General features: G+C 58.6%; 50 protein-coding genes and 1 pseudogene (1 of these 51 running past the window's edge). 30 read left to right on the top strand and 21 right to left on the bottom strand.

Features of this window, described 5'->3' with window-relative positions; genetic code table 11:
* Window positions 1-90: 90 nt before the first annotated feature.
* From ACA064_RS21200 to ACA064_RS21185, 4 genes are all read left to right on the top strand, one after another.
* Window positions 91-327, top strand: coding sequence for a DUF1653 domain-containing protein (locus tag ACA064_RS21200; protein WP_150804767.1), 237 nt, complete (start codon window positions 91-93; stop codon window positions 325-327).
* 114 nt (window positions 328-441) lie between these two features.
* Complete coding sequence (gene topA / locus ACA064_RS21195; protein WP_497669872.1) at window positions 442-3,054, top strand: type I DNA topoisomerase; 2,613 nt, start codon at window positions 442-444, stop codon at window positions 3,052-3,054.
* A gap of 319 nt (window positions 3,055-3,373) precedes the next feature.
* The gene (locus tag ACA064_RS21190) at window positions 3,374-3,895 is read left to right on the top strand and encodes a DUF6586 family protein (RefSeq protein ID WP_497669871.1); all 522 of its coding nucleotides are present in this window, start codon (window positions 3,374-3,376) and stop codon (window positions 3,893-3,895) included.
* Window positions 3,896-4,094: 199 nt separating this feature from the next.
* On the top strand, window positions 4,095-4,328 hold the full coding sequence (locus tag ACA064_RS21185) for a hypothetical protein (protein ID WP_497674300.1): 234 nt from the start codon (window positions 4,095-4,097) through the stop codon (window positions 4,326-4,328).
* Between the two features lie 86 nt (window positions 4,329-4,414).
* On the opposite strand, the gene sulA is transcribed toward ACA064_RS21185, so the two are convergent.
* Window positions 4,415-4,888 carry an SOS-induced cell division inhibitor SulA gene (sulA, locus tag ACA064_RS21180; RefSeq protein ID WP_497669870.1) on the bottom strand — a complete coding sequence of 158 codons (474 nt, stop codon included), beginning with the start codon at window positions 4,886-4,888 and terminating at the stop codon, window positions 4,415-4,417.
* Window positions 4,889-4,898: 10 nt separating this feature from the next.
* Entirely contained in the window at window positions 4,899-5,507 is a 609-nt protein-coding gene (gene lexA / locus ACA064_RS21175; RefSeq protein WP_150804762.1) for a transcriptional repressor LexA, read from the bottom strand.
* 251 nt (window positions 5,508-5,758) lie between these two features.
* On the opposite strand from lexA, the gene ACA064_RS21170 reads away from it, so the two are divergent.
* The 4 genes from ACA064_RS21170 (at window position 5,759) to ACA064_RS21155 (ending at window position 11,807) form a co-directional block, all read left to right on the top strand.
* Window positions 5,759-6,466, top strand: a complete 708-nt coding sequence (locus ACA064_RS21170) for a TetR/AcrR family transcriptional regulator (protein ID WP_497669869.1) — start codon at window positions 5,759-5,761, stop codon at window positions 6,464-6,466.
* 202 nt (window positions 6,467-6,668) lie between these two features.
* Complete coding sequence (gene nagZ / locus ACA064_RS21165; RefSeq protein ID WP_497674299.1) at window positions 6,669-7,667, top strand: beta-N-acetylhexosaminidase; 999 nt, start codon at window positions 6,669-6,671, stop codon at window positions 7,665-7,667.
* A gap of 12 nt (window positions 7,668-7,679) precedes the next feature.
* Window positions 7,680-8,423 (top strand): S-methyl-5'-thioinosine phosphorylase, encoded by a 744-nt coding sequence (locus ACA064_RS21160; protein ID WP_497669868.1) that lies wholly within the window; start codon window positions 7,680-7,682, stop codon window positions 8,421-8,423.
* 78 nt (window positions 8,424-8,501) lie between these two features.
* Window positions 8,502-11,807, top strand: coding sequence for a DEAD/DEAH box helicase (locus ACA064_RS21155; RefSeq protein WP_497669867.1), 3,306 nt, complete (start codon window positions 8,502-8,504; stop codon window positions 11,805-11,807).
* A 147-nt stretch (window positions 11,808-11,954) separates the two neighbouring features.
* Here the strand turns inward: ACA064_RS21155 and ACA064_RS21150 are convergent, their stop codons facing one another.
* The 3 genes from ACA064_RS21150 to mfd are packed head-to-tail and all read right to left on the bottom strand — an operon-like array spanning window position 11,955 to window position 18,689.
* Window positions 11,955-14,645 (bottom strand): SNF2-related protein, encoded by a 2,691-nt coding sequence (locus ACA064_RS21150; RefSeq protein WP_497669866.1) that lies wholly within the window; start codon window positions 14,643-14,645, stop codon window positions 11,955-11,957.
* 11 nt (window positions 14,646-14,656) lie between these two features.
* A complete protein-coding gene (locus ACA064_RS21145; RefSeq protein WP_497669865.1) occupies window positions 14,657-15,229 on the bottom strand; it encodes a CsiV family protein in 573 nt (190 codons plus the stop codon).
* 10 nt (window positions 15,230-15,239) lie between these two features.
* On the bottom strand, window positions 15,240-18,689 hold the full coding sequence (gene mfd / locus ACA064_RS21140; RefSeq protein ID WP_497669864.1) for a transcription-repair coupling factor: 3,450 nt from the start codon (window positions 18,687-18,689) through the stop codon (window positions 15,240-15,242).
* Between the two features lie 171 nt (window positions 18,690-18,860).
* On the opposite strand from mfd, the gene ACA064_RS21135 reads away from it, so the two are divergent.
* The 3 genes from ACA064_RS21135 to sthA all read left to right on the top strand — a co-directional run bounded on the left by ACA064_RS21135 (window position 18,861) and on the right by sthA (window position 23,210).
* Complete coding sequence (locus ACA064_RS21135; protein ID WP_497669863.1) at window positions 18,861-20,324, top strand: glyceraldehyde-3-phosphate dehydrogenase; 1,464 nt, start codon at window positions 18,861-18,863, stop codon at window positions 20,322-20,324.
* Window positions 20,325-20,596: 272 nt separating this feature from the next.
* On the top strand, window positions 20,597-21,604 hold the full coding sequence (locus ACA064_RS21130) for an FAD:protein FMN transferase (protein ID WP_497674298.1): 1,008 nt from the start codon (window positions 20,597-20,599) through the stop codon (window positions 21,602-21,604).
* Window positions 21,605-21,815: 211 nt separating this feature from the next.
* Window positions 21,816-23,210 (top strand): Si-specific NAD(P)(+) transhydrogenase, encoded by a 1,395-nt coding sequence (sthA, locus tag ACA064_RS21125; protein ID WP_497669862.1) that lies wholly within the window; start codon window positions 21,816-21,818, stop codon window positions 23,208-23,210.
* A 42-nt stretch (window positions 23,211-23,252) separates the two neighbouring features.
* Here sthA and ACA064_RS21120 read toward each other — a convergent pair whose 3' ends face one another.
* Together ACA064_RS21120 and ACA064_RS21115 are read right to left on the bottom strand one after the other, a co-directional pair.
* Window positions 23,253-23,975, bottom strand: coding sequence for a glycerophosphodiester phosphodiesterase (locus ACA064_RS21120; RefSeq protein ID WP_497669861.1), 723 nt, complete (start codon window positions 23,973-23,975; stop codon window positions 23,253-23,255).
* 18 nt (window positions 23,976-23,993) lie between these two features.
* Window positions 23,994-24,581, bottom strand: a complete 588-nt coding sequence (locus ACA064_RS21115; RefSeq protein WP_497669860.1) for a PilZ domain-containing protein — start codon at window positions 24,579-24,581, stop codon at window positions 23,994-23,996.
* A gap of 94 nt (window positions 24,582-24,675) precedes the next feature.
* On the opposite strand from ACA064_RS21115, the gene ACA064_RS21110 reads away from it, so the two are divergent.
* From ACA064_RS21110 to ACA064_RS21100, 3 genes are all read left to right on the top strand, one after another.
* On the top strand, window positions 24,676-25,926 hold the full coding sequence (locus ACA064_RS21110) for a lipoprotein-releasing ABC transporter permease subunit (protein WP_497669859.1): 1,251 nt from the start codon (window positions 24,676-24,678) through the stop codon (window positions 25,924-25,926).
* A gap of 7 nt (window positions 25,927-25,933) precedes the next feature.
* Window positions 25,934-26,617 (top strand): lipoprotein-releasing ABC transporter ATP-binding protein LolD, encoded by a 684-nt coding sequence (lolD, locus tag ACA064_RS21105; protein ID WP_497669858.1) that lies wholly within the window; start codon window positions 25,934-25,936, stop codon window positions 26,615-26,617.
* A 64-nt stretch (window positions 26,618-26,681) separates the two neighbouring features.
* Entirely contained in the window at window positions 26,682-27,926 is a 1,245-nt protein-coding gene (locus ACA064_RS21100; protein ID WP_497669857.1) for a lipoprotein-releasing ABC transporter permease subunit, read from the top strand.
* A 126-nt stretch (window positions 27,927-28,052) separates the two neighbouring features.
* Here the strand turns inward: ACA064_RS21100 and ACA064_RS21095 are convergent, their stop codons facing one another.
* Together ACA064_RS21095 and ACA064_RS21090 are read right to left on the bottom strand one after the other, a co-directional pair.
* Window positions 28,053-29,414 (bottom strand): heavy metal sensor histidine kinase, encoded by a 1,362-nt coding sequence (locus tag ACA064_RS21095; RefSeq protein WP_497669856.1) that lies wholly within the window; start codon window positions 29,412-29,414, stop codon window positions 28,053-28,055.
* Entirely contained in the window at window positions 29,414-30,094 is a 681-nt protein-coding gene (locus ACA064_RS21090) for a heavy metal response regulator transcription factor (RefSeq protein ID WP_497669855.1), read from the bottom strand. The genes ACA064_RS21095 and ACA064_RS21090 overlap by 1 nt, the downstream gene beginning before the upstream one ends.
* A 154-nt stretch (window positions 30,095-30,248) precedes the next feature.
* On the opposite strand from ACA064_RS21090, the gene copI reads away from it, so the two are divergent.
* On the top strand, window positions 30,249-30,812 hold the full coding sequence (copI, locus tag ACA064_RS21085) for a copper-resistant cuproprotein CopI (RefSeq protein WP_497669854.1): 564 nt from the start codon (window positions 30,249-30,251) through the stop codon (window positions 30,810-30,812).
* Between the two features lie 69 nt (window positions 30,813-30,881).
* Window positions 30,882-31,712: an NADPH-dependent 7-cyano-7-deazaguanine reductase QueF gene (queF, locus tag ACA064_RS21080; protein ID WP_497669853.1), complete on the top strand. Its 831-nt coding sequence runs from the start codon at window positions 30,882-30,884 to the stop codon at window positions 31,710-31,712.
* Between the two features lie 189 nt (window positions 31,713-31,901).
* Here queF and ACA064_RS21075 read toward each other — a convergent pair whose 3' ends face one another.
* Window positions 31,902-32,165 (bottom strand): DUF4404 family protein, encoded by a 264-nt coding sequence (locus tag ACA064_RS21075; RefSeq protein WP_497669852.1) that lies wholly within the window; start codon window positions 32,163-32,165, stop codon window positions 31,902-31,904.
* Between the two features lie 113 nt (window positions 32,166-32,278).
* Window positions 32,279-32,905, bottom strand: a complete 627-nt coding sequence (pcrP, locus tag ACA064_RS21070; protein WP_497669851.1) for an HAD superfamily inactivated hydrolase PcrP — start codon at window positions 32,903-32,905, stop codon at window positions 32,279-32,281.
* A gap of 200 nt (window positions 32,906-33,105) precedes the next feature.
* Here pcrP and ACA064_RS21065 point away from each other — a divergent pair, with 200 nt between their 5' ends.
* Complete coding sequence (locus ACA064_RS21065; RefSeq protein ID WP_497669850.1) at window positions 33,106-33,795, top strand: MlaA family lipoprotein; 690 nt, start codon at window positions 33,106-33,108, stop codon at window positions 33,793-33,795.
* 61 nt (window positions 33,796-33,856) lie between these two features.
* Here the strand turns inward: ACA064_RS21065 and ACA064_RS21060 are convergent, their stop codons facing one another.
* A complete protein-coding gene (locus ACA064_RS21060) occupies window positions 33,857-34,144 on the bottom strand; it encodes a PilZ domain-containing protein (RefSeq protein ID WP_497669849.1) in 288 nt (95 codons plus the stop codon).
* Window positions 34,145-34,421: 277 nt separating this feature from the next.
* Here ACA064_RS21060 and rssB point away from each other — a divergent pair, with 277 nt between their 5' ends.
* Both rssB and rssC read left to right on the top strand, forming a co-directional pair.
* The gene (gene rssB / locus ACA064_RS21055; protein WP_497674297.1) at window positions 34,422-35,603 is read left to right on the top strand and encodes a two-component system response regulator RssB; all 1,182 of its coding nucleotides are present in this window, start codon (window positions 34,422-34,424) and stop codon (window positions 35,601-35,603) included.
* Window positions 35,603-36,085, top strand: a complete 483-nt coding sequence (gene rssC / locus ACA064_RS21050) for an anti-sigma factor antagonist RssC (protein WP_497669848.1) — start codon at window positions 35,603-35,605, stop codon at window positions 36,083-36,085. Before rssB ends, rssC begins: the two co-directional genes overlap by 1 nt.
* Before the next feature lie 74 nt (window positions 36,086-36,159).
* Here the strand turns inward: rssC and tal are convergent, their stop codons facing one another.
* From tal to ACA064_RS21035, 3 genes are all read right to left on the bottom strand, one after another.
* Window positions 36,160-37,086 (bottom strand): transaldolase, encoded by a 927-nt coding sequence (gene tal, locus ACA064_RS21045; RefSeq protein ID WP_497669847.1) that lies wholly within the window; start codon window positions 37,084-37,086, stop codon window positions 36,160-36,162.
* A gap of 213 nt (window positions 37,087-37,299) precedes the next feature.
* Window positions 37,300-37,797, bottom strand: coding sequence for an RES family NAD+ phosphorylase (locus tag ACA064_RS21040; protein ID WP_497674296.1), 498 nt, complete (start codon window positions 37,795-37,797; stop codon window positions 37,300-37,302).
* Window positions 37,797-38,267: an Xre family toxin-antitoxin system antitoxin gene (locus ACA064_RS21035; protein WP_497669846.1), complete on the bottom strand. Its 471-nt coding sequence runs from the start codon at window positions 38,265-38,267 to the stop codon at window positions 37,797-37,799. The genes ACA064_RS21040 and ACA064_RS21035 overlap by 1 nt, the downstream gene beginning before the upstream one ends.
* Before the next feature lie 536 nt (window positions 38,268-38,803).
* Between ACA064_RS21035 and ACA064_RS21030 the strand changes: the two genes are divergently transcribed.
* The 4 genes from ACA064_RS21030 to ACA064_RS21015 are packed head-to-tail and all read left to right on the top strand — an operon-like array spanning window position 38,804 to window position 46,216.
* Entirely contained in the window at window positions 38,804-40,153 is a 1,350-nt protein-coding gene (locus ACA064_RS21030; protein ID WP_497669845.1) for a condensin subunit MukF, read from the top strand.
* Entirely contained in the window at window positions 40,153-40,827 is a 675-nt protein-coding gene (locus ACA064_RS21025; RefSeq protein ID WP_497669844.1) for a chromosome partition protein MukE, read from the top strand. Before ACA064_RS21030 ends, ACA064_RS21025 begins: the two co-directional genes overlap by 1 nt.
* Window positions 40,824-45,242: a chromosome partition protein MukB gene (mukB, locus tag ACA064_RS21020; RefSeq protein ID WP_497669843.1), complete on the top strand. Its 4,419-nt coding sequence runs from the start codon at window positions 40,824-40,826 to the stop codon at window positions 45,240-45,242. Before ACA064_RS21025 ends, mukB begins: the two co-directional genes overlap by 4 nt.
* Window positions 45,239-46,216, top strand: coding sequence for a Wadjet anti-phage system protein JetD domain-containing protein (locus tag ACA064_RS21015; protein ID WP_497669842.1), 978 nt, complete (start codon window positions 45,239-45,241; stop codon window positions 46,214-46,216). Before mukB ends, ACA064_RS21015 begins: the two co-directional genes overlap by 4 nt.
* An 18-nt stretch (window positions 46,217-46,234) precedes the next feature.
* Here the strand turns inward: ACA064_RS21015 and dusA are convergent, their stop codons facing one another.
* Window positions 46,235-47,236, bottom strand: coding sequence for a tRNA dihydrouridine(20/20a) synthase DusA (gene dusA / locus ACA064_RS21010; RefSeq protein WP_497669841.1), 1,002 nt, complete (start codon window positions 47,234-47,236; stop codon window positions 46,235-46,237).
* Between the two features lie 241 nt (window positions 47,237-47,477).
* On the opposite strand from dusA, the pseudogene ACA064_RS21005 reads away from it, so the two are divergent.
* A pseudogene (locus ACA064_RS21005) lies at window positions 47,478-47,647 on the top strand (type II toxin-antitoxin system HicA family toxin).
* Window positions 47,644-47,976, top strand: coding sequence for a type II toxin-antitoxin system HicB family antitoxin (locus ACA064_RS21000; protein WP_497669840.1), 333 nt, complete (start codon window positions 47,644-47,646; stop codon window positions 47,974-47,976). The pseudogene ACA064_RS21005 and the gene ACA064_RS21000 overlap by 4 nt, the downstream one beginning before the upstream one ends.
* A gap of 205 nt (window positions 47,977-48,181) precedes the next feature.
* On the opposite strand, the gene ACA064_RS20995 is transcribed toward ACA064_RS21000, so the two are convergent.
* The 3 genes from ACA064_RS20995 to ACA064_RS20985 form a co-directional block, all read right to left on the bottom strand.
* A complete protein-coding gene (locus ACA064_RS20995; RefSeq protein WP_497669839.1) occupies window positions 48,182-49,042 on the bottom strand; it encodes a hypothetical protein in 861 nt (286 codons plus the stop codon).
* A 255-nt stretch (window positions 49,043-49,297) separates the two neighbouring features.
* On the bottom strand, window positions 49,298-50,776 hold the full coding sequence (locus ACA064_RS20990) for a DUF1254 domain-containing protein (protein WP_497669838.1): 1,479 nt from the start codon (window positions 50,774-50,776) through the stop codon (window positions 49,298-49,300).
* 289 nt (window positions 50,777-51,065) lie between these two features.
* Window positions 51,066-51,770, bottom strand: a complete 705-nt coding sequence (locus tag ACA064_RS20985; protein ID WP_497669837.1) for a murein L,D-transpeptidase catalytic domain family protein — start codon at window positions 51,768-51,770, stop codon at window positions 51,066-51,068.
* A gap of 81 nt (window positions 51,771-51,851) precedes the next feature.
* Between ACA064_RS20985 and ACA064_RS20980 the strand changes: the two genes are divergently transcribed.
* From ACA064_RS20980 to ACA064_RS20970, 3 genes are all read left to right on the top strand, one after another.
* Window positions 51,852-53,615, top strand: a complete 1,764-nt coding sequence (locus ACA064_RS20980) for a L,D-transpeptidase family protein (RefSeq protein WP_497669836.1) — start codon at window positions 51,852-51,854, stop codon at window positions 53,613-53,615.
* 174 nt (window positions 53,616-53,789) lie between these two features.
* The gene (locus ACA064_RS20975) at window positions 53,790-53,969 is read left to right on the top strand and encodes an antitoxin VbhA family protein (RefSeq protein WP_497669835.1); all 180 of its coding nucleotides are present in this window, start codon (window positions 53,790-53,792) and stop codon (window positions 53,967-53,969) included.
* A complete protein-coding gene (locus tag ACA064_RS20970) occupies window positions 53,966-54,610 on the top strand; it encodes a Fic/DOC family protein (protein ID WP_497669834.1) in 645 nt (214 codons plus the stop codon). Before ACA064_RS20975 ends, ACA064_RS20970 begins: the two co-directional genes overlap by 4 nt.
* Window positions 54,611-54,810: 200 nt before the next feature.
* Here the strand turns inward: ACA064_RS20970 and ACA064_RS20965 are convergent, their stop codons facing one another.
* Entirely contained in the window at window positions 54,811-55,011 is a 201-nt protein-coding gene (locus ACA064_RS20965; protein WP_497669833.1) for a hypothetical protein, read from the bottom strand.
* A 350-nt stretch (window positions 55,012-55,361) separates the two neighbouring features.
* On the opposite strand from ACA064_RS20965, the gene ACA064_RS20960 reads away from it, so the two are divergent.
* Window positions 55,362-55,637, top strand: a complete 276-nt coding sequence (locus ACA064_RS20960) for a hypothetical protein (RefSeq protein WP_497669832.1) — start codon at window positions 55,362-55,364, stop codon at window positions 55,635-55,637.
* Window positions 55,638-56,018: 381 nt separating this feature from the next.
* Window positions 56,019-56,675, top strand: a complete 657-nt coding sequence (locus ACA064_RS20955; RefSeq protein WP_497669831.1) for a ribonuclease T2 — start codon at window positions 56,019-56,021, stop codon at window positions 56,673-56,675.
* A gap of 27 nt (window positions 56,676-56,702) precedes the next feature.
* Here ACA064_RS20955 and ACA064_RS20950 read toward each other — a convergent pair whose 3' ends face one another.
* Window positions 56,703-56,773, bottom strand: partial view of a hypothetical protein gene (locus ACA064_RS20950; RefSeq protein ID WP_497669830.1) — the 3' end only. The gene runs 271 nt beyond the window's last position; only the last 71 of its 342 coding nucleotides appear in the window; its start codon lies beyond the right edge, outside the window; the stop codon is at window positions 56,703-56,705.

Genomic DNA, 56,773 nt, shown 5'->3' with positions numbered 1-56,773 from the left:
GTTGATGGAAGCCGGGGCCATGTGCCCCGGTTTTTGTTTTTCCGAATTTTTTTGTTTTTTATTTTTACGGTTTTGTAGGAGGGCCAGCACATGAAAGTCGAACCCGGGCTCTATCAGCATTACAAGGGGCCGCAATACCGCGTTTTCAGTGTCGCGCGGCATTCCGAAACCGAAGAAGAAGTGGTGTTCTACCAAGCACTGTATGGCGATTACGGCTTTTGGGTGCGTCCCTTGAGCATGTTCCTGGAGTCGGTCGAAGTTGACGGCGAACAGGTGCCACGCTTTGCTTTGGTGCAGGCCGAACCGAGCCTTTTTTCCAAGCCATAAGTTGAGTGCGCGCAAAACCCTGCGCTTGACCTCACCTTGTTGCCACTATATATAGCGGTGCCGCGTCAGGCGCCAACCGCCTTTCACTTCTAGAATTCAGGAATTTTCTGATCCATGGGCAAATCGCTGGTCATTGTGGAATCCCCGGCTAAGGCCAAGACCATCAACAAGTATCTGGGTAACCAATACGTGGTGAAGTCGAGTATCGGCCATATCCGAGACCTGCCCACCAGCGGTTCGGCTAGCGCCAGCAAAGAGCCTGCCGCCAAGCGTGGCAAGGCCGCCGCGGGTGAAGGTCCGGTGCTCACGCCGAAAGAGAAGGCGCGCAAGCAGCTGGTCTCGCGTATGGGTGTCGATCCCGATCATGGCTGGAAAGCCAAGTACGAGATCCTCCCGGGCAAGGAAAAGGTCATCGAAGAGCTGCGCCGGCTCGCCAAGGATGCTGACACCATCTATCTCGCAACCGACTTGGATCGCGAGGGGGAAGCCATTGCCTGGCACCTGCGCGAAGCCATCGGGGGTGACGACAGCCGCTACAAGCGCGTGGTGTTCAACGAAATCACCAAGAAGGCGATTCAGGAAGCTTTCTCCAAGCCAGGCGAACTGGACATCGATCGGGTCAACGCCCAACAGGCCCGTCGCTTCCTCGACCGCGTGGTCGGTTACATGGTTTCGCCGCTGCTGTGGTCCAAGATCGCCCGTGGCCTGTCCGCCGGCCGTGTGCAATCGGTGGCGGTGAAACTGGTAGTCGAGCGTGAGCGCGAAATTCGTGCGTTCAACCCGGAAGAGTACTGGGAAGTGCATGCCGATCTCGGTACCACCAAAGGCGCCAACGTGCGTTTCGAAGTGGCCCGTGAAAACGGCGAAGCCTTCAAGCCGCTCAACGAAACCCACGCCATGGCGGCATTGGAAAAGCTCAAGGCTTCCAGTTACACCATCGCCAAGCGTGAAGACAAACCGACCAGCAGCAAGCCGTCGGCACCCTTCATCACGTCCACCCTGCAGCAGGCCGGTAGCAACCGCCTGGGCTTCGGCGTGAAGAAAACCATGATGATGGCTCAGCGTCTGTATGAAGCGGGCTACATCACCTATATGCGTACCGACTCGACCAATCTCTCGGCCGATGCCGTGGAAATGGCGCGTACCTATATTGAGGGCGAATTCGGCAGCAAGTACCTGCCTGCGGCGCCGAACGTTTACAGCAGCAAGGAAGGCGCGCAAGAGGCTCACGAAGCGATTCGTCCTTCTGACGTGAATACCGACCCAAGCAAGCTGGTGGGCATGGAGCGTGACGCTGAGCGGCTCTACGAGCTGATCTGGCGCCAGTTCGTCGCTTGCCAGATGCTGCCTGCGCAATACCTGTCGACCACTGTCACCGTCGCCGCCGGGACCTTCGAGCTGCGCGCCAAGGGCCGCATCCTCAAGTTCGACGGTTACACCCGGGTCATGCCACAAATGACCAAGCCTGGCGACGACGATGTGTTGCCGGACATGGCTCAGGGTGACGCGATGAAGCTGATCAAGCTCGACCCGAGCCAGCACTTCACCAAACCGCCTGCGCGTTACTCCGAAGCGAGCCTGGTCAAGGAAATGGAAAAACGCGGTATCGGTCGTCCTTCGACCTACGCCGCGATCATTTCGACCATTCAGGATCGTGGTTACGTCGCACTGCACAACCGTCGTTTCTATTCGGAAAAGATGGGCGATATCGTTACCGAGCGCTTGTCCGAGAGCTTCTCCAACCTGATGGACTACGGCTTCACCGCCGGTATGGAAGAGAACCTCGATGACGTCGCCCAGGGCGAACGCGACTGGAAAAACGTGCTCGACGAGTTCTACGGCGACTTCAAGAAGAAACTCGAAGTGGCTGAAGGTGCCGAGCACGGCATGCGTGCCAACGAACCGGTAATGACCGACATCCCGTGCGTCCAGTGCGGCCGGCCGATGCAGATTCGTACCGCCTCCACCGGCGTGTTCCTTGGCTGCTCGGGTTACAGCCTGCCGCCCAAAGAGCGCTGCAAGGCCACCGTCAACCTGGTGCCGGGCGATGAAATCGCTGCGGACGACGAGGGTGAGTCGGAGTCGCTGGTGTTGCGTGGCAAGCATCGCTGCCCGATCTGCAGCACGGCGATGGACGCCTACCTGCTCGACGAGAAACGCAAGCTGCACATCTGCGGTAACAACCCTGATTGCCTCGGTTTCGAAGTCGAAGAGGGCACCTACCGGATCAAGGGCTACGAAGGTCCGAGCCTGGAATGCGACAAGTGCGGCAGCGAGATGCAGCTCAAGACCGGCCGTTTCGGCAAGTTCTTCGGTTGCACCAATGCAGAGTGCAAGAACACCCGCAAACTGCTGAAAAGTGGTGACGCGGCGCCGCCGAAGATGGATCCGGTGAAAATGCCGGAACTCAAGTGCGAGAAGGTCAACGACACCTATATCCTGCGTGACGGTGCTTCCGGGCTGTTCCTGGCCGCCAGCCAGTTCCCGAAAAACCGCGAGACCCGTGCTCCGCTGGTGATGGAGATCGTGCCGCACAAGGACGAGATCGATCCGAAGTATCACTTCCTGTGTGAGGCGCCGAAGAAAGATCCGGACGGTCGCCCTGCGGTAATCCGTTACAGCCGCAAGACCAAGGAGCAGTACGTCCAGACCGAAGTCGAAGGCAAGCCTACCGGCTGGCGCGCGTTCTACGACGGCGGCAAGTGGACCGTCGAAGACAAGCGCTGATCGGAGGTTGCGCGCAATACCTGTGGCGAGGGGGCTTGCCCCCGTTGGGTCGCGAAGCGGCCCCAAACCCTGCAATCACATTTTGTCAGGCACACCGCATTCACAGATTTTGCGGGTGCTGCGCACCCGAGCGGGGGCAAGCCCCCTCGCCACAAATGTAACCAGGCGCAAGAGTCGCGCTAACTGACGGGCCACAATGGCCGCGCGAAAACCCCCGGGTTATCACGCGGCCTTTTTTTTTGCGCTTGCAGTCGGCCGCAGTGACCACGACACTGTCCGGCCAGCATGCAGCTTTTTATTCGTTGTGGAGACTGCCGTCATGGCCCACGAACTCTATACCCGTACCAACCAGAAAATTTACTTCGCCGGCCTTTCGCTCGAGGCGTTGGCCAAGGCTGAAGAGGGGCGGGCAATCAACTCCCAGGCGTTGGTTCAGGCAGGGCGTGAAACGGTGCTGTTTCATCTGTACGGTGCGGTGCTCGGGCTGTGTCATGAGATCGCCGGCTTCTACCGTTTGCCCCAGGCCAATGCGCCACGGGCAGAGATGCTGCTGACTCGCGAAGTGCTCGAAACGTTGCAAATCCCCGAGCTGGCGGAGCTGGTGGAGCTGGCGCAGAACCCTGAAACCTGGCTGGCCAAGCTGCTGGCAGCCCATGCTGCGCTGTTCCAGCCGCCACGAGCGCCGCGTAAGCCCAAGGGCGATGTCACTCAGCCGTTGATCGTTGCGGTCAATCTCGATGAGGAAGTGGAGCCGGAGTTGAATCGCGAAGAGCTGGAAAGCTGGCGACAGAACCTGAAAGCGCTGGCCATTCGGTTCCGCGATGGGCTCAACGAAAGCTGAGGTGTTATTTCGGATCGAGTGTGATTGGTTGTAGCAGCTGCCGAAGGCTGCGTCCGGCTGCGCAGCAGTCGTAAAATCAGACTCTGCGGTATTCCAGACAAACCGTGGAAGCAGGATTTACGACTGCTTCGCAGCCGAACGCAGCCTCGCAGGCTCGACAGCTGCTACAATGTCGGCCTTTCGTGGAGAACAAATCTTTATGCCAACGTCCTTTCTAGAAATTGTTGAGTTGCCTGACGGCCGTATCGAGCTGCGCAGGGCTGAGGACGAGGGTTCTCTGGTGACTTTGGACTTTTCCGAAGACGCCAAAGCGTTTCTGCAAGGACAGCACGTGGAAGTTGCCAAGGCCATGTTGAGCGTTGGCGTGCAGATGGCTGGACGTCTGGTTGAAGGCGAATTGGAGCAAGACGACGCATCACGGGTACTTCACTAAGCCCGTTCGTCGGATTCCCTGTGTAGTTTATCGGCTTCTCTATTCTCGAGAAGCCCCGCGTTATTCAGATATTGTTCCAGTCCCGATCAGCCCAAACGAATATTCAGACTTTGCGCGTCCCCTGTACGGGCGGCGCTGATCAACTGTTGCCGCGCGCTGGAGCTCAGCGGGTTGAGCCAGCTGACCACGGTGTGGCTACGCCCCAGACGCAGTGCCTCGCAGGTCAGTTTCTGAGCGCTTTGGACGCCTCGGGGTTGCAGCAGCAGAATCCGCTCGCGATTCAACCCTGCATCCCGCAGCCAGGTCTGGGTCAGGCTCGAGGGCGGGGCGATCAACGTCAGCCAGCGTGCGTCCTGGTCCTGGCTCAGCTCTCTGAGAATAGGTGCCAGCAGGCTCAGGCAGTTCCCGGCCGCACCGCGTAGCGACAATTCACTGAACGCTTCGGGCTCAGTGCTCCATGGCGACTCGACCACATCCTTGAGGATCGGCGCGAGTGGCTGGGCCATGAAGGCCTCGAACAGTGGCAGTTGTGCTTGCTGTGGTGTGTGTGGGAACTGCATAAAGCCTCCTTTAGCGGCGAATGACGCCGACACTCAAGCCTTCGATCACCAGATCCTGATCTTTCAGGTTCACTTCGATAGGGGCGAACTCGGGGTTTTCGGCCATCAGCCAGACTTTGCTGCCTTCACGCTTGAAGCGCTTGACGGTGACTTCGTCGCCGATCCGCGCAACCACGATCTGGCCGTTGCGAGCCTCGCGAGTGGTATGCACGGCGAGCAGGTCACCGTCGAAGATGCCGATGTCCTTCATGCTCATGCCATGTACGCGCAGCAGGTAGTCGGCGCGCGGATGGAAGAAGGTCGGGTTGATGTTGCAGGACTCTTCGATGTGTTGCTGGGCGAGAATCGGTGCTCCGGCAGCCACCCGGCCAATGATCGGCAGGCTGGACTCATCGGTCTTGGCTTCGAAGCCGGGAATGCGAATCCCGCGGGAAGCGCCAGGGGTCATCTCGATCGCGCCCTTGCGGGCCAGCGCCTTGAGGTGTTCTTCAGCGGCATTGGGGGATTTGAAACCCAGTTCCTGAGCGATTTCCGCACGTGTAGGCGGGTAGCCGTTGTCGTCGAGGCAACGTTTGATAAAGGCCAGAATCTCAGCTTGGCGTGGCGTCAGTTTTAGCATATCGATCGCTCTGTCTTTTTATACAGTGACTGGGATTATATACAGTGAATCGCACTTGGCAATCCTCCTTTTTATCGAGTCCGCTGGACGGTCGGATTGCAGTGGAACGACCGTGGAGTCAGAGGACTGACTACAGAGTCAGCGTGTATGCTTAAATAGGTGACTGAGCGGCCGGAATACGGACAGTCAGACTTGACAATGCAAAGTCTGAAACGTATGTTTCAAACAAGTGTTTGTCAGGCGGAGTAGCCATGGCCCAGTCGGAAACCGTTGAACGTATCCTTGATGCTGCCGAGCAGTTGTTCGCGGAAAAAGGGTTTGCCGAAACCTCATTGCGGCTGATTACCAGCAAGGCCGGGGTCAACCTGGCGGCGGTGAACTATCATTTCGGCTCAAAAAAAGCTCTGATCCAGGCGGTGTTCTCGCGGTTCCTCGGTCCCTTTTGCATCAGCCTCGATCGCGAGCTCGAGCGACGCCAGGCCCGGCCGGACAACAAGCCGAGCCTGGAAGATCTGCTGGAAATCCTCGTTGAACAGGCGCTGGTAGTACAGCCGCGCAGTGGCAACGATCTCTCTATCTTCATGCGTTTGCTCGGCCTGGCCTTCAGTCAGAGCCAAGGGCATTTGCGTCGCTATCTGGAGGACATGTACGGCAAGGTGTTCCGCCGTTACATGCTGCTGGTCAACGATGCCGCGCCACGGATTCCGCCGATCGAACTGTTTTGGCGCGTGCATTTCATGCTGGGTGCCGCAGCCTTCAGCATGTCGGGTATCAAGGCCCTGCGGGCGATTGCCGAGACCGACTTCGGGGTCAATACCTCGATCGAGCAGGTGATGCGCTTGATGGTGCCGTTTCTGGCAGCCGGCATGCGCGCCGAAACCGGCGTCACCGATGACAAGATGGCCAACGCCCAGCTACGGCCGCGCAGCAAGTCGACCCCTTCGGTCGCCAAGGTTTAACCGCGCACGGGTGGGCGCGGCGGCTGACATCCGTTAAGCTAGCCGCCCATGCCGACTGCAGTTTTAGCTCTGCTCCCTATCCCCTTCGCCGACCCTGTTTTGCCGGGCATTGCCTGTGCCAATCCGGTCGCGCGACTGCGCCTGGGCCATCGTTGATGTGCCGCGCGCTTGCCGTTATTAAGGATTTTCCATGACTTCTGGCCTGCAAGGCTCCTTGATGGTGGACGTCGCCGGTACCTGGCTGACGGCTGAAGATCGCCAGTTTTTGCGTCAGCCCGAAGTGGGCGGCCTGATCATTTTTGCGCGCAATATCGAGCATCCGCGCCAGGTGCGTGAACTCAGCGCATCGATCCGCGCAGTGCGTCCCGACCTGCTGCTGGCAGTGGACCAGGAGGGCGGTCGGGTGCAGCGACTGCGCCAGGGCTTCGTGCGTTTGCCGGCAATGCGGGCGATTGCCGATAACCCGAATGCCGAGCAGCTGGCCGAGCAGTGCGGCTGGATCATGGCGACTGAAGTGCTGGCGGTCGGCCTCGACCTGAGTTTCGCTCCAGTATTGGATCTGGACTATCAGCGTAGCGCGGTGGTCGGCAGTCGTTCCTTCGAAGGCGATCCAGAGCGCGCCGCATTGCTGGCAGGGGCGTTCATTCGCGGCATGAACGGCGCCGGCATGGCCGCCACCGGCAAGCACTTCCCCGGCCACGGCTGGGCAGAGGCCGATTCCCATGTGGCGATCCCGACAGACGAGCGCAGCCTCGAGGACATTCGTGCCCATGACCTGGTGCCCTTTGCCCGCTTGAGCAAGCAATTGGCGGCGGTGATGCCGGCCCACGTCATCTACCCGCAGGTCGACTCGCAGCCTGCCGGTTTCTCGCGTCGTTGGTTGCAGGACATCCTGCGCGGCGAGCTGCAGTTCGACGGGGTAATTTTCAGCGACGACTTGTCGATGGCCGGCGCTCATGTGGTCGGCGATGCCGCGAGTCGAATCGAAGCGGCGCTGTCGGCCGGTTGCGACATGGGCCTGGTGTGTAACGATCGGGCGGCGGCCGAGCTGGCTTTGAGCGCTGCCCAGCGCTTGAAGGTCAAGCCGTCTGCGCGGATAGCGCAGATGCGCGGCAAAGCCTGCGCCAGCACCGAATACCGCCAGGACCCACGCTGGCTGGCGGCCCTTGGCGCGCTCAAAGATGCCCAACTGATTGATTGAGGACTTTTTGCAATGACGGTTTACGCGATTATCGGTGGCACCGGTCTCACTCAGCTCGAAGGCTTGAGCATTCGCCAGTCATTGGCGCTGGATACGCCGTACGGCGCGTCTTCGGCGGACATCCAGATCGGCGAATACGCCGGGCGTGAAGTGCTGTTTCTGGCGCGCCACGGCCATCCGCACCGTTTTCCACCGCATCAGGTGAACTACCGGGCCAACCTCTGGGCGCTGAAGCAGGCGGGTGCCGAGGCGATTCTGGCAGTCAACGCGGTGGGCGGGATTCATGCAGCGATGGGCACTGGGCATTTCTGCGTGCCTCATCAACTGATCGACTACACCAGCGGCCGCGAGCACACCTACTTTGCCAATGATCTGGAACAGGTCACCCACATCGACTTCAGCTACCCCTACAGCGAACCGCTGCGCGAGCAGCTGATTGCCGCACTGGCCGCTGAAGGCTGCGCCTACAGCAGTCAAGGCGTGTATGCCTGCACCCAGGGGCCGCGTCTGGAAACCGTGGCCGAGATCGCCCGGCTGGAGCGCGACGGCTGCGATATCGTCGGCATGACCGGCATGCCGGAAGCGGCCCTGGCCCGCGAGCTGGAACTGGCTTACGCCTGTCTGGCCCTGGTGGTGAACCCGGCCGCCGGCAAGTCCGGCGCAGTCATCACCATGGCCGAGATCGAGCAAGCGCTGAATGACGGTATGGGCAAGGTGAAGTCGACATTGGCGCGGGTGTTGGCGGGCAATGTTTAGTCTATGAGCCCTGGTGGTGGGGCTGCCAACATGTTCCGCAACTACCGATTTAATTGATTCCTGATAAGCGCTGAGTCTATGTCAACCTATCTCCAGCACATTTTCGAGCTTCCCTGGACTGAAGAATTCAGCCAGCCCACCCTCGACCGGGGCCGCAAATATGCCCAGGAGCGGCGAGTAGAGATAATCAGTGCCGACGAGGATGCCGTTATCGCAGCCTGCCGAGGTTCGGCCGGGAATGTCTACGAGCAGCACATTCAATTCAATGGCGATCCGGTGGGTGAATACCTGCTCGAATGTTACTGTTCGTGCCCGGTCGTGGTCGATTGCAAGCATTGCGCGGCGGCCATGTTTCACCTGCAAGAGACCTCTGTTCAAGCGCCGAGCGCCTCTGCCGAGGTCCGACTCAATCGTGAGCTTGAGCAATGGCTCCAGCAGATTGCCGATCAAGATCGCGTGCAAGGCGATCCGGCCAAAGGCACTGGTACCCGACTGGTGTACAAGCTCGAGGTGAGCCGCAGCCTTGGCCAGTGGGTGCTGGAGGTGTACAGGGCGCGTCAGCTCAAGGACGGCGCGCTGCGGGACATAAAACCGTTGTACTCAATGGCGGATACGCTGGCTCGCGAGCCGGGTTACCTGTCCGAGCAGGATCTGCGAATCGCCAGGCTGATGGTGGCGGGTCGCTCCCACTCCTTCCTCAGTGGTTATCCCTTGCAAGGGCGCGGCGGGGCGGAAATTCTCGAGCTGGCACTGCAGACTTCACGGCTGTTCCTCGATTTTGAACAGGCGCAGCCATTGTCGGCTGGCGCGCAACGGCCAGCCGACTTTATCTGGGCTGAACAACCCAACGGCAATTATCGTCCGCAATGGCTCAGTGCCGGGCAGGCGCTGGAGGCGGTATTGCCCCTGGAGCCTTTGCATTATCTGGATCGGACCCGAGGTGAGCTAGGGGTTGTACTGCACCTGCTGGACAATAAATTAGCCAGTCATTTATCCCTTGCACCGGAAATTCCCGCCCGTCAGGTGCTGCAGTTCAGCCACCGCCTGAGTGCTTTGAACAAGGCGGCTCCCGCTCCGCAAGCGCTGACCGAACGCCTGATCGATGACCTCGAGCCGCAGGCGTATCTGACCCTGGGCAGCCACGGTTTTACTGGCTATGTACATGAAACGCGGCGTATGCAGCAGCAATTCGAACACCGTGCGGCGTTGACGTTCAGCTATGACGGACACTTGGTGACGGACAAAAAATCCAAAGCGCTCATGGTGCTGTCCGGCACTGAAACCCTGCGCATTCAGCGCAAGCCCGCTGCCGAAAAAGTGTTGCTTCAAGTCTTGCAGAAAACCGGCTTGAAAAAATCCACGGGCAAAAGCCAGGCGTTGCCCGATAGCGCTGGCGAGATGTTTGGCTTCGCGGATGATCAGGCCTGGTTCGATTTCGTTCATACCGGCATACCGGCCTTGCGCGCGGCCAATTGGCACATCGAGATCGCCAAGGGTTTTCAGTTTGATCTGCGCCCCGTGGAGGATTGGTACGCCGACGTTGAAGAGTCGTCCGGGCGTGAATGGTTCGATCTCGAGCTGGGTATCGTGGTCAATGGCGAGCGTCATAGTTTGTTGCCGATCATTCTGCACCTGTTGCGCAGCAGCCCGCAGCTATTGAATCCGGATTACCTTGCGCAGCGCGCGGACGACGACTACCTGCTGACCGATCTCCATGGCGGGCAATCCGCCGGCAGGTCCGGGGCAAAGGTCGCGCTACCTTATGGCCGGATCAAGCCATTGATGGCCACCCTGGGCGAGTTGTATCTGGGTGAGCACAACGGCACTTCGTTGCGTTTGAGTGCGCCCGACGCAGCGCGGCTGAGTGAGCTGGAAGGTTTGCCGATGGTCTGGCAGGGCGGCGAGCGTTTGCGGGCTTTCGCCAAACGCCTGCGTGAGTCGACTCACATCCAGGTCCCGGCACCGGTGGGGCTTGATGCGACGCTACGGGAGTATCAGCTCGAAGGCCTGAACTGGATGCAGACCCTGCGCGAGCTGGAAGTCGGCGGGATCCTCGGCGACGACATGGGGCTGGGTAAAACCCTGCAAGCGCTGGCCCACCTGCTCTGCGAGAAACAGGCCGGTCGTCTCGCGAGCCCGGCTCTCGCGGTCATGCCCACCAGCCTCATACCCAATTGGCTCGACGAAGCGGCGCGTTTTACGCCACAGCTCAAGGTGCTGGTGCTTCACGGGGCCAACCGTCAGAAAGACTTTACCGGCCTGGCGCAGTACGACCTGATTTTGACCACTTATGCGCTACTCCCGCGAGACCTGGAGGTATTACAGCCTCAAGCCTGGAGCCTGTTGATTCTGGACGAAGCTCAGAATATCAAGAACCCGCTGAGCAAAGCGGCTCAGGCGGCGCGACAGTTGGACGCCAGGCAACGGCTGTGTCTATCCGGGACGCCTTTGGAAAATCACCTGGGTGAACTCTGGTCGTTGTTCCATTTCCTGCTGCCGGGCTGGCTCGGTGACAGCAAGACCTTCAATCGCGATTACCGCACGCCCATTGAGAAACACGGTAATCGCGAGCGCATGCAGCACCTGACCTCGCGGATAAAACCGTTCCTGCTGCGCCGCAAAAAAGACCAGGTTGCCACGGAACTGCCGCCCAAGACCGAAATCGTGCACTGGGTCGAACTGAGCGACACGCAACGGGATGTCTACGAAACCGTGCGCGTCGCCATGGACAAGAAGGTCCGTGACGAAATTACCCGCAATGGCGTTGGGCGTAGTCAGATCATCATCCTTGAGGCGTTGCTCAAGTTGCGCCAGGTCTGCTGCGATTTGCGCCTGGTGAAGACTGCCTCAACGGCCAAGGCCGCACGTCCAGGCAGCGGCAAGCTGGGTAGCCTGATGGAAATGCTTGAGGAACTGCTCAGCGAAGGCCGACGAGTCCTGCTGTTCTCGCAATTCACCTCAATGCTTGCGCTGATTGAAGAGGAGTTGCAGCAGCGCAATCTCGGCTACTCGATCTTGACCGGTGAAACCCAGGATCGGCGGACACCGGTCAAAGACTTCCAGAGTGGCAAGACTGCGCTATTCCTGATCAGCCTCAAGGCGGGCGGAACCGGCCTCAATCTGACTGCTGCCGATACGGTGATTCATTACGACCCGTGGTGGAACCCTGCAGTGGAAAACCAGGCGACTGATCGGGCCTACAGGATCGGTCAGGATAAGCCGGTGTTCGTCTACAAACTCATCGCCCGCGGCACCGTCGAAGAGAAAATACAGGCGCTGCAACAAGAAAAAGCCGCCCTGGCCGCCGGGGTGCTGGAAGGCGGTATGAGCGGTGGCTGGAAACTTGAACAGAGTGATATTGAAGCCTTGTTCGCGCCATTGTAGGGCTGAGCATCAGGTGCACCAGGCGCGCCCATCGCGAGCAAGCTCGCTCCCACATTGGATCGGAGTCGAACACAAATTATGTGTGCGCCATATACCTAATGTGGGAGCGAGCTTGCTCGCGATAGCGATGGATCAGACACCGCTATTTCAGCGCTTTTCCAGCTTATTAGGCAGCGGCGCAAACAACGCTTCGATGTCCTCGCTCTGCAGCTTCCAGTCGCCGGTTTTGCGTCCGTCCAGTACGCCTGCCGCCAGGTCGGATTTTTCCTTCTGCAGGTGCTGGATTTTCTCTTCGACGGTGCCGCGGGCGATCATCTTGTAGACGAATACCGGCTTCTCCTGGCCGATGCGATAGGCGCGGTCGGTGGCCTGGTTTTCGGTGGCCGGGTTCCACCACGGATCGTAGTGGATGACCGTGTCGGCCTCGGTCAGGTTCAAGCCCACGCCGCCGGCTTTGAGGCTGATCAGGAAGATCTGCAGCTTGCCGCTCTGGAACTCTTTCACCGGGGTCCGGCGATCGCGGGTTTGTCCGGTCAGCAGTGCATAAGCGACGCCACGGCGTTTCAGTTCAACTTCGATCAGCGCGAGCATCGAGGTGAACTGTGAGAACAGCAGAATCCGCCGGCCCTCTTCAAACAGCTCCTCGAGCATTTCCATCAGGCTGTCGAGTTTGCCGGAGGAACTGCCACGGGCCGGGGGCGCATCGTTGACCAGGCGCAGATCACAACAGACCTGACGCAGTTTGAGCAGCGCTTCGAGAATGATGATCTGGCTGCGGGCCACGCCCTTGCGGGTAATCTCGTCGCGGACTTTCTTGTCCATAGCCAGGCGCATGGTTTCATAGACGTCACGCTGCGCTTCGTTGAGTTCGACCCAGTGGATGATCTCGGTTTTCGGCGGCAGTTCGGTGGCGACCTGTTCTTTGGTCCGGCGCAGCAGAAAGGGTTTGATCCGGCCATTGAGGTGCTGCAGGCGTACTTCGCTGGCGCGCTTTTCGATCGGCACGCGGTAGTCGCGATTGAAGCTTTTCACGTCACCCAGCCAGCCGGGCAACAGGAAGTGAAACAGCGACCAGAGTTCGCCCAGATGGTTTTCCAGTGGCGTACCACTCAAGCACAGGCGTTGCCGGGCATTGAGCTCTCGCGCGGCATGGGCTGCCTTGCTGTTGGGGTTCTTGATGTATTGCGCTTCGTCGAGGACCAGCACGTGCAGGGGCAGGGCGGCGAGGCGCTCGACATCCTTGGGCAGCAGTGCATAGGTGGTCAGGATCAGGTCGTAATCGGTCAACTCGGCGAAATATTTTTTGCGCCCCGCACCGTACAGTGCCAGCACCTTGAGTTGCGGCGTGAAGTGCGCCGCCTCATCCAGCCAGTTGGGAATCAGGCTGGTGGGCATCACCACCATGCACGGCCGGTCCAGGCGCCCGGCGTTCTTCTCGCTCAACACATGGGCGAGGGTTTGCAGGGTCTTGCCCAGGCCCATATCGTCGGCGAGGATGCCGCCGACTTCCAGTTGCCGCAGCGACTGCATCCAGCTCAAGCCTTCCAGCTGATAAGGCCGCAGCGTCGCGTTCAGCCCTTCGGGGGCGGTGGTTGTGAAGTCTTTGATATCCCGCAGGCGCTGGGCGAAGGTGCGGATGTGCTCGCCACCTTCCCAGAGCAGCGGCAAACCTTCCAGCGGGTTGAGGCGCGTCGCATCGGCCTTGCTCAAGCGCAGGGTGTTGGTGTCGGGTTCCTGCAGATAGAACTCGCCGAGGGTCGCCAGCACCGGCTTCAAGCGGCCGAACGGCAAGGCAACCTGCAACGGGCCGTGATCGGAGCCTGGGCGGTTGGGGATGTTCACCAGAATCAGCTCCTCATCACGGCGCCTGGCGAGGCGTTCCGGGTTGAGCAGTTCGGTGTGCGAGCGCATCAGGTTGAGCAGGATCGGCAGCAGGCTCAACCGTTCGCCATTGACGATAATCCCCAGTTCTAGGTCGAACCAGTCGCGCTCGGGTGCTTCTTCGACAGTGGCGTACCAGTCATCCACGGCTGTCAGGTCGAAGCCGAAGTCTTCATCGATCTGCAGCTCCCAGCCTTGCTCGCGCAGCTTGGGCAGCTCATTGAGGGTGAAGGTCAGCCAGGCGCTGTCGTTGACCATCTCGAACAGGTCGCCGGCGCTTTCCGGCAGTGCCTTGCTTTGGCGGGTGGCGATCTTGAAACCGAGTATTCGCAGCTGTTCGCGGTAGGTGTTTTCGACTTCGGGCTGGCGTTTGATCCGCAGGGTCTGCTTTTCCTGACGAATCAGGATGTCGGCATTCTTCTGCCCGCTGACGTATTCATCCAGGTAGCTGAAAGACAGGGCCGCGCGATGCTGGATGTAGCGCTGCATTTTGCCGTTGCGCGGTTCGAAGGCGCTGAACTCGATGCTCGCCAGCCACAGGCGCGGAACCGGTTGCACGTTATCCACCACCACCTGCGGTAACACGGCCGGGCTACGGTTTTCCAGCACGGCCTGGAGTTTTTCCAGCAGTTCGGCGTCTTTCGCGGCGGCCGGGTAGGCCAGGGTTTCCTGTACCTGCAGCAATACCGCTGCGCAGTGTTTGCAGTTAGTGCGGACCGGGCAGGAACAGGTGGCATCGACCATCAGCAAGGTGCCTTTGGCCGACTCGCGCAAGCGAATGGTCTGACGGTAAACATTGCCCCCCGAGCCTTCGCAGCTGGCGGTGATCGTACTGTCACCGGCCTGGACGATTCTGACGCGGTTTTCCAGGGCGTAGCGGCGGCCACGCTCCAGGCTTTGTTCCTTGAATCGACTGACCCAGGAGGGGCCCAGAGGTTTGGTGAGGGTCGGGGGCATGGGGACTTCAATCAGTCCGGTATTTCTTCGGGGACTGGCACAGGCGCAGGGGCTGTCAGCGAGGTGATCTTGATCAGCAGGCCGAGGTGGCCGTTATCGAGGAAGTTCAGCTGGCCGTTCTTGGTATGGCTGGTCTGGCTCATGCGCTCGCTGGCAGTGACCAGGCCATTGCTGTCGATCTGATTGACCCAGAACTCCGCATCGACGTCGGTAAAGCGTCCCAGTTTCAGATTGAGGGTGCCCTCGATCGGAAACTGGCCGAACGTTTCCTGGCCGTCGCTGACCGCGACTTTGCTCGGCTCTTCGCCCAGGTTCTGTTGCCAGGCTTTGTGCATCAGTACCGTGTAGTTGCTGCTTTCGGCGAGCTTGGCGACTTCGTCATTCAGACTGGGTGTGCGTTCGTCCTGCGCCGGGATGCGCTGGGCGCCGGCGGCCCAGTCTTCCGGTGCGACAATTTTTTCGTTGACGATGGCCGGCACAGCGTTCTGGCGGACCAGAATCATTTCAACCTGATACAGGCTGTCGGCAAACGCCGTAGGTGCGACCAGTGTCAGTAGCAAGGTCAGAGAGCGAAACAGGCGCATACGGCGTCCTTCAAGCAGTTTTCGGAATGAGGCGTTCAAACAGCGCCTCCAGTGTATTGAAGCGCTCTTCCGGGCGCTCCATTGGCACCATGAATTTGAACATCGTGGCGCCTTCGAACTTGTAGCGGTTGGGCTGGCCCTGGATCAGCTTGATCAGCACCAGTGGGTCGACCGGGGTTTGCGCCTCGAACTCGATGCGACCGCCTTGCGGGCCGCCGTCGACTTTCTTGATGCCGAGCTGTTCGGCCTGCAGTTTCAGCAGGGTCAGGCGCACCAGATTCTTGGTCGGCTCCGGCAACAGGCCGAAGCGGTCGATCATCTCCACCTGCAGGTCTTTCAAGCCTTCCTCATCGGTAGCCGAAGCGATTCGTTTGTAGAGGATCAGCCGTGCGTGCACATCTGGCAAATAGTCTTCGGGAATCAGTGCCGGCAATCGCAGGTTGATCTCCGGACCGCCGCCCAGCGGTTGATCGAGGTTCGGCTGTTCGCCCTTGCGAATGGCTTTCACCGCGCGTTCGAGCATCTCCATGTACAGGGTAAAGCCAACCGCCTGAATCTGCCCGCTTTGACCGTCACCAAGCAATTCACCGGCACCGCGGATCTCCAGGTCGTTGGTGGCAAGCACGAAGCCCGCGCCGAGGTCCTGGGTGTTGGCGATAGCTTCCAGGCGCTTTTCCGCGTCCGGGGTGATTTGCTGGCGCGGCGGAGTCAGCAGGTAGGCGTAGGCCTGGTGGTGACTGCGACCGACCCGGCCGCGCAGCTGGTGCAATTGCGCCAGGCCGAACTTGTCGGCGCGCTCGATGATGATGGTGTTGGCGCTCGGCACGTCGATCCCGGTCTCGATGATGGTCGAGGCGATCAGCACGTTGAAGCGCTTATGATAGAAGTCGCTCATCACTTGTTCGAGTTCACGCTCGCGCATCTGCCCGTGGCCGATGGCGATCCGTGCTTCCGGCACCAGCTCGGCAAGGTCGGCGGCGCATTTCTCGATGGTCTTGACGTCGTTGTGCAGGTAATAGACCTGGCCGCCGCGCAACAGCTCGCGGAGCAAGGCCTCTTTGACCGTGCTCTTGTTCTGTTCCATGACGAAGGTCCGCACCGACAGCCGACGGGCCGGCGGCGTGGCGATGATCGACAGATCACGCATGCCCGAGACCGCCATGTTCAGCGTGCGCGGAATCGGCGTGGCGGTCAGGGTCAGAATGTCGACTTCACTGCGCAAGGCCTTGAGCTGTTCTTTCTGACGGACGCCGAAGCGGTGTTCTTCGTCGATGATCACCAGCCCGAGGTTTTTGATCTTCACATCGTCTTGCAGCAACTTGTGGGTGCCGATAACGATATCGATCTTGCCCTCGGCCAGTTCGGCGACCGCGGCGTTGATTTCCTTGGTCGACTTGAAGCGGCTCATCACTTCCACGGATACCGGCCAGTCGGCGAAGCGATCGCGGAAGCTGTTGTAATGCTGCTGGGCGAGCAGGGTGGTCGGCACCAGGATGGCCACCTGACGACCGCCGTGCACGGCAATGAAGGCCGCGCGCATCGCCACCTCGGTCTTGCCAAAGCCGACGTCGCCGCAGACCAGGCGGTCCATCGGCTTGGGCGCGAGCATATCGGCGCGCACCGCGTCGATGGTGGTTTGCTGGTCCGGGGTTTCTTCGAACGGGAAGCCGGCGCTGAAGGTCGCATAATCGGCTTTCGGGTCTTCGAAGGCATAACCTTCGCGAGCCGCGCGTCGGGCATAGATGTCGAGCAATTCGGCGGCCACGTCGCGTACCTGTTCGGCGGCTTTGCGTTTGGCTTTCTGCCAGGTTTCCGAACCCAGGCGATGCAGCGGGGCCAGGGCATCGTCGGTACCGGTGTAACGGGCGATCAAATGCAGGTTGGCCACCGGCACGTAGAGTTTGGCGCCCTCGGCGTAGGCGAGGGTGAGGAACTCGGCGGCCTGATTGTCGATTTCCAGGGTGGCCAGGCCCAGGTAGCGGCCGACCCCGTGATCGATGTGCACCACCGGCGCGCCTTCCCGCAGTTCGGTGAGGTTCTTGATCACTGCATCGTTATTGGCGTCGGCGCGTTTTTCCCGACGCCGGCGCTGCATCACCCGCTGACCGAACAGCGGGCTTTCGGCAATCAGTGCCAGTGACGGGTCATCCAGCACCAAGCCTTCGTCCAGCGGGGCAATGGTGATTGCCAGACGATGTTTGCTGGCCACGAAATCCGGCCAGCTATCGACGGTTTTCGGCCGCAGCTTCAGACGTTCGAGCAGTTCCAACAGCACTTCGCGGCGCCCGGCGGATTCCGCGGTAAACAGCACGCGGCCGGGAAACTCGTCGAGGAAACCTGCGAGTGCCGCCAGTGGCTCATTGGCCTTGGCTTCGATCGCCAGATTGGGCAATGGCTGGGCCGGGAAGCGTTCGCGACCGACGCCGGTTTCGACGTCCTGCTGGCTGGCGACTACCCGCGGCCAGTTTTTCAGGCGGGCAAAGCAGTCTTCCACCGGGAGGAACAGTTCGGCCGGCGGCAACAATGGACGCGATGGATCGACGCGGCGTTCTTCATAGCGGTTGCGCACATCGTTCCAGAAGTTCTCGGCGGCCTGTTCGATGCCCGGCAGGGAAAACACCTGGGTGTCCTGGGGCAAGTAATCGAACAGGGTCGAGGTTTCGTCGAAGAACAGTGGCAGGTAGTACTCGATACCGGCCGGAGTGATCCCGCTGCTCAGGTCCTGGAAGATCGGGCAGCGGCGGAAATCAACATCGAAACGCTCGCGAAAGCGCGCCTTGAAACGGGTGACGGCATCCTTTTGCAGCGGAAATTCCCGCGCCGGCAGCAGTCGCACCGAGGTGACCTTGTCGATGGAGCGTTGGTTATCCGGGTCGAAGGTGCGCAGGGTTTCGATTTCATCATCGAACAGGTCGATGCGGTAGGGCAGTTTGCTGCCCATCGGGAACAAATCGATCAGCGCTCCGCGCACCGCGAACTCGCCGTGCTCGTACACCGTATCGACGCAGCGGTAGCCGCTGGCTTCAAGCCGAGTGCGCATCTGGTCGACATCGAGCTTCTGGCCGATGTCCAGCACCAGGCTGCTGCCCAGCAGGAATTTGGTCGGTGCCAGGCGATGTAGGGCCGTGGTGATCGGCACTACCAAAACGCCATGACTGAGTTCCGGCAACCGATAAAGGCTGGCGATTCGCTGAGAAATGATGTCCTGGTGCGGCGAAAACAGGTCGTAGGGCAGGGTTTCCCAGTCCGGGAAATGCAATACCGGCAAATCAGGGGCGAAGAAACTCAGCTCCTGTTCCAGCCGTTCGGCACTTTGGCTGTCGGCGGTCAGGAGCAGGGTGAAGCGCTTTGCAGCGCTGGCAGCCTCGGCAATCGCCAGGCTGAGGGCGGCACCGGGCAGGTTGCCCCAGTGCTGTTTGCCTGCGGCGGCAGGGAGTAGCGGTAGACGCAGAACGGGCACGGAAGGTTGAGCTCCAAGCGTTGCGACAAAGTCGACGATTGTAGCTGGCGAAGGCACCGGCTGTCAGTTGCTGACTACTAAACAAAGGGCGAAAAGCGTGTCGCGACAGCCGCGCATTGATCCGAAGAGCAGTCGGCGGCATAATGTAGCCCCTTTTTTCTGCCCCTACATATGTGGAAGGTTCCCGTGACTCAGAAGCCCGACCAGTGTCTTGGTGAATGGATCGACCGTGAAGCACTCGCAGAAGCGATGATTCCGCTTATCGGTCAGCTCTACCGCAACAACAACGTGGTGAGCTCGATCTATGGCCGCAGCCTGATCAATCGTTCAGTCATAGCGATTCTCAAAGCTCACCGTTTTGCTCGTCATCGCCAGTCCGATGACAGCGAACTGTCCGTCCACGAAACGTTCCCTCTGCTCAAAGCGATGAGCGAGCTCAAGCTCGGCTCTGCTTCGGTAGACTTGGGCAAGCTGGCGGTCAAATTCAAGGCCGAAGGCAATGGCCGTACTGCCGAGCAGTTCGTCCGCGAAGAACTGGCCGATGTGGTCGGTCAGCAAAATGGTTCCGGCCGTACCGGCACTGACGTCGTGCTGTACGGCTTCGGTCGTATCGGCCGTCTGCTGGCGCGCATCCTGATCGAAAAAACCGGTGGTGGCGACGGCCTGCGTCTGCGTGCCATCGTGGTCCGCAAGGGCGCCGACAACGACCTGGTCAAGCGTGCCAGCCTGTTGCGTCGTGACTCGGTGCATGGTCCGTTCGATGGCACCATCGTTATCGATGAAGCCAACAACACCATCACCGCCAACGGTAACCTGATCCAGGTGATCTACGCGAAGAACCCTACTGAAGTGGATTACACCCAGTACGGCATCAAGAACGCGCTGCTGGTGGACAACACCGGTGTATGGCGTGACGCCGACGGCCTGGGCCAGCATCTGACCTGCCCGGGTATCGATCGCGTCGTTCTGACCGCGCCTGGCAAAGGCAAGCTGAAGAACATCGTGCACGGTATCAACCACGGCGAAATCACTGCTGACGACAAGATCGTGTCCGCGGCTTCCTGCACCACCAACGCCATCGTGCCGGTGCTCAAGGCAGTCAACGACAAGTTCGGCATCATCAACGGTCACGTTGAAACGGTTCACTCGTACACCAACGACCAGAACCTGATCGACAACTTCCACAAAGGCGATCGCCGTGGTCGTAGCGCCGCGCTGAACATGGTTATCACCGAGACCGGTGCTGCCACTGCCGCTGCCAAGGCGCTGCCTGAATTGGCTGGCAAGTTGACCGGTAACGCGATCCGCGTTCCAACGCCAAACGTGTCGATGGCCATTCTCAACCTCAACCTTGAGAAAGCCACCACCCGCGAAGAGATGAACGAGTACCTGCGCTACATGGCGCTGCACTCCGATCTGCATAAGCAAATCGACTTCGTCAACTCGCAGGAAGTGGTTTCCACCGACTTCGTTGGTTCGCGCCACGCCGGTGTGGTGGATGCTGAAGCGACCATCTGCAACGATAACCGCGTTGTCCTGTACGTCTGGTACGACAACGAATTCGGTTACAGCTGCCAGGTAGTGCGCGTGATGGAAGACATGGCCGGGGTAAACCCGCCAGCGTTCCCGCGCTAAGCCTTAGCCGCACATGAAAACGCCCCGACTTGTCGGGGCGTTTTTGTTTGTGCGGCAATCAAAAGATCAAGATTAAAAGATCAAGATCAAAAGATCGCAGCCTGCGGCAGCTCCTACGCCGACCGCGTACACCCCTGAATTAAAGGGTGTACGCCAATCATGTAGGAGCTGCCGCAGGCTGCGATCTTTTAGGCGAGTATCTGTCGCATAATGGCCGCCCCTGCTTGCAGGGCGAGTCAATTTCTGGAGGGACAGGTTTGCGCACGTGGCCAATGCAGGTTCTCAGTCTATTTCTGGTACTCAGCGCACTGTCGGGCTGTGGCAATGATGATTCGCTGGAAAGCTTCGGCGGTCCGACCATGGGCAGTACCTATTCAATCCAATACGTGCGGTACACCGGGATCCCCGGACCGGCCGAGGTTCAGCAGCAAGTCCAGCACATCCTCTCCGAGGTCGATCAGCAGATGTCGACCTACCGCAGCGATTCGGACATCGAGCGTTTCAACGATTTGCCGGCAAACAGTTGCCAGCCAATGCCTGAGTCGATCCTGCAGTTGGTGCGGGTCGGCGAGCAGCTGTCGATCGCAAGCGACGGCTCCTTCGATCTGACCGTAGAGCCGCTGTTGAACCTGTGGGGCTTCGGGCCCCAGGCTCGCGAGGAGAAAGTCCCGAGTGCCGAAGCTCTGGCTGAAGTCCGCCAGCGGGTCGGGCATGAGCATTTACGGATCGAGGGTGATCGGTTGTGCAAAGACGCGCCGGTCAACGTCGACTTCAATAGCATTGCCGCCGGTTATGCGGTGGACCAGATCGCCGGGAAGCTGACGGCACTGGGCATCGACAGCTATCTGGTGGAAGTCACCGGAGAACTCAAGGCTATCGGTAAAAAGCCCGATGGCTCACCCTGGCGGATCGCCCTGGAAGAGCCTCGGGACGATCAGCAAGTGGTCGAGCGGGTGATCGTGGTCGATGGTCACGGCGTATCCACTTCCGGCGACTATCGTAAATATTTCGAGCAGGACGGGCGACGTTATTCCCACACCTTCGACGCCCGTACCGGCAGGCCGGTCGAGCATACGTTGGCGTCAGTGACGGTGATTCATCCTTCGGCGTTGATGGCCGATGGCTTGTCGACGCTGTTGCTGATTCTGGGGCCGGAACGCGGTTGGGATTATGCAGAAAAACACCATATCGGCGCTTTTTTTGTGATGCGCACCGATAGCGGTTTCGTCACACGAAGCAGTCAGGCTTTTGTACGGCTGAGCGCGGATAAAACCAAGTGATTGCGGCGCGTTCGCGTCGAGTGCTGGCGATGTAGTGCAGGCAAAAGTAGCCTACGACGCGACCAAGGGTTAATGTGCGCGGCGTTGACGCTTCTATAGACTGTGTCCGGGTTTTATTACTGACCCCAAATTGTTCCTTCATGCCGCACAGGCCGGCATGATTTAGCCGCGGGTACCTGAGTGGTGCCGCGGCCTGTTCTGAGGAGTATGCATGGCTGTCTACAACTACGACGTGGTGGTGCTGGGTTCCGGCCCGGCTGGAGAAGGTGCGGCGATGAACGCCGTCAAGGCAGGGCGCAAGGTGGCGATGGTCGATAGCCGTCGCCAGGTCGGCGGCAACTGCACCCACCTGGGGACCATCCCGTCCAAGGCCTTGCGTCACTCGGTCCGGCAGATCATGCAGTTCAACACCAACCCGATGTTCCGGGCCATTGGCGAACCGCGCTGGTTCTCTTTTCCTGACGTACTCAAGAGTGCGGAAAAGGTGATTGGCAAGCAGGTTGCCTCGCGCACCGGTTATTACGCGCGCAATCGGGTTGACCTGTTTTTCGGCACCGGCAGCTTCGCCGACGAGCAGACCGTCGAAGTGGTCAGCGCCAATGGCATGGTCGATACGCTGGTGGCCAAGCACATCATTATCGCCACCGGTTCGCGCCCGTATCGCCCGGCCGACATCGATTTCAACCACCCGCGCATCTACGATAGCGATACCATCCTGAGTCTGGGCCACACCCCGCGCAAACTCATCGTCTATGGCGCCGGCGTGATCGGTTGTGAATACGCCTCGATCTTCAGTGGTCTTGGGGTATTGGTTGAGCTGGTGGATAACCGCGGCCAGCTGCTGAGCTTCCTCGACTCCGAGATCTCCCAGGCCCTGAGCTATCACTTCAGCAACAACAACATCACGGTGCGGCACAACGAGGAATACGACCGGGTCGAAGGCCTCGACAACGGCGTGATCCTGCACCTCAAATCCGGCAAGAAGATCAAGGCCGATGCCTTGCTCTGGTGCAACGGGCGTACCGGCAACACCGACAAGCTGGGCATGGAAAACATCGGGGTCAAGGTCAACAGCCGTGGCCAGATCGAAGTGGACGAGAACTATCGCACCTGCGTGCCGAACATCTACGGCGCCGGTGACGTGATCGGCTGGCCGAGCCTGGCCAGTGCTGCCCATGACCAAGGGCGTTCGGCAGCCGGCAGTATCGTCGACAATGGTAGCTGGCGCTTCGTCAACGATGTGCCGACCGGCATCTACACCATTCCGGAGATCAGCTCGATCGGCAAGAACGAGCAAGAGCTGACCCAGGCCAAGGTGCCATACGAAGTCGGCAAGGCGTTCTTCAAAGGCATGGCGCGAGCGCAGATCGCCGGTGAGCCCCAGGGCATGCTGAAGATCCTGTTCCACCGCGAGACTCTGGAAGTCCTCGGCGTGCACTGCTTCGGTTACCAGGCGTCCGAGATCGTGCACATTGGCCAGGCAATCATGAACCAGCCGGGCGAGCTCAATACCCTGAAGTACTTCGTCAACACCACGTTCAACTACCCGACCATGGCCGAAGCCTATCGGGTAGCGGCTTACGACGGCCTCAACCGGCTTTTTTGAGCGGCTCCGGCCGGTGGCCTGAGCCGGCCGGGGAGACCGATTTCAGCAATTCTCGAGAGTGGCGCTGGCCAAACCGGGAAAGTCTGTAATCAGGCTATCTACGCCGAAGTCGGCGAGCCTGCGCATCAGCGCGGGTTCGTTGACTGTCCACACCGAGACATGCAAACCCTGACGCTGCGCCTTCTCCAGGCGCTCAGGGGTGCACAGCGTCCAGTTCAAGGCAAGAATCTCACAGCCATAGCTTTGCGCGACCTTGATCGGGTCAAGCCAGGCGTATTCGGCAACCAGCCCGCGGGACAGATCCGGGGTCAGTTCCAGCGCGGCCTTCAGCACTTCCCTTGAGCTCGAGGTGATGGTGACCTTGTCCAGCAAGCCGAAGCGTTGGGCCATTTCGCGAATTGCCAGTACCGTGGTTACTGCGCGAGTGCGTGAAGGGCTCTTGACTTCAAGCTGCCAGTGCTCGAAATCACACTTCTCAAACAACTCCTCCAGGCGCGGAATCGGACATGGCTTGATCCAGCCCGGGCCGCCCTTGCGCGCATCGTAGGTCACCAGGTCGGCGGCCATTTGCTCGACCACCTTGCCGCGGCGGTCGGTGGTGCGTTTGAGCGTCGGGTCGTGGATTACCATCAACTCGCCGTCCATGGACAGATGCAGGTCCAGCTCGCAGCGACGTACCCCGTGCTTGAGGCACTGCTGAAAACTGGCCAGGGTGTTTTCCGGTGCTTCGCCTTTGGCGCCGCGGTGGCCGTAGATAAGGGTCACGGTTCTTCCTTAAAAAAGTTAATCGCCGGATAAATCGGTTTGTTCGCGGGCCAGGCGCCGCTCCTGCGCCTGTTTCTGCAAGATATAGCGGGCCAGCAACTGGCGCTGCGCGTCGGTCGGCGACTCGAACTCAGTGCCGATTTTGAACGTGCCGAAGCCCTCCGGTTCACAGTTCGTGACCTTGGCCCGCAACAGTAGGCCCAATGCCTGCGGCATCAGCAATAGCTTGATCGCCAGATGACTGTCGGGCGGGTAGGCGAGGTGATGTTCGAACTCGATACCGCCTTCGGACAGCACCACGTGCTGCGGCTCCTCGAACTTGTCGAGCACGGTCTGGGCGACCACCTGGCCGAGCAGGTCGATGCGCTTGTTCAGCACCTTCAGGTAGGCGGCCATGGTTCGATCGCGTTCGCTGATCTGCCGGAGCAGGTGCTGCGATTCGAACTCGCTCAGGTGCAGTTCGCTGAGCAGATTGAATAAAGTCGACTCATCCTGCAACACTTCCTGGCCTGTGGCTTCGTGGGCAGACAGGGGCCGAATTTCCAGTGCGATCGTGTCCTCGATACGGTAGTATTCGCGGCGATCTTCTTCATCTAATGTCGACATGGCGAACCCATGGTAGTAGCGGTGGTCTGAGTGTAAAGCTGGTTACCGACCCCCGCCACAAGGACGTTCCTTTTCCCTCCGAACAAGCCCCGACATGTTCAGACCTCTCTTCGTATTTATTGGCACGCGCTACACCCGTGCAAAGCGTCGCAATCATTTTGTGTCATTCATTTCCCTGACCTCGATGATCGGACTCGCCCTCGGCGTGGTCGTGATGATCGTCGTGCTGTCGGTAATGAACGGCTTCGATCATGAGATGCGCACCCGCGTGCTGGGCATGGTGCCCCACGCGACCATCGAGTCCGGTGAGCCGGTCAACGACTGGCAACGCCTGGCCGCCAAGGTCAAACAGAACCCGCAGGTGCTGGCGGTTGCGCCGTTCACCCAGATGCAGGGGCTGCTGACCAACAATGGCAAGGTTTCCAAAGTGCTGCTCAATGGCATCGACCCTGCGCAGGAGCGGCAGGTCTCGATCATTGATAACTTCATGCAGCAGGGCAAGCTCGACGACCTGGCCCCCGGTAGTTTCGGCATCGTCATCGGCGACAAGGCCGCGGCCAAACTGGGTGCGGCCATCGGCGACAAGCTGACCTTCGTCGCCCCGGAAGTCACCGTGACCCCGGCCGGGATGTTCCCGCGCATGAAACGCTTTACCGTGGTTGGCATCTTCCACGTCGGCGCCGGCGAGCTGGACGGTTACCTGGGCATTACCAATCTCCAGGATCTGTCCAGGTTGCATCGCTGGAAACCGGATCAGGTCCAGGGCCTGCGCTTGAAGTTCGACGACCTGTTCCAGGCGCCACGCACTGCGTGGAACATTGCCCAGCAGCTCGGCGAAGATCGCTTCTACGCCCGTGATTGGACCCGTACCCACGGCAACCTGTATCAGGCCATCCGCATGGAGAAAGCCATGATCGGCCTGCTGTTGCTGCTGATCGTTGCCGTCGCCGCCTTCAACATCATTTCCACGCTGGTGATGGTGGTGAACGACAAGAAGGGTGACATCGCGATTCTGCGCACCTTAGGCTCTACGCCGGGGCAGATCATGGCGATTTTCATGGTCCAGGGCACGGTGATCGGAGTGATCGGCACGCTGATCGGCGCCGTGGTCGGGATGTTCGCCGCGCTGAATGTCAGCGCCGCGATCTCCGGTCTGGAAAGCCTGCTCGGGCACAAATTCCTTAACGCCGACGTGTATTTCATCGACTACCTGCCGTCGCAGCTGATGGCCGAAGACGTGTTGATGGTAAGCGCCGCCGCGTTGGTCCTGAGTTTCCTCGCCACCCTGTATCCAGCCTGGCGTGCCGCGCGCACCCAGCCCGCGGAGGCGTTACGTTATGAGTGAGTTGGGCATGAGTGAAAAAGCAATCTTGAGCTGCCGCGACCTGGGCAAATCCTACGAGGAAGGTCCGGAGTCGGTGGTGGTGTTGTCCGGCCTGCAACTGGAGTTGCATCCGGGTGAACGGGTGGCGATCGTCGGCACTTCCGGTTCGGGCAAAAGTACCTTGCTCAACCTGTTGGGCGGCCTCGATACGCCGTCCTCGGGCAGTGTCTGGCTGGCTGGTGAAGAGCTCTCGGCCCTCAACGAAAAGGCCCGGGGCCTGCTGCGCAACCGTTCACTGGGTTTCGTCTATCAGTTCCACCACTTGCTGCCTGAATTCACCGCCCTGGAAAACGTCTGCATGCCGCTGTTGATCGGCCGCACGGCGATTCCCGAAGCGCGCAAGCGGGCCCAGGTATTGCTCGAGCGAGTAGGGTTGGGTCATCGCCTGGAGCACAAACCGGCGGAGCTGTCCGGTGGCGAGCGCCAGCGTGTGGCGATTGCCCGGGCCCTGGTCAACAACCCGGGACTGGTGATGCTCGATGAACCGACCGGCAACCTCGATTCCCACACTGCTCAAGGCATTCAGGATCTGATGCTGGAACTCAGCACTTCGATGCGCACCGCGTTCCTGGTGGTGACCCACGACATGAACCTGGCCCGGCAGATGGATCGCGTCCTGCATCTGCAGGAAGGTTTCCTGACGCCCATCTGATTGGCCGAAACCCGGCGCTTGATTCAGGCGTCGGGTCTTTTATTTTCATACGGTGCCCCAGCGAATGTTCAGACCGTTATCGATTTTTATCGGCACGCGCTATACCCGCGCCAAGCGCCGCAATCGCTTTGTTTCGTTCATCTCGATGACCTCGATGATCGGCCTCGCCCTGGGTGTGCTGGCGATGATCGTGGTGCTGTCGGTGATGAACGGCTTCCAGCGTGAGATGAGCTCGCGCATCCTCGGCATGGTGCCCCACGCGACCATCGTCGGCGTCAACCCGATCGATGATTGGCAGCCGGTGGCCGCCGCCGCGATGAAGAACCCCGAAGTGACTGCTGCAGTGCCGTTCACCGAGATGGAGGGCATGCTGTCCTATAAGGGTTCGATGCAGCCGATCCAGATCAGCGGCGTCGACCCGGCGCAGGAAGGCAAGGTCTCGATCGTCGCCCAGCACATTGTCCAGGGTCGCCTGGATGCGTTGAAACCCGGTGAGTTCGGGGTGGTGCTGGGTGAAATCACCGCGCGGCGCTTTCGCTTGAATGTCGGCGACAAACTGACCTTGATTGTCCCGGAAATCAGCTCGGCACCCGGTGGCATCACGCCGCGCATGCAGCGGCTGAATGTGGTCGGGGTGTTCAAGGTCGGTGCCGAACTCGACGGTTCGATGGCGCTGATTCACCTCGCCGACGCCGCGCAAATGCAGCATTGGCAACCGAACCAGGTGCAAAGCGTGCGCCTGGCGGTGAAGGATCTGTATGCCGCGCCACAGGTGTCGAGCGACATCGCCAGCGGCCTGGGGGCTGACTACAAGGCCGATGACTGGACCCACACCCAAGGCAGCCTGTTCAGCGCGATGAAGATGGAAAAGACCATGATCGGCCTGTTGTTGCTGATGATCGTTGCTGTGGCGGCCTTCAACATCATCGCCACCTTGATCATGGTGGTGAACGACAAGGGCGCGGACATCGCGATCCTGCGCACCATCGGCGCGACTCCCGGGCAGATCATGGCGATCTTCATGGTTCAGGGCACAGTGATCGGGATAGTCGGTACCTTGATTGGCGGAATCCTTGGCGTGATCGCGGCGTTGAATGTCAGCGAACTGGTGGGTTGGCTGGAGCGGGTCAGTGGTCAGCACATCTTCAGTTCTGATGTGTACTTCGTCAGCAATCTGCCGTCCGAGCTGCAAGGCGCGGATGTGGCGCTGATCTGCTCCGCAGGTTTTATCCTGAGCTTCCTGGCCACGGTATACCCGGCCTGGCGCGCATCGAAGATCCAGCCGGCGGATGCGCTGAGATATTCGTAAGCAGATAAACCGCTATCGCGAGCAGGCTCGCTCCCACAGTGGATCTATGTCGTTCACATCTTAGTGGTCCGACGCAGATCTAATGTGGGAGCGAGCCTGCTCGCGATGGGGCCGATCCTGCTGGCATCAATCTACCCTTGGCAACTCAATCACAAACCGCGTCCACCCAGGCTCCGACTCACAGCGGATCTGCCCGCCATGGGCGCGGATGATCGACTGGGTAATTGCCAGCCCCAGCCCTGCATGTTCGCTGCTGCCTTCACGGCGAGCCGGGTCGGCCCGATAGAAACGATCAAACAGTCGCGGTAGCAACGCTTGGGAAATCCCGTCCCCGCTGTTCTCGATGCTCAGACTCGGGCCTTGTGCGGTATCGGCAATCCGCACGCTCACCTGACCTTGCACCGGGGTAAATCGCAGGGCGTTATCCAGCAGATTGGAGAGGGCGCGACGCAGCATGCTGCGGTCTCCGGCGAAGCTCGCGCTGCCTTCACGGGTCAGGCTGACCCGTGCGTCCTCCGCCAGTGGGGCGAAGAACTCCAGCAGCAGATCGACCTCATCCGCCAGCTGCAAAGGCTCGCGTTTGGGGGTGAGCAAACCGTGATCGGCCTTGGCTAGATACAGCATGTCGTTGACCAGTTGCGCCATCCATTGCAGCTCTTCGAGATTGCTGTGCAGCGCTTCGCGATAGTCCTCCAGCGGCCGAGGGCGGGTGAGGGTGACCTGGGTGTGGGTCAGCAAGTTCGACAGCGGCGTGCGCAGTTCATGGGCGATGTCGGCGGAAAACGCCGAAAGCCGCTGGAACGAATCATCCAGGCGCCCAAGCATGGCGTTGAACGTGTGGGCCAGTTCGGCGAGTTCGGCCGGCATCTGATCCTCGGGCAGGCGTTTGGTCAGCGAACTGGCTGACACACTGGCGGCAACTTCACTCATGCGTCGCAGCGGGCGCAAACCGCTGCGCGCCGCCCAGGCGCCGAGCAGTGCAGTGGCCAGCGCCGACAAACCGACCGTCAACCAGATCAAGTGCTGCATGCGTTGCAGGAAGTGTTGGTGGTGAGTGATATCAAGCATCAGGCTCAGCACTGGCGAGTCCGGCTTCTGCGGATCCAGCGCGGCGCTGTAGACCCGGTAGGCGGTGCCGCTGCTGTGCAGGCTATGCAGGCCGGGTGCGCTCGGTAAATCGGCGGGCAGGGCGCTTGAGCTGTCGAACCAGACGCTGCCATTTGCTGCACTGACTCGCAGCGACAGGTCCGGTTGGTGGCTGAGTTCATCCTGCAACCGGGCTTTGCGTTCAGCGAAGCGGGCCGGGTCGTCGGCGCCTTGCAGAGCGCTGCGCAGGGCGATCAGTTTGCTGTCGAGCAGTTGCTGATCGAGCTCGATGAAATGCCCCTCACTGGCGCGACTGAACAGCACCCCGGCCAGCAACGACACCACCGCGGTGCAGGCGGCAAACAATAAGGCCAGGCGACTGCTCAGAGAAAGCCGGCGCATCAGACCGGGCGCTCTTCGAGCACATAACCCATGCCGCGCACGGTATGAATCAACTTGTTGGGGAAGTCATCGTCGATCTTCAGGCGCAAGCGTCGAATCGCCACTTCGATGACGTTGGTGTCACTGTCGAAATTCATGTCCCAGACTTGCGAGGCAATCAGCGACTTGGGCAGTACTTCACCCTGACGGCGCAACAGCATCTCCAGCAAGGCGAACTCCTTGGCGGTCAGGTCAATGCGCTGGCCACCGCGTTCGACCCGCCGGCGGATCAGGTCCAGGCGCAAATCGGCCAGTTGCAGGCTGGTTTCCTGGGTTGTGGCACTGCCGCGGCGCAACAGGCTACGCACACGGGCAAGCAGTTCGGAGAAGGCGAAGGGTTTGACCAGGTAGTCGTCGGCCCCCAGTTCGAGGCCGTGCACACGGTCCTCCACTGCATCGCGGGCGGTCAGAAACAGGACCGGCATGTCCAGGCCAGCGCTGCGCACGGCTTGCAGAATCTGCCAACCGTTGCGACCGGGCAGCATCACATCGAGAATCAATAGTGCGTAATCGCCGGTCAGCGCCAGGTGTTGGCCGGTGGTGCCATCGGCCACCAGTTCGGCGTTAAAACCCGCCTCACTCAGGCCCTGACGCAGGTACTGTCCGGTTTTCGGTTGGTCTTCGACGATCAGCAGTTTCATGGGCGACTCATGGCAAACGGACGGGAGCTTTATACCTTGGCCGGCCGAGATGGGTTGCAACCTGACAAAGTTGTAATCTAGCAGTCAGCTGACTGGCAGCGGCGCGGCTTTAAAGTGTCCCACAGGCTGAACCTTATCTTGCTGGAGTGTGACTATGTTTTTGCGAATTCGACGGGTGCTTGCCGGTTGCCTGCTGGCGTTGAGTTTTCCCGTCTGGGCGTCGCCAGCGCATACCTACAGCTTCGGCGCGTCGGCGCCGGCGGCGAAAGCCACGCGCACGGTCGAAGTAGTGATGGGCGACATGACTTTCAGCCCCAAGTCGCTGGAGATCAAGGTCGGTGAGACGGTGCGCTTTGTGCTGATCAACAAGGGCCAGTTGCTGCACGAGTTCAACTTGGGCGATGCGGCAATGCATGCCAGGCACCAGCAGGAAATGCTGCAGATGCAGCAGAGCGGCATGTTGACCCCGACCGCGATGAAGACTGCAGCAAAATCCCCGGACGCCATGGATCACGCGGCAATGGGCCACGGCTCAAAGGCCGGCATGGCCCATGGATCGAGCATGAAGCATGACGACCCCAACAGTGTGCAGGTGGAGCCGGGCAAAACCGCTGAATTGACCTGGACCTTCAGCAAGGCCGGCAATCTGGAGTTCGCCTGCAACATCCCCGGCCACTATCAGGCAGGCATGGTCGGCAAGCTGAACGTCAGCCAGTAAGCGCCTGGCGCTCAAAAGCGGGAGCAAAGGCTGATAGACTTGTCGGGTTTATTTAGTCAGGTTCCCGCCATGCATCCCGCAGCCGAACATTCGCCGCTGGGCAAGTCCAGTGAATACATTTCTACCTACACCCCGTCTCTGCTGTTTCCGATCCCCCGTGCGGCGAAATGGGCCGAACTGGGCTTGAGCGCCGAAACCCTGCCTTACAAGGGCGTGGACTTCTGGAACTGCTTCGAGCTTTCCTGGTTGCTGCCGTCCGGCAAACCGGTAGTGGCCATCGGCGAGTTCAGCATTCCTGCGGACTCGCCGAACATCATCGAGTCAAAGTCTTTCAAGCTGTACCTCAACTCGTTGAACCAGACGCCGTTCGCCGATCGTCAAAGCCTGGAAGCGACCTTGCAAACCGACCTGTCGGCTGCAGCCGGCAAACCGGTGGGCGTGCGGATTCGCAGCCTGAGCGAAGTCGAGGCCGAAGGTGTGGCCGGGTTGCCGGGGGTGTGCATCGATGAACTGGATGTCAGTGTCAGCGATTACCAGCAGCCGCGCCCGGAACTGCTGCGCTGCGACGAGTCGCGAGTGATCGAGGAGAGCGTCCACAGCCATTTGCTCAAATCCAATTGCCCGGTGACCGGCCAGCCGGACTGGGGCAGCGTTGCAGTGGAGTATCGCGGCGCAGCGCTGGACCACGCCAGCCTGCTGGCCTATCTGGTGAGCTTCCGTCAGCACGCGGACTTCCATGAACAGTGTGTGGAGCGGATCTTTCTCGACCTGCAACGGCTGCTCAAGCCGGAGAAACTCACGGTGTATGCACGTTATGTGCGCCGGGGTGGGCTGGATATCAATCCGTATCGCAGTACTGAGGCGGTGGAGTTGCCTAACCTCAGATTGGTTCGCCAGTAAGGCCTGAGGAATGCGGTGCTCCCAAAAGATCGCAGCCTTCGGCAGCTCCTACGGGATTTGCGTTTACCCCCGAGATTGCGGATGTACGCGGTCGGCGTAGGAGCTGCCGCAGGCTGCGATCTTTTGATCTTGCTTCCAAAAACAAAAAAGCCCCGCTTCAAAGAGCGGGGCTTTTGTATTCGGGGGGGCTTAGATCCCCATGTTGCCGAGCGCTATCACGATATTGCGCAAGGTGCCGGCAATTGCTGGATGGTCGACTTCGAAGCGTTCTACGGCGAGGTTGACGCCATCGGCCAGGCTGGTGTCCTGGGTTTTTCTCTCGATTTCGATCTCGAGTTGGATCTGTTGCATCAGCAATTGCAGATCGGCGCGTTCCGCTTCCGAAAGCGGTGGGTTCTGCTCCAATTGCTCGCGCAGGGTATCGAGTTGTTTTTGCAGGTCGCGGGCAGGCATGGCGTTCTCCCTTTATTGATAGGCACAGGGATGGACCACTACGGCAGGCTAAAGATCCATTCCCTGACCTTAGAGTAATCCACTCCATCGCCAAGTGCATGATCTTGATCAAATCAAGGCTTTTCCCCCTTGAGGCGTCGCAGGCTGATATCGGCCAGGCAAGTATCGAGTTCGCCCAGATGATCGATCACCGAATGCACCCCGAGACCGAACAGTTGCAGCGTCGCCTTGCCGCGTTTGTGCTCGCGCGCTTGCTGGCTCAACGCCTGCCATTCGTTGGGTGCCAGCCCGCACAGCGAGCCGCAGGAGGCCAGGCCGATGGTCCAGAGCCCGGCGTTGAGACCGGCCTGCAGCAGGCGCGGCTCCCCGCTGACCAGCACACAGCCATCCAGGCGTTCGACATTCAGCGCCATCAGCGCCTGCCAGCAGGCATTCGGTGCCGGCCATTGGCGGCTGGTTTCGGCGGTGCGGGTGGGTTTGATCCAGTCCGGCAGCGAGGCCGCGAGATCGTGGCTGACCCCCGGCGGCAGCTCATCCAGCCAGGCGCAGGGGACGCCCTGGCGTTGCAAGCTATGCAGGATGTCCAGCGCGCCCGGGGTGGCATTGGCAGGCTCGTGGGGCGGTTGATCGGGGTTGTGCTGACGCGTACGGGCGCCGAAATCGACCAGGCAGCCACTGAGGCCAAACAGCACGGCGGTCAAGGCTGGAGCGGCTACGGGTAAGGTTTCGGCGTACGGCATATCAACATCCCTGAAATGCCTCTCAGACTAGTCATAGCCGATGACAGTTGAATGACATCGGTATGAATCGGCTGAGGCGAAACCGGGTTCGCAGCAACGCGTCTCTGCGAATGCTGCGTAATAGAGGCGATCCGACTTATACTAGCGCCCATCTCGCCAGGGCCTGGTCCCTGTGACAGAACATCCAAGGAGTTTTTGCTATGCGCTGGAGCAATCGTCTGGCTCAGCTATGTGTGTGTGCCAGCGTTATGCTGGTTCCGTTTGTTGCCCAGGCAGCGACGGAAGAAGATCCTTGGGAAAGTGTCAATCGGCCGATTTTCCGCTTCAACGATCTGCTGGATACCTATGCCCTCAAGCCCCTGGCGCAAGGCTATCAGGCGATCACGCCGCAGTTCCTTGAAGACGGCGTCCACAATATGTTCCGCAACGTCGGTGACGTCGGCAACCTGGCCAACGATGTGTTGCAGGCCAAACCCCGGGCGGCGGGAGTCGACACGGCGCGCTTGATGTTCAACACCACCTTCGGTCTCCTCGGTTTCTTCGACGTCGGGACCAAAATGGGCCTGCAGCGCAACGACGAAGACTTCGGTCAGACCCTCGGCTACTGGGGCACGGGCAGCGGTCCGTACGTCATGCTGCCATTCCTGGGCCCAAGTACCCTGCGTGACGCGCCTTCCAAGTATGTAGACAGTTACACCCAACCGTACCGCTACATGAACAACATCCCGGCGCGGAACATGGCAATCGGCATGAGTATCATCGACACCCGTGCCAGCCTGTTGTCGAGCGAGAAGCTGATCAGCGGCGACAAATACGTATTCATTCGCAATGCCTACCTGCAAAACCGCGAATTCAAGGTCAAGGACGGTCAGGTCGAAGACGACTTTTAAAACCGAACCCTGCAAACAACGAAGGCGGCCAATGGGCCGCCTTCTGTGTTTTTGTCCGGGATCAATTCATTGAGAGGATTGTAAGCCCAAGTTTCTGAGCCTCTTTGACCCAGACCACCTCGGTCTCGGCTTCCAGCCCTGCGAGTGCCGCATGTTCGGACTCGATGCGCACGCTGAGCCGGTCACCGACCTTGAATGAACGCTGCGCCTGCACTTGCATGCCACTGCTGGAAAGGTCCACGCAGACCGCCGTTACCACCAAACCTGCATGGATCAGGGTGATTTCAGCATCCACCCGCATGCGGATGAAGTCGCGCTTTTCACTGTAGTCACGATCGTTTTGGCCCATGGTCTCTATCCTTCGATTCCGTTACGGTTGTGCCTGTTCTTATAACTCCCGGTCATTTGCGATGTAAAGACGTCAGGCGACCATCGGCATGAGCTTGAAACGACCCGCGGATGGGAGTACCGTCTGCGCCTTAGAAGGGCACCTCTGATAACGCACAAATAGGGCAATAAGCTCCGACGGTTGCGACTCAGAGAGGCTAGAAAGCGAATCCAGTAGCGTGAGCCCGGCCCAAGCCTCGCCCACCTACGCCAACCTTATTCTGGCGCCGTTTGCCCACATGCAGAAAACCAGTGCCACACTGCTGATAATCGACGACGACGAAGTAGTGCGCGCGAGCCTTGCGGCCTATTTGGAAGACAGCGGATTCAGTGTCCTTCAGGCCAGCAATGGCCAGCAGGGTCTCAAGGTATTCGAGCAAGCAAAGCCCGATCTGGTGATCTGCGATCTGCGCATGCCACAGATGGGCGGACTCGAACTGATTCGTCAGGTAACCGACCTGTCCCCGCAAACGCCGATGATCGTTGTTTCTGGCGCGGGCGTCATGAATGACGCGGTCGAGGCACTGCGTCTCGGCGCGGCGGACTACCTGATCAAGCCCCTCGAAGACCTGGCCGTGCTCGAGCACTCTGTGCGCCGGGCCCTGGATCGCGCGCGCCTGCTGCTGGAGAACCAGCGCTACCGCGAGAAGCTGGAAACCGCCAACCGTGAGCTCGAAGCCAGCCTGAACCTGTTGCAGGAAGACCAGAACGCCGGGCGCCAGGTGCAGATGAACATGCTGCCGGTCAGCCCCTGGACGATCAACGAATTCCAGTTCGCACACCAGATCATCCCGTCTTTGTACCTCTCCGGTGATTTCGTCGACTATTTTCGGGTCGACGAGCGTCGGGTAGCGTTCTATCTGGCAGACGTATCCGGCCATGGCGCGTCATCGGCATTCGTCACCGTCCTATTGAAGTTCATGACCACGCGGTTGTTGTTCGAGTCCAAGCGCAACGGCACCTTGCCGGAATTCAAGCCTTCGGAAGTCCTCGGTCATATCAACCGTGGCCTGATCAGCTGTAAGCTAGGCAAACATGTCACGATGGTCGGTGGAGTCATCGACGAGGAGACAGGTTTGTTGACCTATAGCATTGGCGGTCATCTGCCTTTGCCTGTGTTATACACCCCGACCAGTGTTCGTTATCTGGAAGGGCGTGGTCTGCCGGTGGGCTTGTTCAACGAAGCCACCTACGAGGATCATGTGATGGAATTGCCGCCGACATTCAGTTTGACGCTGATGTCCGATGGCATTCTGGACCTTTTGCCCGAGCAGACACTCAAAGAGAAAGAGGCCGCCTTACCTGAACGGGTAAGATCGGCGGGCGGCAGCCTGGATGGTCTGCGGCAGGTATTTGGATTGGCCACGCTAGGGGAGATGCCGGATGATATCGCCCTGTTGGTGTTGAGCAGGAATCTTTAATGAGTACTGGAAGAATCCAGTTCGCCGAGCAGGACGGCACATTCGTCCTGAAATTCGTCGGTGAAGTGCGCCTGACCCTGTGTTCGGCGTTGGATGCGACTATCGAGAAGATCTTCACCTCGCTGAATTTTACAGCGATCGTGATCGATCTGACCGAAACCCGCAGCATAGACAGCACGACCCTGGGTCTGCTGGCCAAACTGTCGATCCTTTCGCGGCAGAAGGTCGGCCTGTTGCCGACAGTTGTCACCACCCACGAAGACATCACCCGGCTCTTGCAGTCAATGGGCTTCGATCAGGTGTTCAACATCGTCGATCGCCCGATCCCATGCCCGGAAAGCCTGACCGACTTGCCATCCCAGGATCAGTCGGAAGAAGTGGTGCGGATCAAAGTGCTCGAAGCGCACAAGATCCTCATGGGCCTCAACGACTCCAACCGCGAAGCCTTCCACGACCTGGTGAACGCCCTCGAGCGTCAATGACCGTAGCCGGCTTCAGCGCATAAAAAAGGGCGAACCCGCGAGGGTTCGCCCTTTTTGCATGGGCCAGGTGTGGGTCAGAGCTTGGCTTGCAGCAACGCTTCGAGTTTTTCCTGGTCGCGGGAAAACTGACGAATACCTTCGGCCAGCTTCTCGGTCGCCATGGCGTCCTCGTTGGAAGCCCAGCGGAACTGACTCTCGGTCAGGCTCTGACGGGGTTCGCCAGCGTTGCCTGGGGCCAGCTTGCGCTCGAGCTTGCCAGTGTCCGCAGCGAGTTTCTCCAGCAGATCCGGGCTGATAGTCAGGCGATCACAGCCAGCCAACTGCTCGATCTGGTTCAGATTGCGGAAGCTGGCACCCATGACCACCGTCTTGAAGCCATTGGCCTTGTAGTAGTTGTAGATGCGAGTGACCGACTGCACGCCCGGATCATCAGAGCCGGTGTAGTCAGTACCGCTGCTCTTCTTGTACCAGTCGTAAATCCGGCCCACGAACGGCGAAATCAGGAACACCCCGGCATCGGCACAGGCAACCGCCTGGGCGAAGGAAAACAGCAGGGTCAGGTTGGTCTGAATACCTTCGCGCTCGAGTTGCTCGGCAGCGCGGATACCTTCCCAGGTGGAAGCGACCTTGATCAGTACGCGTTCATGGCCAATACCGGCCTTGTCATACAGCTCGATCAGACGATGCGCGCGCTTCAATACCGCGTCAGTGTCGAACGACAGGCGTGCATCCACTTCAGTGGAAATACGCCCAGGAATCACCTTCAGAATCTCTTGCCCGACCGCCACGCCAAAACGATCGCTGGCCAGACCGAGATCGCCCTTGCAGTCGCTGATACAGGCGTTCAGTAACTCGGCATAACCTGGAATGGCCGCGGCCTTGAGCAGCAGCGAAGGATTGGTGGTGGCATCCACCGGTTTGACCCGAGCGATAGCTTCAAAATCGCCAGTATCGGCAACAACGGTGGTGAACTGCTTGAGTTGATCCAGCTTGGAAGTCATAAGCGTGCTCTGTCCTGTGGGTCTGTTGACATTACCCGAGCGCTGACAGCCACTCAAGGGTGCGTATGCATCTCGACGGCCCCAGCGGCAACTACCTGAAAACAGGCGTTTGAAAGGCGGGGCGCGGTATCGATAAATACGATGCCGAAATGGGGCACAGGTTCAAATAAAGTGACGGTTAGCGGCCTTTGAGCAACCGAGATCTTGATCAGCTCAGTGGGTTGGCGGATTCAAGCGTGTGTCGAGCGCGAACCCTTCTTGCCGCACGACCTCATACAGCCCTTCAGCCAGATCCGGATTCATCACAATGTTCCAGCTGTGTCGAGAGACCGCCGATGGAATCAGGATAAAGGGGTGCTGCGCCAGAAGCTCATCGCCAAATTGCTGTTGGCCAAGGCTGGGCGTGCCCGGCACCAGCCAGTTCGGGTTAGGGACATCGTCTGGAGTCACACGGTGCACCCGGGACAGATCGAGGATGCGCGCGCCAGTCAGGACATGGGGGACAGTGTCGAGGGCGCGGAAGCTTTTATGGACCGCAACCTCGAGGATTGCCGTCGAGGGATCAGCAGAACTGTAAACCGCTTTGATTCCCTTCGAGTTCCAGCGACCACCGCCCAATTCTGCGCCAATACCACTGAACCAGGTCGCGGCATGCTCTTTGCGGTCAAGACGCCAGAGGCAGAGTTCCGTACTTCCAGGCGCCAAGACCATCAAGAATAAACCCCATAGTCCATACGGGTCAGGAAGTCATCGACCAGCTCAAAGCCCACCTGCGTGGTCAGCAAATCGATTGGAGCGCGGCCTTCCAGGCCCAGCGCAGGCGTCACCATCCAGTTCGCCGCTTCCTGGAGGTCGCCAAACACGCCCTCAGCCTTGCTCAATACCTTGGCCAAGCGCCAAGCGCTGCTGCTCTGCTCGGACGTGAGTGGTTCAGGATTCTTGATGCGCCGCTGCACGGTGCGATCAGAAAGGCCGATGATTTTGCCGAAGACCTGCTTGTCTTTGAAGCGAGCGACCGACTGAACGAAGCTGATCACTGCGTCTGAAGGAAACCCTCTTTCAATCAGCTCATGAACCTCGAAAGCACTTCGCGCATGCGGTGGCCGGCTGCCAAACAGCAACTGCAGGGGCTTCGTTGGATCTTGGGATTGGTAATGATGTACTTCGCCTTGGACTGCCATAGGTGGTCACCTCGCTCGCGCCATATGGCGAAAGTATAGTGCCAGATGGCAGTGGGTGGCGAGTTTTGAACTGAGGGAAGCAAAAAGGTGTAGGGATCGGGCCGCACGCTGTACATGAAATGCAATACATCGGGGGTCAGTAGTGGCGTTGTGCCTTGGTGCAAACTGCCGAGTGTTGTTGGCGGCAGCGCATTTGTCGATTCTGTTGAAAGGTATTGCTCGGTGTAGGCCAATTCATACTGCGCCTGTTTGGGTGATCTGACTTACAGTGCATTAGAACGCTATTAATATCGTGTCATGACTGCGCGACCGGATCCTTGTCAAACCACCTTCAGGGTGTGAAGACGCTGGTTACTGTGCTGCGCTGATGTCCACCAATCTGTGGATGCAATTGGGGCGTTGATCGAGTAGTTCTATTGAGCCATGAAGAACCGGAGGTCTGTCAGGCCGAACAGGCGGACCACCCAGCGAGCCGCCTCTTCGTACAAGAGGGTGATCGGACGATTACCTGATTGAATTGTAGAAGGATGAGTCGAATGGAAGAACTCAGTGATCCGCCTAAGGAAGCCGTAGCCACACCTGCGTCAGCCGATCCTAGTCGCGTCATTGCTTCGTTGTCCCGCGACGGGGTCAGCCTCGAGCTGAAGACCATAGACCTTTGCTTTCTGGCCGGGCTCTATCTGCGCGCAGACAAGGCCGCTCTGGCGTCATTCGAGGAGGAAGTGCTCGTGGATCTGTTCGGCCAGGTCTGCGATATCGTAGACCCTACTGCGGAAAATCCACGTAAACGCGCCACTCATGCAATCCAGCGCTTGCGTGAGCAACGCATGCTCGCTCGTGTCGATGGAGCGGGTGTTGTTCATGCCGGCGAGTACGCCTTGACTCGATTGGCCGCTGCGGTGGTGGAGTATTTTCTAGCCGATGAAGCCCTTACCCGGGAAAGTCTGACACTGTTGACTGGCACCCTTCGTGCGCAACTGGTTGCGATACTGGACGCCGCACAAAAGGCAGGGGATGAGCGGGCATGGCGCGAGGGAGTTATTGGGCCACTGCGGGTGACGGTGGGCGATCTGGTAGCAGGTATTGAGCGCCGTCAGCGGGGACTCGATGCCCAACAGGAGGAGGTGCAGTCCGAGATCGCTGAGTTGTTGGTAACGGATTGGTTTCATGCAGTGGATCGCTGCCAGGCACTGCTGGATACCACAACCGTCACACTACGCGAGCTGAACGAGGTTTTGCTCCGCGACACTCATCACTTGGTCGAATCACTGCAGCACATCCAGTCGCTTGCCACCGTTGCCCGATATTTCGAAGCTGAGGAGGTTGCTCAGCGAGTGATCGAGCACATCGACCGCATTGCCGATTGGGGAGGTGCCCGACAACACGCTTGGTCCGAATACTACCGGCGAGTGCATCGATATCTACGCGATGTGGTTCGGCTGGATCCTGATCGAGCGTTGAGTCAGCGTCTGCTTGATCAACTGGCTGTCTGGCCATTGAAGCCTTTTTTTCTGCTGGTGGCTGAGGTGCCTTCGATTCGTCTTCTGCGTTCGCTGGAGCTCAAAGTCGAGCGTCCCGCGGTGGCTCGGGCACGGGTTGACCGTGAGGCGAATCCGCAATGGGTCGAGCCCGAGGATCAGATCGCAGATATCGAGGTCCTGACCAAAGCGGCCGTTGAAGGCGGCTCACGCACGCTCGCGGCGGTACTTGAGCAGGTACTTGCCGGACTACCCATATCTGAGCATTACCTGGCAGTCGGGCGGGTGGCGAGCGTGCTGGTTAAAATTGCCCACGTCTCCAGCGCAAGAGAGCGTCGATGGGAAGTCGTGCTCGATGAACTGGAAGTCGAGGAATGGAACGTAGATGCGAACAAGGAGAAGTTGTGATGGAGGCAGGATTCCAAACACTCGAAGCGGTCATCGTCGATGAGAGTTTTCCTGAGGTGGACCTGATGTTGCGACGCGGCCGTCATATCGGTCGCGACGATGGTCTGCTTTACGAATACTTGGTCGACGCCCAGGCGCTGCTCGAGCTTTTTTACCGCCGATTTGGTTGTGAGCTGGTTCAGCGCAGCGACGGTTTTTTTTTCTTGCTACCCACGGGGGATCGATTGGGCCGTCGACAGCTATCCCCAGGTGAAATGCTGGTTGGGCAAACACTCGCGCTACTTTATTTGGATCCAGCCACGCTCCAGCACGGAGGGGCGGTGACCCGCGACGACGTATTGCAGCGGCTATCGGGGTTACTTGGCGCCGAACGACTGTTCTTTACGTTGTATCCGCGTAAGCAAAAGTATATCGAGCACACGGCAGGCGAATACATCCGTTCGCAAGTCTCAGAAGTGCTACGTCGCCTGGCTGATTTGGGTTTTGTCGACCTTTTCGAGGAAAGCCGTATTCGGATGCGCCCGGCCTTGATGCGTTTTGCGGACCCGGTACGTGGCCTTCAGAATTCCCAGTCAGCACTTGAGCAACTGGTCGGTCGCGGCGAGTTGGCTCTCGGAAGTAACGACAGCGAGGAAGAAGAAGGCGTACAGAATGATGAAGGGGGCGACTCATGAATCGTACTCGCGCCGTTGCTCTGGCCCTGGTGAACTGGAAAGGAGTGTTCTACGAGCGATATCTACTTGATCGGCATGTAACAGCGCTGGAAGGTGCCAATGGATCAGGCAAGACCACAGTAATGATTGCCGCCTATGTGGTGTTATTACCCGATATGTCACGGCTGCGCTTTACCAACCTTGGCGAGACAGGCGCGACGGGTGGTGACAAAGGGATCTGGGGGCGGCTAGGCGAGGCGGGACGGCCTTCATATGTCGTTCTTGAATTCGCCCTGGAAGGGCAACGTCGCCTGATTGCCGGTGTAAAGCTGGAGCGCAAGGGCGAACCCTCTGTTGAACCGACTCCCTTCATCGTTTCCGGCCTGGAAGATAACGTTCGCTTACAGGATTTGTTGTTGCTTGGCCAAGGTGACAGCGAGGTGGTGCCTGAAATTCAAGAGCTGCGCGAGACCAGTGCTCGGCTTGGCGGACGTCTGCAGGTATTCGCTTCGGTGCGGGAATACTTCGCGACATTGTTCGAACAAGGCGTGTTGCCGATGCGTATGGGGATCGACGAGGAGCGCAACAAGTTCAACGAGATGCTGCGAACCAGCATGACGGGCGGGATTTCTCGAGCGTTGACGTCGGAGCTGCGGGGCTTTCTGCTCAAAGAGGAAACCGGCTTGACTGACACCCTTCAGCGCATGAAAGCCAACCTCGACGCTTGCCGGCGTACCCGTACAGAAGTCCAGGAATCGCGACGTCTGGAGCAGGAAATCGGCGACGTGTTCAACGCTGGCCAGGCGATGTTCACGGCGGCATTTCTGGCTGTTCGCGAGCGTGCGGAGGAGCTTGAGCGTCGCGTGACAGAAGCGCAAAAGCTCTATGCCGAAGCGACACAAGCCTGTACCGATGCCGAACAGGCTTTAGTCAGCACCGAGGCGGAACTGGAGACGGTCGAGGATCAGCTTACCGACACCGGCCATTTGCTCACGCAGGCGAAGGGTTGGCTGGAACGCATGCGTAATGCAGTGGCAGCGCTACAAGCATTGATTCATTGCCGTGAGGTGCTGGAGGCAGCGGAGCTTGAGGCTGCTACCGCGCTCGAGCAGCGCCAACTCTCCGAAGAAACCTTGGATCGCCGACGTGAAGGACGGCATCGTGCGCAGGATGATTACGAAAGAGCAGCCCAGGGGCAGACTGATTTAAAAGCAGGTATTGAGCAACTGTACCGTCGCGCGGGCGCCTATCGGCAAGCGAAATCGCACCTTAAGCAAGCGCAGGAGTCGTTGGAGGTTTCAGCGCTCGATGCTGCCGAATTTGATGGGTGGCAGGTTTGGGCCCGCCAAGAGCTCGAAGCCGTTGATCAAGAGCGCCGTACGCTGACGACCCGGCTAGCCGACGCCGAGGATCATCGGCAACGCCATGGGACCATAATGGCGGCCTTGCTCGCCATTGTTGGTGAGGTATCGATAGCTGCGACTGAGGCTTACCAAGTCGCTGGTGACACGTTACGTCGTTATCGTGATGGGGCGGCCTTGGCAGAGCGCCTGCCGTCGATTATTCAGACTATCAAGTCGCAGCGTCCGCTCGTCGAGCGTCAGGTGCGTACTCGTTTGCAGGCTGACCGATTGGCCATCGCCTGGCCAGTGGAGTCCGCAGCAAAGACGATTGGATCGTTACTGAGCAGTGTCGAAGATGAGCGTGGTGTGTATGAGCAAAGCGGTCGCGACGCCCAACAGATACTTTCCTCTACCCGAACCAGTTTGCAAGACATGGAAGCCCGGCAGAATGAGCTCGAAGCACTCGAGCCCGCTTGGCACGAGCACGCTGCGCGAGCACTGCGGATCAGCGAACATTTAGACGTCCGGCTGAGCAATCGAGCTGATCTGGACTTGGCACGTGCCGCACTGGCCAACGAATTTTCCGAGATACGGGGCAATGAAGTGGCCACCCAGTCAGAGCGCGAGCGCTTGATTCACGAGTCCCGGATGCTGCTTGCGTCTGGAGGGCCTTTCCCGGCGGAGCTCCTGCGTTTACGTGATCAGATGGGTGCTGATTTACTGGCAGCCAGTTTCGATGATGTGGGGCTTCATGATGCTGCAGTACTGGAAGCACGACTTGGTCCCTTGAGCCAAGCGCTAGTGGTGGATAACCCCGAGGAGGTTGCCAAGCGTTTGCATCAGCGCTCCCAATCTTTGACAGATGTATTGCTGATATCGAGAGAAGCCAACTTGGAGGCTTGGCTACTCACGCCTGAACTGGATGTTGGCGACGATAACGACGTGATCGTGTCGGAGGGCATGGCATTACGCGTTTCGCGAATCCCGGAACGCCCACGTCTTGGCCGGCGTGCTCGTGAGGCTCGGGCCGAGGAGTTAAGTGTCGAAGCCGAAGTCCGGGCAGTGGAATTGGAGGCTTTGCGAAGCAAACGACGTTTCCTGGAGCGTTTGGTTGAGGAGGGAAATCATTTATTGGCCGAGCATGGTCTTTGGCTTTCTGAGGACCCAGCGTTGGCCAAGGCCGCAATTCAGCAGCGGGTTATCACAGCAGAAGCTTTGAGCGAATCTCTACGCGCAGAAGTCTTGAGTCGCGACCAGGCGGTCCAGGCCCTGCTGCCTCGCATCGAAGGCTTGCGTACGCTGTTGTCGGAGGCGTTCATGCTCGAAACACCTGATCATGCTGAACGCTTGGCCGAGCTGGAAGGTGAACAGCATGACGCCTTGGCTGCAAAGAAAGAGACAACGCGCAATAAACCTTTCGTGGACGTCATTGAGAGGGACATGACTGTATTGCGTCAGTTGCCGTTGGAGACTGATGAGGTCGAGCGGTTGCGACTCCATGTTGCAGATCTTCAGCATCAAAGAGAACGTCTGATGTCCGCTATCGAGTCACTTGATTATCTGTTGGCTAACACCCATGCACTTGACTGGTCCGATGCGCCGTTGCGATTGGCGGCTGAACAGGAACTGCTCCCGGCGCTCAAGGCGCAACTTGATGAGGCAAAGTCGGCTCAGACGTTTGCTGAGTTGGCGGAGCGCGAGGCGCAAAACCAGCACGGGGAAGCAACCGAGCTCTGGCAACTTGCCAACGTTGCTCGACAGGCTGCCTCGCGGGACAACACCTCCGCCGTCAGCCGCTTTGAAGAGCTGGCAATTCCTTCGCCCAGCGAGGTGGCCGTGAGTGACGCCGAGCAAGAAGTCGAGCGCATTGATCAAGTGTTGGAAGCGCAGAATGACAGGCGCGACATATTGGTAGAGCTGATTGGAAAGCAGAAGAATATTGTTGAGAACACCCAGCGGGAGGTGCAATCAACCAGCGAAAAGCTCGCCAGCGAACGGCGCGAATCCGATCCTGCCATCGCGCGATGGGAACGCTTGCAAGGAATGGTCGTCGCCAACGGTCTGATTGCAGGTATCCAGTCATCAAGCGAGCAATTCAGTGCGGATCGCGGATCGCCTAATCTTCGTCAGCGGGCTCAGTCGTCTCGCGCATTGCTACTTGAGCGTCTCAGCCATGCTCAGGGTGGTGACACATTAGTGAAGCAGTTCGAACGGCAGGACAATACGGATGCTGCCGCTGATGATGTGTATCTGGAACTTTGGCTCACAGTTCGCGATTGGTTGCGTCACCGCCTGCCTGCACAAATCGCGGAAGTCGATGACCCACGAGAATCCCTGCGCCGCCTGCGTGAGCAGTTATCCAGTCTGGAAGAACGCTTGATGCGGCAGGAAAGCGATCTGCGCGGAGCAAGCGAGGATGTCGCCCGAGGCATCGATGTACAGGTACGCAAGGCGAGAGGTCAGGTCAATCGTCTTAATCAACGTTTGGAAGGAGTCAGTTTCGGCAGCATCCAGAGTATTCGCGTGCGCTTGAGTCCGGTCGAACGGATGGAGAACGTCTTGCACGCACTCCGCGACGGAGCTGCTCAGCAATTGTTGTTTCAGGAAAACATGCCGATCGAGGATGCTCTGGTCGAAATTTTCCAGCGTTACGGAGGAAGCAAGAGCGGCGGGCAGCGCTTGCTTGACTACCGAGAGTACGTGCATCTGCAAGTGGAAGTCCGTCGTATGGCAGGTTCTGATTGGGAAGTTGCCAATCCAACGCGGCTATCGACCGGCGAGGCCATTGGCGTGGGGGCGGCATTGATGATTGTGATCCTCAGTGAATGGGAGCGTGATGCCAACCTGCTGCGCGGAAGAAAATCCCATGGATCCTTGCGATTTCTATTTCTCGATGAGGCCAATCGCCTCGATCCGGACAATCTCGGTGTCCTGTTTGATTTATGCCAGACCCTGGATCTGCAGCTGTTGATCGCTGCGCCTGAGGTCGCTCGGGCTGAAGGTAATACGACTTATCGCTTGGTCCGGGATGTCACCCCAAATGGACGTGAAGAGGTGCGGGTCACTGGTCGACGTACGCGGAGCGACTCATGATGTGGCAGACACCGCAGCAATGTCTGGCACTGCTTGAGTTGCTGGTGTGCCCAACGCTTAGGCGTCGTAGTGCACAAAGCACCGTTTTTGATGTTCTGGCAGAACTTCCCTGGACCCGCGCAACCGGGCGCCGGGATGAAATTACTTTGGTGGGGGACCGTCGTGCTGAGCTCGTCGAACTGATCGAGCGTGTCTGGCCGCAATGGCAGGAAGTGCTAACGCAATTAACAGCCAACGGTTTACCGCCCACACCGGAAGGTTGGGAAAAACTACAAGACACTCACCGCGCCGACAATTTGCCCTTACTCCCGGCTCGCCTGAACCGACGTACTGCCGCTGCACTGGTCGCGCCACATTCCAAGGCGACCCTTACAGCGACCAGGCACGCAGCTCTTGGCACTACCGAAGCAACTCACGATGGATTGGCCAGGCTAAGACCACCCCAGGGGCTTGTGGCGCGAAGTCCGAGGGGCGACCTGGATCTTGAGACGTTGGCCTGTGTACTTGGTGAGGTACCTATCCCGGAGCGTGCCCTGCGGGACGGGCTAGTGCTTGAGGGCGCAATTCGCGCCGTGTTGCTGGTGGAGAACTTGGGGGCCTGGCGTGACTTCCCTGAAATGGAAGGTTGGTTACTGGTCCATGTCCCTGGCTGGGATACCGCAACAGTGCTCCAATTGCTGAACTGCATTGGGCCGGACGTACCAATGATTCATTTCGGTGATCTGGACCCGAATGGAGTTCGCATCTATCTGCATCTTCGGGAGAAACGGCCCGACCTGCACTGGTTTATTCCGTCGTTCTGGGATGAGTGCGTCAAACCCCGATCGCTTGCTCGGCCATGGCCCGAAGACCTTCATTTTCACGGCGCCCCAGCGTTACTTGGAGACCTTATCAAGAGCAAGCGTTGGCTCGAACAGGAACCACTGGTGGTCGATGTCAGGACGGTGAGGGCATTAGAGGCTCTATTGTCGTGATCCCGCTGCAGTCACGGGCTAGCGCCCCTCAAGCAACTCCGCCGCCTGATCCAGCAACACCAAAGGCTCTTTAGCCTTGTGAATATCCACCGACAACAACTGCCGAAACTTGCGCGCGCCCGGAAACCCGGTGCCCAGCCCCAATACATGTCGAGTGATATGGTGCATCGATCCGCCAGTCGCCAAATGCTCGGCGATATAAGGCCGCAGCCGCGCCAACGCCTCGGCCCGCGTAATCACCGGCGCCGTACTGCCGAACAACTGCTGATCCACCTCAGCCATCACATAAGGATTGTGATACGCCTCACGCCCCAGCATCACCCCGTCAAAACGCTGTAAATGCTCGTGACACTCCGCCAGCGTCTTGATCCCGCCATTGAGAATAATCTCCAACTCCGGAAAATCCGCCTTCAACCGCGCCGCCACATCATATTGCAGCGGCGGAATATCCCGATTCTCCTTCGGCGACAACCCCTCCAGAATCGCAATCCGCGCATGCACCGTAAAACTGGTACACCCGGCATCCCGAACCGTCCCGACGAAATCACACAACTCCTCGTAACTGTCCCGCCCATTAATCCCGATCCGATGCTTCACCGTCACCGGAATCGACACCGCATCGCGCATCGCCTTCACACAATCCGCCACCAGCGCAGGGTGCGCCATCAGGCACGCGCCGATCATATTGTTCTGCACACGGTCGCTTGGGCAGCCGACGTTGAGGTTCACCTCGTCGTAGCCGTGTTCCTGGGCCATGCGGGCGCAGGCTGCCAGATCGGCTGGGACGCTGCCGCCGAGTTGCAGGGCGAGGGGGTGTTCGGCTTCGTTGTGGCGCAGGAAGCGGTCGTGGTCGCCGTTGAGGAGGGCGCCGGTGGTGACCATTTCTGTGTAGAGCAGGGCGTGTTTGGAGAGCAGGCGGAGGAAGAACCGGCAGTGGCGGTCGGTCCAATCCATCATCGGGGCCACGGAGAAGCGGCGGGAGAGGGCAGGGTGTGTGGAAGGTATGAGATCTAGGGGCATTGGGGCGTCTGTTGGGCGGTTTTAGCAGGGCGCAGTGGCAAAAAAAACGGGCTGGGCCTGGCTAGAGGAATTGGCAGGTAGTGCAAAGGCGGTAGTTTATCAGGATTGGAGGGCGGGGATTGAGCGTGGGATAGGCTGCGACTGGATATAGTGTCCCCATTTTTCAGCGTACCCCCTTACGCAACTCTCAGAGTTTGCCTACAACGTCATCAATAGTTACCCAATATTCTGGTAATCGTCCTTGTTCGGCGCAGCAGGCGCCAGAACCATTGAAGGCAACGGATCGCGGGTACGTTTTGAACTGATCGTGTGGTCGCAACCTTTCACCGACCCCACCCAGACAAAGAAGCAAAGCCCTACCAGGTGCGTGACGCTCGGGCTTTCCTTGAACAAGCAGGAGTTACCCCGTGAACGTGATGAATTACAACGGCTACGCCGCCCGAATTGAGTACAGCGACGAAAACGGCCTGTTTGTCGGCCACATCGCGGGTATCAAGGATGTCGTTGGGTTTCACGGCGAGTCAGTACGGGAGCTTCGAGATGCATTTGAAGAGGCCGTCACTGATTATCTGGAGACTTGCGCCAAGCTTGGTCGCGCACCGCAGAAACCCTATTCAGGAAATCTCAGTCTGCGTTTGGCGCCGGCTCTCCACGCTACTGTTGCCGTAAAAGCGCAGCTAGCCCACAAGAGTATCAATCAGTGGGTAGCTGACGTTCTTGATCGTGAGGCGCATGCCTGAAGAATAGCGAAAAAAATTATCAGGTGGGCGCCAGGATTGAAGTTTGTAATGAGTCTTTCCTGGAGGCTGTTGCGAGCAGTACAGAAGACGATAATCTGGAAAGCTCGCCGACAGTAATAGCGTAAATTTAATGTCCTGCGTAACACCTGGGCGCCAGGATGGGTCACTGGTTTCAAACTTAAGCCAGTGACCCGTCAGCTAATTCTTAATTTAAAGTATGATTATCTTCGGCCTCTTCAACAGCTCCAAACCATTCACGTGCATTTTTAGTTTGTTCTAAACCAGTCCAGTAGTCGATGCTTCCCACTCCCGATTCCAGACGTTCGGCTGAACGCAGTACCGCTAAATCTTCTGAGTTCAGGATGCCTTCAAGCCGGCGAACCAGGTACTTTACCTGCATACCCAAAACACTGACTTGCCTTTCCAGATTCTGACTCCGCACCACGGACGTGAACCCTTCCCGAGTGCGAAGAGTCTCGTGGTCGATAACACAATTAATAATTCGGCTGGATTCCTCTGTGCCCGGTCCTTCTTTCCTGGACCAGTAGTTTGCTCCGCCAATCCGGCACAAGAACGGAGCGTCATCGACACCAAATCGTTGAACGCTGAGAGCATCCCCTTCAGCGTCCAACTTGCGCTCCAGTTCGGAGAAGCTAACCCCAGTGGTATTGACCAGGAAAGTATGGATTGTTGAGTTGTCGGTGCGGCGGACTCGATAACCAAGCACTTGAAGCGCAAGTCCATTGATATCAATCTCCGAGAACGAAGGTTTGGCATCTTCTTCCTGGATTGTTACCTCAAAGTCGGCATCAATGAATTTTCCGTTTGTGCTGCTGCTCCTTTGCATGTGAGCGCTGATTATTGTATATGTTCGATTGTCGCCTTCGGCTGTTGCTGATGCGCCAACGAATTTGTTTTGCGCAAGGTCATGGTCAGCCTGAGTTCTGACGTTGAGTAAAAAACGGTAACCATGGATGCGTTTGTTGGGTGACCACTTACTTTCGTTTTCGAAGGCGTTGCATTCTGAGGGCTGAAATTCGGTGCTGTTGCCTATTGTGATAATCAAGATTTTCTCTCCATGTTGATCTTGTTCTGTGTTCCAAGGGTAGTAAAGAATTACGTTCCGGATAACGGGTAACGTCAATTATTTCCTACCGCCTCCTGGCGCCCGGTCGCTGATCCAGCGCTGCATGATTGACGAGACCATGGAGTAAGGCGCCAGAATTTCCCCGAGTCACTGCAACATACGGAAGATATAGCTCGTCATCCCGACGTACCAGATCCAGAGCAGACGAAGTCCCATTCCGGTACGCGCGCGTCGCTATTTCAACACCACAACCTCTGGGGGCTGCCACGTCCCGCCGCCCGGCGGCAAGATCGAAGGTGGCGTGTCTTTGGGCCAGTACAAACGCATCACCAAATAGATAGTGTCATTCGGCGCGGGCAACCAGTTGGCTTCCATTGCCTTGCTGGGGGAGTCTTTCTGGATGTAGAGGGTCAGCGATCCGTCCTTGTTTTTCTTCATGGCGGGTAGCATCGGTGAGTTGATGAGGTAGCGATTGATCGGGTTCTTGATCAACAATTGGCTCGTGCGGTCATACATTGTCACCGACCAGAAGGCATTCACCGGCGGCAGTTGCCCGGCGGGGAAGGTGATGGTGTAGTTGTGCTTGCTGGCGTCGAGCGCTTCGCCCGTCGCGTTGGTGCGGGCAAAGGGGTACACGGCTTCTGCGGCATCGTTGCCGTAGAGACCGCCCTTGGCCGCGCCGGCGCGCTTGAGCCAATCGCCGTTGAAGAAAGTGCGGTCGCCAAACATCGAGCCGACGCTCCAGCCGTTGATATTTTTCATTCCGCTGGACAGCCACTTTTCCACTTTATCATCGGCTTCCTTCATGCCCAGCAGGACGGCAGCCTTGTGTTCCGCCGAGAGTTCCTTGAATTCAAAGGTCTTGCCCGGCCCGATGCCGATAGTGGCGAGTCTGGCCCGGACTTCCTTGTCTTCCGGCGTCTGTGGGACGAACTGCAGGGCGGCGTTCAGATACTCGTAGAAGTTCGCCTTGATCCCTGGGGTGTTGGCTGGAAGGAAATCGATGGTCCGTGCGGCCGGTGGCGCGGGTTGTTTGAGGTAGGCGGAAAGTGGTTGCGCTTTGTATCCCGCCTGCACCTTCTCGACGTTTGGCATGTCTTTGGCGTTGAAGAGCTGGGTCCGGATGACGGTGAGCGAGAAGGGGGTTGTCGAGGTAAATACCTTCTTGATCCCTGCTGGCGTCTGGCCTGTCCAGTCGGGGCCGACCACCAGATAATCGCCCGGCCCGCTGCCCGTGGCGCGGCTGCCGATGTAGCCATAGTTGTAGGTATTGCCGTCGATCAACTGCACCGAGTAGTAGCGCTTTTTTGGCACTGCTGGCACCGAGATCACCATCGGTTCCGCGCGCAGATCCAGCCAGAGCATCGAATAGGGAGTGTCGCTGTTCGGCGTGACGATCGCCGTGTCTTCGTAGGTCGCAACATGGCGCTGGTTGTTGATCTGGTTGAAGGGCGCTTTGAACTGACTGGACTTGGTGTCCACGGCGAACTCATACATCACCGCGTAGTTCATCACGATGGGCAGGCCATAGATGAAAGCTTCCTCGGCAATGGTCTTGGTTTCGGTGATGCTCGGCGCGGCTATGCCCTGGGCCACGTCTTTCTTATCGGCCTGAGCAATGGGGTCTTCTTTCTTGTTGCAGCCGGCAATCAGGGTCGATGCAATAGCAAAGATAGCGACCCATTTCATGCAGGTTGAATAGTCAGGTTTCATCGTGGCGCCGCCCCTATGTTCATGGTCATCTCTGCTCTGGGTGTCCTGATTAGCCAGGACTCACCAAGGGCGACGGCAGGGTTACTGCCTTGAGCATAGGACATGTGGGTGCGAAAGCAGGCGTCTGCTGGCCGTTGCGAGATGTATCTTTATCAAATTTCAGGCAAAGAAAAGCCCGCGATGGGGATTAGCGGGCTTTCAGATCTTGCGAGGAGCAGGAGCAACGTTACGCCCCTGAACGTGAAAAAAATGTGAACGCCAGAACGAAAAAACCATCCATCTCGATTATTTAAAAGCTTGAACCCGGTTTGGACACATCAGCCACAGTAGTCTTGCCGCAGTTTATAAACGAAGACGATTTCAGCCACGCCCGATCAGGATAATAAGAAAACAGTAACTGGCCATCTTTCATCGAGTCGATCAGTTTATGGGCAATGGCAGGGCGCACGGCCGGGCAGCCCAGGCTTCTACCAATTCGGCCGTTCGACCGCGCCAAATCGCGACTGACGTACGGCGCCCCGTGGATGACGATAGCCCGGTCGAATGCACGATCATTGAATCCAGGCTCCAAACCCTCCATGCGCAAGGAATACCCATTTTGGCCGTTATAGCTTGCAGCGGTCCTGTACAAGCCAAGGCTGGTGGCGTTGCTTTCATTCTGGTTGGAAAATTGAACGGCCATGTTTTCGCCGCTGTTGCGACCGTGGGCGACCAGTTCGTGAAAGAGTAATTTGCGCTGTTTCAGGTCAAAAACCCACAGCCGCTGTTCGGTCGAGGGCAGGGAGTAGTCAATCACCGCGAGCCTTTGCGCAGGTACTGCGCCTTGCGCCTGGCTGCACTGAGTAGCACGCACGGCCAGCGCGATAACCTTGGCGTTAGCGTCTGGAGCCGCTTTGACCAGCGCGGCTTCGAGCGAATCGGCGTAGGCTGCTTCCACTGAAATGGACAGCAGAAGCATGGCTTTCATTAAAAAGCCAAAGCGGTCTAGCGGCATGTGCGTATCTCATCGCGAGTTGTTCCAGTCTAGCAGTGTGACGGATGCTAGCCCTTATGTACGGGAAATTAAGGATTATCCATGCGGCAGCTATCGAATTTATCCCTGTTAAGCCGCTTTTTTGTTATTGGACTTCTGATATGCAGCTCGACGACAGCGCAATCTTCGCCGACTTTGCCGATTCCGCCGACAACGCCATCACCCGGCGTCATTGATGTTGCGCCGGACGATCCCGTAGCTCAGGCGATCCAGGCACTTCTCGCCCTGGGGGGCTCAACGGCTACCCCTCTACCGGCCGTTCCACCGCGGCACCAACGAGTAGATGTCAGTCGCGCGGTCGTCGATTTTTACGCTCAACGAAGCTTTCGTGCTGCCTGGACAGAGGATAGCGATGTCGCCCAGCTGTTGAAGCGTCTTAGCGACACTCAGGCCGACGGTCTGGATCCTGCTGATTTTCGTATTGATGAGCTGGCCAAGGCTCAAGTGGCGATGCGCACAGCGCTGCCAACCCCTGCACAACGCGCGACCTTTGATATAGCCGCCACCCAGACTTACATTACGGCGCTGCTGCAGTTGCGGCGCGGCAAAGTTGATCCCTATCGTCTGGAAATCCACTGGAACTTCGACCCGGTCGACGTCGATCCTCGGGAGGACGTCAAAGCCTTCTTCGATTCACTTGAAGCCCACGACGTAGCCCGGGCGTTCGATCAAGCGCCGCCACAGGAAGCGCTTTATGGCACGTTGCGAGAGGGGTTGGCGCGACTGCGCGAGGTTCGGGATGTCGGTGGGTGGCCGCCGATTACTGCGGGACAGGTCCTGAAGCCAGGAACTCTCGATGCCTCAGTCGCGGAGTTGCGCGCCCGTTTGACGGCTGCCGGTTATCTGACCGAGCAAATGACCACCCGGATTGACTACGACGCTAACGTAACGACTGCGGTTAAACGGTTTCAAACCGAGCAATACCTGCCAGTCGACGGTGTCGCGGGAGCGGGGACACTTGCTGCGCTGAATGTACCCATAGAGGCGCGCATAGATCAGGTCCGAGTCAACATGGAGCGGGCGCGTTGGTTGCTGTACAAGCTTCAGGGCACCTTCGTCATCGTCGACATCGCCGGGTACAAAGTCGCGCTTTATCGCGACGGCAAGGCTATCTGGCGTTCTCGGGTACAGGTCGGTAAACCTTTCCGCAGTACTCCGGTATTTCAATCCGAGATTACTTACGTAACCTTCAATCCGACCTGGACAGTGCCCCCGACGATTCTGGTCAAAGACATTCTCCCCAAGATTCGAAAAGATCCGCATTACCTGGACGCCAACCTTATTCGAGCCATTGATAGAGAAGGGAATGTCGTCGACCCTTCGACCATCGATTGGAACAACCCGCGGGGCATTACGCTCCGTCAGGATGCGGGCCCTGACAACTCCCTCGGCCAGGTTGTAATTCGTTTTCCCAACGAGTATGCGATTTATCTCCACGACACCCCTCATCGAGAGTTGTTCGCTCAATCACGCCGCGCCACCAGTTCCGGCTGCATCAGGGTCGAGAACCCGCTGCAGTTGGTGGAACTGTTGTTCAACGATCCGGTTCACTGGAATAGTGCCGCGATTCAGGAACAGTTGGCCAACGGCAAGACAGAAAACATCAGGCTCCCCGTGAAAGTGCCGGTGCTGCTGGCCTATTGGACAGTGGATTTGAAGGAGGACGGGCGAGTGGCGTTTAAACCCGATGTGTACGGGCACGATTTAGCAGTGTTGCGGGCGTTGAATCTGCCTTCGGAACTGCCAGTGCTGGATTTGCCGCGGGCAGGGCTTCCGGCTGTCGTGGCGAGGCAAGACAAGCTGTAGAGGGGAAGGGGACGGGTTTGTTTTTCCAGGCGAGTGCGCTGTCTCGTCCTGAAACAGGTTTACAACTGTTTCACCCCAACGGCCGATATACCGCTTGGAGTTCATGCACCTCGCTTGAACCCCAAGTGTCTTATTGTATAAAGTGAACGCAACCAACCACCCTAGGTGCCCGCCATGCTTATCCGTGAAGCAGCTACCCGTAGCGCAAACGTGGCCCACGTTGAGGCGACCAATAACCTGGAAGGAGCGCGCACCAGCGCCTTTATTTCAAGCAAAATGGCCGAATATCGCGATGGGAAAATTTCCTCTGCGCAGCTGCTTGCTGCGACGAAAGCCCGTTACGGCTGTAAATGACCAGCGATATCACCCACGGTCAGGGTGATGACCACTATTACGTTGGTGGCTATTCGGCTGAAGACGATCCCTACGTCTATCCCAACGGCGTTCTGATTAACCTCCTGAATATCCAGGACACCGCGTCCCTTGGCGAGGCGGAAACTGACTTTGCGTCGGTACGTATCATTCAGCTGCAAGAGAGTCCCATTGACGGCGACTACTCGCTTCAGCACTTGAAGGCCATCCACCAGTTCATTTTCCAGGACATCTATCCCTGGGCAGGTGAGTGCCGCAAAGTTGGCATTGCCAAGAATGAAACGATTTTCCTACCTCACGAGGAAATTGAGACTGCATTCCAAGTGATGTGGCAGCAGCTCTCGCAAACCAACGCTCTGGCGGACCTGAAAGGAGATCTGCAAGGATTCGCCCGTGAAGCCGGGATTGCTCTTGGCCGCATCAATCATATTCACCCATTCAGGGAAGGGAACGGCCGGACCCAACGCGAGTACCTGGACTCGCTGGCTCGGCGGGCTGGTTTTCTGCTGGAGTGGGGCGGAGTGTCTAAGCTTGCGATGAAGGATGCCTGCGTTGAGGCGGAGACTGACCCAGAGTGCAAGGCTCTGGCGAAGCTGATTCGTTTGAGTGCGAAAAAAATCTAGCTGGTCATTCTCACTTCGAAAATGTAACGATGGGGTCGGGGGAAAAGGGGACGATTTTTTCTATGCAAACGCGAAAAAAAAACCTATCCCCAGTTTTCCGTCCTCATTTTTCATTGGCTAATGGGCCCCCAATTTTGTTCTTTCGAACAGGGCTGCATCCGCGCTGCAATAAAGAATGGCTGATGCCCTCAAGGTATCTGTCAGATAACCCTTTTCGCCTCGGCGATAGCCTTCTGCTCAATCTGCGAAAACGTCAGTTCGGAATCAAAGGGGATGGTCACGACGGTCTCTCCCATGAAGACGCCTTCATAGCCATCATCCGGTTCCAGGAGAAGGCGGACCGAGAAGATTTCCGGCTCTAAATCAGCGTTATAACTTACAGACTGGATTCGTATTTTCATTTCAGGCTCCTGTGAATGAGTAGAGGCTACTCCTGAATTCGTGCAAATGATGGCACTTGAAGCATTTCCTTGACCTACGGCAATGGGTGGCTGGCGATGCCGGAAGAAACGTGGTCTGTCGCCTGATTCACTCGCGGCTGGGAGCGCCCATTCACCTCGACGTCAATTTTCGGGACAAATGCTTCGGACGTTTCCTGCAAGCTCTGGCGCCATTCGCAAACTTGCACCCAATCACCCGGCCAGATAACCTTTCCCGGTCGCTGCAAAATCAGCGGCAGGGGTGTGGAAGCCCTTCATGAGATCTAGGCGCACCTAAGTGGTCACGCTCTTTCATCCAATGGAGGTTCCCCATGGCTCGCTACATGCCCATCACCGGCATCGACAACAATTTCCACTCTCTGCTGATCGACACCGAAGCACCCCTCGACGTGCTGCACGATACCGCTGCCTACCGCATCAGCGCTGTAACCCAGTTGCTGGAGAACATCGCCATGCGCGAGGAGATCAGCAGCGACGCGGTGGTCCTGCATGACTTAGCGCGGGTGTTGGCGATCCCTCTTCGCGACGGTTGCGATTTGTTGGATGTCATCGGGCGACGCTTGCAGGCGCAGGTTTCGGCATCGTAAAAAAATGGGCGACCTTGCCCCCCCAGATGTACATCGCACCTGTGGCGAGGGAGCTTGCTCCCGCTCGGCTGCGAAGCGGCCGTAAAACCTGACAATGAGGTGTGCCTGACACAACGATTTTGCAGATTTTAGGGCCGCTTCGCGCCCCCGCGGGAGCAAGCTCCCTCGCCACAGTTGGTCGTCTGACCATCGTTTTTTGTTAACTGACTGGCATTGGGCTGCAGGACCGCCCATTTTCTGGGTAAAAGTGATAAAACAAGCGGCGTTCAACAGCCCTGAGTCAGACAGTTGAAACATCAGTGCGAAAAAGATGTTTTTGCTCTTGGCTGTCAATCAACAAGAATGGGATGGCAGGATGATCCGGTCCCAAGGTGAGGGTAAATGAGAAGACTGTCTGTACTGGGGGCGCTCGTTGCGCTGACGATTTTCAGCGTGGGCATGAGCGATGCCCGGGACGGCAAGCAGCGGGCTGAATCGGTTGCGGGGGTATTTGATTATTATCTGCTGACGCTGTCCTGGTCGCCGACGTTTTGCCTGACCCATCGCGAAAATGAGCAGTGCTCGGGAAAAGGCTACGGCTTTGTGCTCCACGGTCTCTGGCCTCAGTACGCCAAGGGTGGCTGGCCCCAGTCTTGTGCACCACGGGTTCCGTTATCGCCAGCGGAGCGGGCGAGGGGGCTGACGTTGTTTCCAACGCAGAAGCTGCTTGAACATGAGTGGAAAAAGCATGGCACCTGTAGCGGTCTGGGAGCTTCGGGTTATCTGGAATTGGCAGACAAGGCAGTTGGCGCGGTGCGGATCCCGGAGAATCTGCAGCCCTTCAGCACCTCGCATTACTTCGAAGCCCGAGAGATCGCGCGTCTGTTCCGGCAGAGCAATCCAGGCATACCCGCGGATGGTATCGCGATTATCTGTAACGGGCCCGAGCTGTCGGAAGTTCGCGTGTGCATGGGCAAGGACCTGGCATTCGCGGCCTGCGGCAAGGGCGTCAGAAATCAATGCCGGTCTGGGGAGATCCGCGTGCCTCCTGTTCGATAAGTGAGCCAATCACAGCCGCATCGCCGGTTAGTCGGATTGGTTCGCCCGATGAATTGCATGGAGCAAATTCATGTGCCCGGTTGTTTCCAGTTCAACTT

The organism is Pseudomonas sp. LBUM1658 (assembly GCF_059716055.1).
Note: the sequence above shows the minus strand (reverse complement) of the source record. Positions and strands in the feature narration are given on the sequence as shown.

Bases quoted from the DNA above. Each gene is read 5' to 3' on its own strand.
- ACA064_RS21190 (WP_497669871.1), top strand. From the start codon at position 3,374: ATGGCCCACGAACTCTATACCCGTACCAACCAGAAAATTTACTTCGCC.
- ACA064_RS20980 (WP_497669836.1), top strand. From the start codon at position 51,852: ATGCGGCAGCTATCGAATTTATCCCTGTTAAGCCGCTTTTTTGTTATT.
- rssC (WP_497669848.1), top strand. From the start codon at position 35,603: ATGAGTACTGGAAGAATCCAGTTCGCCGAGCAGGACGGCACATTCGTC.
- pcrP (WP_497669851.1), bottom strand. From the start codon at position 32,905: ATGCCGTACGCCGAAACCTTACCCGTAGCCGCTCCAGCCTTGACCGCC.
- tal (WP_497669847.1), bottom strand. From the start codon at position 37,086: ATGACTTCCAAGCTGGATCAACTCAAGCAGTTCACCACCGTTGTTGCC.
- ACA064_RS21035 (WP_497669846.1), bottom strand. From the start codon at position 38,267: ATGGCAGTCCAAGGCGAAGTACATCATTACCAATCCCAAGATCCAACG.
- rssB (WP_497674297.1), top strand. From the start codon at position 34,422: ATGCAGAAAACCAGTGCCACACTGCTGATAATCGACGACGACGAAGTA.
- ACA064_RS21130 (WP_497674298.1), top strand. From the start codon at position 20,597: ATGCAGGTTCTCAGTCTATTTCTGGTACTCAGCGCACTGTCGGGCTGT.
- ACA064_RS21135 (WP_497669863.1), top strand. From the start codon at position 18,861: ATGTGGAAGGTTCCCGTGACTCAGAAGCCCGACCAGTGTCTTGGTGAA.
- ACA064_RS20975 (WP_497669835.1), top strand. From the start codon at position 53,790: ATGCTTATCCGTGAAGCAGCTACCCGTAGCGCAAACGTGGCCCACGTT.
- ACA064_RS21015 (WP_497669842.1), top strand. From the start codon at position 45,239: ATGATGTGGCAGACACCGCAGCAATGTCTGGCACTGCTTGAGTTGCTG.
- sthA (WP_497669862.1), top strand. From the start codon at position 21,816: ATGGCTGTCTACAACTACGACGTGGTGGTGCTGGGTTCCGGCCCGGCT.
- ACA064_RS20965 (WP_497669833.1), bottom strand. From the start codon at position 55,011: ATGAAAATACGAATCCAGTCTGTAAGTTATAACGCTGATTTAGAGCCG.
- ACA064_RS21160 (WP_497669868.1), top strand. From the start codon at position 7,680: ATGACGGTTTACGCGATTATCGGTGGCACCGGTCTCACTCAGCTCGAA.
- ACA064_RS21110 (WP_497669859.1), top strand. From the start codon at position 24,676: ATGTTCAGACCTCTCTTCGTATTTATTGGCACGCGCTACACCCGTGCA.
- mukB (WP_497669843.1), top strand. From the start codon at position 40,824: ATGAATCGTACTCGCGCCGTTGCTCTGGCCCTGGTGAACTGGAAAGGA.
- lolD (WP_497669858.1), top strand. From the start codon at position 25,934: ATGAGTGAAAAAGCAATCTTGAGCTGCCGCGACCTGGGCAAATCCTAC.
- ACA064_RS21040 (WP_497674296.1), bottom strand. From the start codon at position 37,797: ATGGTCTTGGCGCCTGGAAGTACGGAACTCTGCCTCTGGCGTCTTGAC.
- ACA064_RS20985 (WP_497669837.1), bottom strand. From the start codon at position 51,770: ATGCCGCTAGACCGCTTTGGCTTTTTAATGAAAGCCATGCTTCTGCTG.
- ACA064_RS21155 (WP_497669867.1), top strand. From the start codon at position 8,502: ATGTCAACCTATCTCCAGCACATTTTCGAGCTTCCCTGGACTGAAGAA.
- ACA064_RS21075 (WP_497669852.1), bottom strand. From the start codon at position 32,165: ATGCCTGCCCGCGACCTGCAAAAACAACTCGATACCCTGCGCGAGCAA.
- ACA064_RS21025 (WP_497669844.1), top strand. From the start codon at position 40,153: ATGGAGGCAGGATTCCAAACACTCGAAGCGGTCATCGTCGATGAGAGT.
- sulA (WP_497669870.1), bottom strand. From the start codon at position 4,888: ATGCAGTTCCCACACACACCACAGCAAGCACAACTGCCACTGTTCGAG.
- ACA064_RS21030 (WP_497669845.1), top strand. From the start codon at position 38,804: ATGGAAGAACTCAGTGATCCGCCTAAGGAAGCCGTAGCCACACCTGCG.
- ACA064_RS21145 (WP_497669865.1), bottom strand. From the start codon at position 15,229: ATGCGCCTGTTTCGCTCTCTGACCTTGCTACTGACACTGGTCGCACCT.
- ACA064_RS20990 (WP_497669838.1), bottom strand. From the start codon at position 50,776: ATGAAACCTGACTATTCAACCTGCATGAAATGGGTCGCTATCTTTGCT.
- ACA064_RS21185 (WP_497674300.1), top strand. From the start codon at position 4,095: ATGCCAACGTCCTTTCTAGAAATTGTTGAGTTGCCTGACGGCCGTATC.
- ACA064_RS21115 (WP_497669860.1), bottom strand. From the start codon at position 24,581: ATGTCGACATTAGATGAAGAAGATCGCCGCGAATACTACCGTATCGAG.
- ACA064_RS21090 (WP_497669855.1), bottom strand. From the start codon at position 30,094: ATGAAACTGCTGATCGTCGAAGACCAACCGAAAACCGGACAGTACCTG.
- dusA (WP_497669841.1), bottom strand. From the start codon at position 47,236: ATGCCCCTAGATCTCATACCTTCCACACACCCTGCCCTCTCCCGCCGC.
- ACA064_RS21200 (WP_150804767.1), top strand. From the start codon at position 91: ATGAAAGTCGAACCCGGGCTCTATCAGCATTACAAGGGGCCGCAATAC.
- ACA064_RS20970 (WP_497669834.1), top strand. From the start codon at position 53,966: ATGACCAGCGATATCACCCACGGTCAGGGTGATGACCACTATTACGTT.
- ACA064_RS21065 (WP_497669850.1), top strand. From the start codon at position 33,106: ATGCGCTGGAGCAATCGTCTGGCTCAGCTATGTGTGTGTGCCAGCGTT.
- ACA064_RS21150 (WP_497669866.1), bottom strand. From the start codon at position 14,645: ATGCCCCCGACCCTCACCAAACCTCTGGGCCCCTCCTGGGTCAGTCGA.
- topA (WP_497669872.1), top strand. From the start codon at position 442: ATGGGCAAATCGCTGGTCATTGTGGAATCCCCGGCTAAGGCCAAGACC.
- ACA064_RS20955 (WP_497669831.1), top strand. From the start codon at position 56,019: ATGAGAAGACTGTCTGTACTGGGGGCGCTCGTTGCGCTGACGATTTTC.
- ACA064_RS20960 (WP_497669832.1), top strand. From the start codon at position 55,362: ATGGCTCGCTACATGCCCATCACCGGCATCGACAACAATTTCCACTCT.
- ACA064_RS21100 (WP_497669857.1), top strand. From the start codon at position 26,682: ATGTTCAGACCGTTATCGATTTTTATCGGCACGCGCTATACCCGCGCC.
- ACA064_RS21095 (WP_497669856.1), bottom strand. From the start codon at position 29,414: ATGCGCCGGCTTTCTCTGAGCAGTCGCCTGGCCTTATTGTTTGCCGCC.
- ACA064_RS21060 (WP_497669849.1), bottom strand. From the start codon at position 34,144: ATGGGCCAAAACGATCGTGACTACAGTGAAAAGCGCGACTTCATCCGC.
- copI (WP_497669854.1), top strand. From the start codon at position 30,249: ATGTTTTTGCGAATTCGACGGGTGCTTGCCGGTTGCCTGCTGGCGTTG.
- queF (WP_497669853.1), top strand. From the start codon at position 30,882: ATGCATCCCGCAGCCGAACATTCGCCGCTGGGCAAGTCCAGTGAATAC.
- lexA (WP_150804762.1), bottom strand. From the start codon at position 5,507: ATGCTAAAACTGACGCCACGCCAAGCTGAGATTCTGGCCTTTATCAAA.
- ACA064_RS21170 (WP_497669869.1), top strand. From the start codon at position 5,759: ATGGCCCAGTCGGAAACCGTTGAACGTATCCTTGATGCTGCCGAGCAG.